Genomic DNA, 55,533 nt, shown 5'->3' on the forward strand with positions numbered 1-55,533 from the left:
GAGCGCCGGACTGTTAATCCGTAGGTCCCTGGTTCGAGCCCAGGTCGAGGAGCCAAGAATTTTGCAGGCCCTGCATGTGTACGCGGGGCCTTTTACATACCGATCATTCCTCGATAGCTCAGTCGGTAGAGCGCCGGACTGTTAATCCGTAGGTCCCTGGTTCGAGCCCAGGTCGAGGAGCCAGCCAAGAAGCCCGCCATGTTCACGCATGGTGGGCTTTTTCATTCATACGCCTCAAGAAAATCCACCACCCCTGTGCCTGCCTGACAATACAGTTCTTTGTCATGACTTGCACAAAACTGGCCCAGCCAAGCGGCTCATCCCAATGCGAGGCGGCCGTTGCACGCCGATTTGCGCAAGTCCTATTTGTATTGCAACCCCATGCCCCCGCAACTGCCTTGGCTGGAGCTTGAAGATCCGCTACCCGACCCTGCGAAAGCATGGGGACCCGACGACCCCGCCCCCGGACTCCTGGCTGCCGGTGGCACGCTGGATGTAGCGCATCTGCGAGCGGCGTATGCCCAGGGCACGTTCCCCTGGTACGGCCCGGGGCAACCCATCTTGTGGTGGGCTCCCGATCCACGCATGGTCTTGCCCGTGGCGAACTTCCGACTCCATCGCTCGCTTCGCAGGACCCTGCAGGCATTCCGAGCGAATACAGCCTGCGAGATCCGCATAGACCACAACTTCCTGGAAGTGATCACGGCCTGCGCTACCAAGGAGCGCGACGGGCAGGCTGGCACCTGGATCGTGCCCGAGATGGTTGAAGCCTACACCCGCCTCCATGCTGCGGGCAATGCTCATAGCGTTGAAACCTGGATCGATGGAAAACTGGCAGGCGGCCTGTATTGCGTCGCACTGGGGCAGGCGGTGTTCGGTGAATCGATGTTCGCTCACGCTACCGATGCATCGAAGATCGCGCTTGCAGCCCTGGTGGCCTTGTGCCGCCGCCAGGGTGTGACAATGATTGATTGCCAACAGAACACACGGCATCTGGCCTCATTGGGAGCCCACGAAATCTCGCGAGCCCAGTTCCTGTTTCACATACAAAACGCACTGGACCAGCCCGCCCTCTCGTGGTCGTTTGAACCCGTATACTGGAACGAGCTGCTGCCCTTCACGGCGCCCACGGCATGACGCAACTCAATGACCTACCACTGCAGACCCTGCAGTTCTACGCGACAGCCCCTTACCCCTGCAGTTATCTGCCGGACAGGCAGGCACGGTCGCAGGTCGCCACGCCCAGCCACCTGATCCAGAGCGATGTGTATTCCGATCTCGTGGCCAAGGGGTTTCGCCGCAGTGGCATGTTCACTTACCGCCCCTATTGCGATGGCTGCCAGGCCTGCACCCCCTTGCGCGTGCTGGTGAACGAGTTTCAGCCGGATCGGAGCCAGCGGCGCGCTACCGTGCGGCACGGCAATCTGCAGGCGCGGGTATTGCGCCTGTGTTTTGTACCCGAGCACTATCAGCTGTATCTGCGCTACCAGAACGGCCGCCATGCGGGCGGCGGCATGGACCATGACAGCATCGACCAATACACGCAGTTTCTGCTGCAAAGCCGGGTGAATTCACGTCTGGTGGAGTTCCGCGAAACAGATGGCATAACAGGAGAGCCCGGCGCGCTCAAGATGGTGTCCATCCTGGACGTGCTCGACGACGGGCTTTCGGCGGTCTATACCTTCTACGAACCCGAGCCACATTGCAGCTACGGCACCTACAACGTGATGTGGCAGATTGCCCAGGCACGCTCCCTGGAGTTGCCCCATGTGTACCTGGGCTACTGGATCGAGGCCAGCCCCAAGATGAACTACAAGGCGCGCTTTCACCCCCACGAGATCCGGACCGATGGCCAGTGGCATCGCTCCAGCCCGGGTGCGAATCTGAGCGCGTGAATGCAGGCTCGCATTTCACAAGATAAAATGCTGCGGCCGTCACTGCATCGCCGTCCATGAAAAAAAACGATCCCAGCATCCCCGTCAAACCCAGCGTTCAGGTGCTTGAACGCATGTTTACGCTGATCGATGTTCTGGCGTCACGCGAAGAGGCAATATCTCTCAAGGAAATCAGCGAGAAAACAGGGCTGCACCCGTCCACCACGCACCGCATCCTGAACGACCTCACGATTGGCCGTTTCGTGGATCGGCCAGAATCGGGCAGCTACCGACTGGGCATGCGCCTGCTGGAACTAGGCAACCTCGTAAAAGCGCGCCTGAGCGTGCGCGATGCAGCCCTGACCCCGATGCGCAATCTTCACAAGCTAATCCAGCAGCCCGTCAATCTGAGCATGCGCCAGGGCGACGAAATTGTGTATGTCGAACGTGCCTACAGTGAGCGCTCCGGCATGCAGGTGGTGCGCGCCATTGGCGGACGGGCCCCTCTGCACCTTACCTCCACAGGCAAGCTATTTCTGGCCCTGGACGACCCCCAGCGCGTGCGGGCCTATGCCACCCGAACCGGTCTGGCCGGACACACCCGCAACAGCATCACCCAATTGCCCATCCTGGAGCGCGAACTCGCCAAAGCACGCCAGTACGGTATTGCCCGCGACAACGAAGAGCTGGAACTGGGCGTGCGCTGCATGGCCGCTGGCGTCTACGATGACCAAGGCAAGCTGGTAGCCGGACTGTCCATATCAGCACCCGCTGATCGACTGGACGAAGGATGGCTTCCCAAGCTCCAAGCCACGGCCAACGAGATTTCTCTGGCTCTGGGTCACACACCCAGCATGGAAGCGTCGGCATCCGGTGATGCGGGTTTGCGTCCGGGACTTCGCTGAGCCTCGGGACACGACAGCTACCGCAGCCGGGCCTGATCCATGCAAAAAACCGACGCGGGCAGTGATGCCCGGTCGGCCGGTGGATTCATCAAATCAGCGCACAAGGCAGTCGGCACGAAATTCCGCCGACGCTACCAGCACCAAATGCTTGGCGCACAAGGGATGGATGTACAAGCTACAGGATTAACTGCCTCACCCATTGGACCCTGCACGGGCCTGCAAAGGCGCCGTCAATGACGGCATCGACTCCACCCAATGGCGCACACGCTCAGCATCACCCAGGCGGCTGAATTTGCCCGCCGAATCCAGAAACACCATGATGAGCTTGCGCCCGGCGATCTGGGTTTGCATCACCAGACAGCGCCCTGCTTCCGAGATGTAGCCGGTTTTCTGGAGGCCAATGTCCCAGGTGGGGTTTTTTACCAGCCCATTGGTGTTGTTGTACTGCAATGTTTTGGGGCCCACTGCCACCTCATATCCCGGTGACGTGGACAGTTCGCGCAGCAGGGGATCACCATGCGCCACATTCACCAAAGTAGCCAGGTCACGTGCGCTGGACTGGTTGCGGCTGGAAAGGCCGGTTGGCTCAACATAACGGGTATCGGTCATGCCGAGCAGGCGGGCCTTGACATTCATCTGCACAACAAACGCTTCGAGGCCACCAGGGTACGTACGACCCAGCGCATGCGCTGCGCGGTTCTCGCTGGACATGAGCGCCAAGTGCAGCATCTCGCCCCGGGTCAACGTAGAGCCCACGGTCAGGCGCGAGCGGCTGCCTTTTTCAGTATCAACGTCATCCTGGGTGATCGTAATGGGCTCATCCATCGGCAGCTTGGCCTGGGAAATCAGCAAGCCCGTCATGAGCTTGGTCAGGGACGCAATGGGAAGCACGGCCTGATCATTCTTGCTGAGCAGGACTTCATGCGTGTCCTGGTCGATGACGAGTGCGACGCTGGACTTCAGGTCCAGCGGATCACTCACCTCATGCAGCCCCGCCATTTGCCCGAACGACTGCTTGGCAGGCACAAAGGACACACGGGTCGGCGCCTTGGCGGTCTTGGCCGTGACACGCACAGCCCGGGTATTGGTAGCGACCTTGCGGGCCGGAGCAGCGCGCTTGGCATTGGCCGAACTGACTTGCTGCTTTTTGGCTGGCGCCTTGGAGCGCTCCCCTGAGTGCGCAATCGGCACAACCAGCGCCGTACTGACAACGACAAAGCCCAAAACATGGAAAAAACGGGTCACTGCGGCGCGGTGGCGATGGTGCATCAAAGTGCTCCAAACGGTAATAAGTGTTGAGCAGTGTACAGAATCAAAAAAAGTCGCGCAAGATCAATACCTTGCGCGACTTTCCAAGAAAGTGAATGAAATTATAAATTGATCGTTCAACCCTGTGCAGCCACCCGGTCAGCTTTACTTTGTAACTTGTTCAGCGCACTCAGATAGGCCTTGGCCGAAGCGACCACGATATCGGGGTCTGCTCCCACGCCGTTGACCACGCGGCCACTGTTCTGCAGGCGCACGGTGACCTCGCCTTGGCTCTCTGTCGAGCCGCTGATGGCGTTCACCGAGTACAGCACCATCTCCGCACCACTCTTCACATGCGATTCGATGGCCTTGAGCGAGGCATCCACAGGGCCGTTTCCTTCGGACTCGCCCCGCACCTCCTGGCCGTCTACCGTAAAGACGATGCGTGCTCGGGGGTGCTCACCCGTTTCGCTCTGCTGGAACAGAGAGACAAAGCCATATTGCTCCCTTTCGCTGGTCACGCTCTCATCACTCACCAGTGCCAGGATGTCCTCGTCAAAAATCTCGCTCTTGCGATCGGCCAGTTCCTTGAAACGCGTGAAAGCGGTGTTGACTTCGGTTTCACTGTCCAGGCTCACACCCAGTTCCTGCAGGCGCTGCTTGAAGGCGTTGCGGCCGCTGAGCTTGCCCAACACGATCTTGTTGGCGCTCCAGCCCACATCCTCGGCACGCATGATTTCGTAGGTATCGCGCGCCTTGAGCACGCCATCCTGATGGATACCACTGGCGTGCGCAAAGGCATTGGCCCCCACCACCGCCTTGTTCGGCTGCACCACGAACCCCGTGGTCTGGCTGACCATCCGGCTGGCCGCAACGATGTGCTGGGTATCAATGTTGAGATCGAGGTTGAAATAGTCGCGGCGGGTCTTGACCGCCATCACCACCTCTTCGAGCGAACAGTTGCCAGCGCGCTCACCCAGACCATTGATCGTGCATTCCACTTGGCGCGCGCCGCCAATCTTCACACCAGCCAGCGAATTGGCCACGGCCATGCCGAGGTCGTTGTGGCAGTGCACGGACCAGATGGCCTTGTCGCTGTTGGGAATGCGCTCGCGCAGGGTCTTGATGAAGTTGCCGTACAGCTCGGGGATGGCATAGCCCACGGTGTCGGGCACATTGATGGTCGTGGCACCCTCGGCGATCACAGCTTCGAGCACGCGGCACAGGAAGTCTGGGTCGCTGCGGTAGCCATCTTCGGGGCTGAACTCAATATCTCCCACCAGGTTGCGCGCAAAACGCACCGACTGCTTGGCCTGCTCCAGCACTTGCTCTGGCGTCATGCGCAGCTTCTTTTCCATGTGCAGCGGGCTGGTGGCAATGAACGTATGGATGCGCGCGCTGTTCGCCCCTGCAAGCGCTTCTGCTGCGCGGGAAATGTCGCGGTCATTGGCGCGCGACAGCGAGCAGATGGTGGACTCCCTGATGGCATTGGCTATCGCCTGCACCGCCTCGAAATCGCCGTTCGAGCTGGCCGCAAAACCGGCTTCGATCACGTCCACCTTCAGGCGCTCCAGCTGACGGGCAATGCGCAGCTTCTCATCCTTGGTCATCGAGGCGCCGGGGGACTGCTCGCCATCGCGCAAGGTGGTGTCGAAAATGATGAGTTTGTCAGCCATGTTGTTTCTCCTGGTACTGGTGGGGTGGAATTGGCCCGCAACACTAAAAATCTGGCGCCCAAAACAAAAGGCCCGTTGCGGGTGCATACGGGCCTTTGTGGAAAAAGTGTGCGCGTGCGCCTACTGTCTCCGCCCGTAGGGAGGTAGCAGTAGAGCCAGTGCAAACGAATTCATGCGGTGCAATGTAGCACAACTGGCCAGACATCATTCCAATCACTTGTGCAGTCCACGTTCGTCCGGTTCGTCCGTCGAGGTGCTGATCACGCTGCTGTGCTGTCCTTTGGCCTTGCGCCAGGCGTACACGCCGTAACCGCTCAGGCCGTAGAACACGAACACACCAAACAGCACGATGGGCGGGTGGATGTTGATGATGGCAATGCCCAGCGCGATCAACACAATGGCTGCAAAAGGCACGCTCTTTTTCATCTGCACATCCTTGAAGCTGTAGAACGGCACATTGGTCACCATGGTGAGCCCCGCGTACAGCGTGAATGCGAACATGATCCAGGTCGTCTGACTCCAGGTCAGCCAGTGGTCTTCACCAGGATGCACGCCCAGCTCGGTCATCAGCCAGATGAACCCCGCCACCAAAGCTGCAGCGGCTGGCGAAGGCAGCCCCTGAAAATAGCGCTTGTCCACCACGCCGGTATTCACATTGAAGCGCGCCAGGCGAAGCGCGGCACAGGCGCAGTACACAAATGCGGCAATCCAGCCCCAGCGGCCCAGCCCCTGGAGGGACCACTCATAGGCGATCAGGGCAGGCGCCGCTCCAAAGGACACCATGTCGGAGAGCGAATCCATCTGCTCGCCAAACGCACTCTGGGTATTGGTCATGCGCGCTACCCGGCCATCAAGACTGTCGAGCACCATCGCACAAAAAACGCCCACGGCCGCCATATCGAAACGGCCGTTCATGGCCATCACGATCGAATAGAAGCCCCCAAACAATGCCGCCAGCGTGAACAGGTTGGGCAGGATGTAGATGCCCTTGCGCCGTTTGCGCACCATCACACCGGGGTTGTCGGTGGATTCATTGCCGTCATGCATTAAATTGACCTCCAGCGCTTGCCCATATTGCGTGAGCAGCTATTAAATTTATAGTATCCGGCAATTCCCGCTGCACAGACAGATCGCCGCGCGCCATCAAGGCGAAGGTCGCAGTGTAGCGCCTGCCAACAGGACCGACCGCCAACGAAAAAGGCCACCGAAGTGGCCTCGTGATGCTCCAGCGATGGAGAATCAGTTGCGGGTCTGATCGACCAGCTTGTTCTTGGCGATCCAAGGCATCATGGCGCGCAGTTGGCCGCCCACCTTTTCGATGCTGTGGTCGGCCGTGTTGCGGCGACGGGCTGTCATCGAAGGGTAGTTCAGACGGCCTTCCTGGATGAACATCTTGGCGTAGTCGCCGTTCTGGATGCGCTTCAAGGCATTGCGCATGGCGGCGCGCGACTGCTCGTTGATCACTTCAGGGCCGGTCACGTACTCACCGTACTCGGCATTGTTCGAGATCGAGTAGTTCATGTTGGCAATGCCGCCTTCGTAGATCAGGTCCACGATGAGCTTGAGCTCGTGCAGGCATTCGAAGTAGGCCATTTCAGGGGCGTAGCCAGCTTCAACCAGGGTTTCGTAACCCATCTTGATCAGCTCGACGGCACCGCCGCACAACACGGCTTGTTCGCCGAACAGGTCGGTCTCGGTTTCTTCCTTGAAGTTGGTCTCGATGATGCCGGCCTTGCCGCCGCCGTTGGCAGCTGCGTAGCTCAGGGCCAAGTCACGGGCCTTGCCGGACTTGTCTTGGTGCACGGCCACCAGGTGGGGCACGCCGCCGCCTTGGGTGTAGGTGTTGCGCACGGTGTGGCCAGGGGCCTTGGGCGCCACCATCCACACGTCCAGGTCAGCACGGGGCACGACTTGGTTGTAGTGCACGTTGAAGCCGTGGGCAAAGGCCAGCGAGGCGCCTTGCTTGATGTTGGGTTCGACGTTGTTCTTGTAGACGGCTGCGATGTCTTCGTCGGGCAGCAGGATCATGACCACGTCAGCGGATTTGACGGCGTCGTTGACTTCCAGAACCGTCAGGCCAGCCTTGCCGACCTTGTCCCACGATGCACCGCCCTTGCGCAGGCCGACCACGACCTTCACGCCACTGTCGTTCAGGTTTTGTGCGTGGGCATGGCCCTGCGAGCCGTAGCCGATGATGGCCACGGTCTTGCCTTTGATCAGGCTCAGGTCGGTGTCTTTGTCGTAGAAAACTTTCATGGGTCGCTCCGGTTGAAATGCGTTGTTGGGGGTTGAAATGGGAAAAACGGGGTGAATTGTCTTACACGCGCAAGATGCGCTCGCCGCGGCCGATGCCGCTGGCACCCGTACGTACGGTTTCCAAGATGGCGGTGCGGTCAATGGCCTGCAGAAAAGCGTCGTTCTTCGACTGGTCGCCGGTCAGCTCAATCGTGTAGCTCTTCTCGGTCACGTCGATGATGCGGCCACGGAAGATGTCGGCCATGCGCTTCATCTCCTCGCGCTCCTTGCCCACCGCGCGCACCTTCACCATCATGAGCTCGCGCTCGGTGTAGGCACCTTCGGTGAGATCCACCACCTTCACGACCTCAATGAGGCGGTTCAGGTGCTTGGTGATCTGTTCGATCACATCGTCGGAGCCCGTGGTCTGGATCGTCATGCGCGAGAGCGATGGATCCTCAGTGGGCGCCACGGTGAGCGATTCGATGTTGTAACCACGGGCAGAAAACAGGCCTACAACGCGCGACAGCGCACCGGGTTCGTTTTCCAGCAGAACGGCAATGATGTGTTTCATAGGTGCAGATTCCTCTTTTCGCTGCCCTCCCCCGTGCACGGTAATGCACGGGCTTGGCAGGCAATAGATTCGTCAAAAAGTGAATGCTATCTATTCGATAGCTGGTAGCGCTTGATGAACAAGCGCTGGAGGCCGATTTGGCTTAAAGGTCCTCCGACCCCAGCAGCATCTCGGTAATGCCCTTGCCGGCCTGGACCATCGGGAACACGTTCTCGGTGGGGTCGGTGCGGAAGTCCATGAACACGGTGCGGTCCTTGAGCTTGCGGGCTTCGCGCAGAGCGGGCTCTACGTCCTTGGGACTCTCGATCAACATGCCCACATGGCCGTACGCCTCTGCCAGCTTCACGAAGTTGGGCAGCGCGTCCATGTAGCTGTGGCTGTAGCGGCCGGAGTATTCGATCTCTTGCCACTGCCGCACCATGCCCAGGTAGCGGTTGTTCAGCGAGCAGATCTTGATCGGCGTGTTGTACTGCAGGCAGGTGGACAGCTCCTGGATGTTCATCTGCACCGAGCCTTCGCCAGTGATACAGAACACCTCGGACTGCGGCTTTGCCAGCTTGATGCCCATGGCGTACGGGATGCCCACGCCCATGGTGCCCAGGCCGCCAGAGTTGATCCAGCGGCGTGGCTCGTCAAAGCGGTAGTACTGCGCGGCCCACATCTGGTGCTGACCCACGTCGGACGTGATGTAGGTGTCCGCGTCCTTGGTCATGTTCCACAGCGTTTCGACCACGTACTGGGGCTTGATGACGTCTGGGCTGCCCATGCTGTACTTGAGGCAGTCGCGCTTGCGCCAGCCTTCAATGGTGTCCCACCAGGCGGCCAGAGCACCCGAGTCAGGGCGCGTGCTGCTCTCGCGGATCATGGAGATCAGCTCGGTGAGCACGTCCTTGACGTCGCCGACGATCGGGATATCGACCTTCACGCGCTTGGAAATGCTCGACGGGTCAATATCAACGTGGATGATCTTGCGGTCGTTCTGCGCAAAGTGCTTGGGGTTGCCGATCACGCGGTCATCAAAACGCGCGCCCACGGCCAACAGCACGTCGCAGTTCTGCATGGCGTTGTTGGCCTCGATGGTGCCGTGCATGCCCAGCATGCCCAGGAACTTGCGGTCCGATGCGGGGTATGCACCCAGGCCCATCAGCGTGTTGGTGACCGGGTAGCCCAGCATGTCCACCAGCGTGCGCAACTCATTGGTGGCATTGCCCAGCAGCACGCCACCGCCGGTGTAGATGTAGGGACGCTTGGCCGCCAGCAGGAGTTGCAGCGCCTTGCGAATCTGACCACCATGGCCCTTGCGCACAGGGTTGTACGAGCGCATTTCCACGCTTTGTGGATAGCCACTGTACGGCACCTTCTTGAAGGAAACGTCCTTGGGCACATCCACCACCACGGGGCCGGGGCGGCCGGTGCGGGCAATGTGGAAGGCCTTCTTCATCGTCATGGCCAGATCGCGCGGGTCCTTGACGAGGAAATTGTGTTTGACGATGGGGCGGGTAATACCGACCGTGTCGCACTCCTGGAAGGCATCCAGCCCGATGGCGGGCGTGGGCACCTGTCCGGAAATGATCACCATCGGGATGCTGTCCATGTACGCCGTAGCGATACCGGTCACTGCGTTGGTGAGACCTGGGCCGGATGTGACCAGCGCAACGCCCACTTCACCCGTGGCGCGGGCATAGCCGTCGGCAGCGTGCACGGCGGCCTGCTCATGGCGCACCAGCACGTGCTGGATGGTGTCTTGTTTGTAGAGCGCGTCGTAGATGTAGAGAACTGCACCGCCGGGATAGCCCCAGATGTACTGGACGTTCTCAGCCTGAAGCGACTTGATGAGGATCTCGGAACCCATGAGGTCCTGAGCACCGGAAGCGGGGGAGGTGTTGCCCTGCGAAGCAGCGGCCGCTGAAGAGATTTCAGCCTTGGAGATTTCCATGATCGATCAACCTTTGTGAATTTCTCTGACGAAAAACCTTGGGTGCTCCTAACATGCGCTCTTGTGAAGCCAGCTTGGAACTTGAGGCCAAGGACATGGGCGGGATGATTGCCGCGCCGGACCGTGACCCGTTTGCCTTTGAATTGCAGTGGCGATTATCGCACTGCAACACATGTAAAACTGCCATCCCCCGAAAAAAACCCCGGCGGATGCGATAATTAAAGGCTCCACGTGCCGGATAGCCACATTTTTGTGAACTCACCGGCACCGATCCCCTCCCGGGCTGACCCGTCTTGGCAACCGAACGAGAACTCTCCGACTTCCTCAAAAGTGTAGAAAAGCGCGCATTCAAGCGCTCGGTCTACCACGTTCGCAATGAGGAAGCGGCGCTCGACATCGTGCAGGACAGCATGCTCAAGCTGGCAGAGCACTATGGTGACAAGCCGGCGGCTGAGCTGCCCATGCTCTACCAGCGCATACTTTCCAACTGCACGCTGGACTGGTTTCGCCGCCAGAAAACCCGCAATGCACTGTTTTCGAGCATGAGCGACTTTGAAGGTCCCGGCGAAGATGGCATGGATTTTGATCTGCTTGAAGCGTATTCAGGACCAGAAAATGGGGAACGGGCAGAGAGCGCTGAGGATCTGACCCGGCGGGCGCAGATTTTTCACGGGATCGAAGCCGAGATTGCCGAGCTGCCCCCACGTCAACGGGAAGCGTTCCTGATGCGTTACTGGGAAGAAATGGATGTAGCAGAAACGGCAGCCGCCATGGGCTGCTCCGAAGGCAGCGTCAAAACGCACTGTTTTCGTGCCATACAAACCCTCAGCAAGGCACTGAAGGCCAAAGGAATCGAGCCATGAACACTGTACAGACCCCATCGACACAGGCAGAAGCTGCGGCAGAGCGCTTTGCACTGCGCGTCACGGCGCGCTTGTCCAGCGGCACCGACGAATTGCCTTACGACATTTCCGAACGGCTGCGCGCCTCGCGCATGCAAGCCCTTGCCAAGCGCAAGAAAGACACCGTGCCGGTGCGTCTGGCTGCACCCGTTGTGGTGCATGCGGGTGGCAGTGCCACGCTGGGCCGTGGCGGCAACGAGGGTGGCGGCTGGTGGAATGCACTGGTGTCTGCCGTTCCGCTGATGGCACTGGTGGTGGGGCTGGTGGTCATCAACATTGCCCAGGACGAAAGCAGCGCCAATGACCTGGCCGAAGTCGATGCAGCCCTTTTGACCGACGATTTGCCGCCAGCAGCCTACGCTGACCCTGGCTTCGTACAATTCCTCAAAACCTCTGCCCCGTCGAACTGAGCCCCGCCCCCGACCGCGTACTGCATGCACCCAAGTTCACCCGACGCTTCCCCTGCCCTGCCAGCCTTCGTGCTGGCTTTGGCGCTCTTGGGCGTGCTCGCAGCGGTGGGTGGCCAGGTGCTGGTACAGATGCGCATGGCACCCGGCACCCTGCTGCCTGCGGGGGCTGAAGCTGCGGTTGCCAGCCCCAACAATGCCCGCACGTCCACCCGGCCTGGCGCCATGGCAGTGCCACAGGTCGAGACCGGCCCGGGCTGGGAAACCCTGACCACGCCCCAGAAACTGGCGCTGTACCCACTGGCAGAGCGCTGGGCGCTCATCAGCGAAGCGCAAAAGCGCCGCTGGCTTGCGCTGGCCGCCAATTTCTCGGCGCTTCCTGAAGAAGAACAGGCCAAATTTCATGACCGCATGACGGACTGGGCCAGCCTGAGCGCACAGCAGCGCAACCAGGCCCGGCTGAACTATGCAGTCACCAACCGGCTTGCCCGCGACGACAAACGCGCCCAGTGGGAGGCATACCAGGCGCTGTCCGACGAGGAAAAACGTGCGCTGGCTGCGCGTGCCGCCCCCAAGCCCAAGGGCGCCGCCACGGCCTTGCGCCCCGTGTCGCCCAAGAAGCTGGCCCAGGTTCCTGCGGCCACGCAGGCCAACCCCAGCCGCCCCAACGCACCGAAGATTCCGCCCGTGCTCGACCACAGCGCCCCCCGTGTGGCGGCACCGGTCACCCCCACGGCGCCCCCGGCGACCGGCGTGCCCACGCAAAATCCGGCCTCCAACGTGGTCGAGACTGCCCCCGTCTCGATTCCGGTGGCAATACCAGCAGCACTCCCCCCTCTGGGCGCAGGTTCCGCAGAAACACCTGCGACAACAGCGCCCATGGTCACTCCCGACAACTCTGGCCTGTATCCTCAGTAGTCCCGTCGCTGGCCGACACTCTCCGCCTTGCTTTCGCCTTCTGGAATGACCGCCACCCCTCCCGCCCCAGCACCGCAGGCATCCCTCTCTGCAAAGACCTCTTCCGCCGCCCTCGGCCCCACGCCCAATTTGTGGCGCCGCATGGCCTGCTGGCTGTATGAGGGCATGCTCATGTTCGGGGTGGTCTTCATTGCAGGCTACCTGTTCGGCACCCTCAGCCAAACCCGCCACGCCCTGGACAACCGGCACGCCCTGCAGGCCTTTCTGTTTGTGGTGTTTGGCATTTACTTCACCTGGTTCTGGGCCAAAGGCCAGACCCTGGCTCAAAAGACCTGGCTCATCCGTGTGGTGGACACCGCCGGGCAACCCATCACCCAGGCGCGTGCGCTGCTGCGCTATCTGCTGAGCTGGGTGTGGTTCCTGCCGCCCTTGGCAGCCTATCTGTTGGGGGTCTCGGCCATTGAAGTGCTGGTGCTGCTGTTCGGCTGGGTTGCCATCTGGGCCATCCTGAGCCGCTTTCATCCCGAGCGGCAGTTCTGGCACGACGCCCTGGCAGGCACGCGCCTGGTGCACTTCGAGCTTCCGAAAAAGTAGCACCCGCGCGCGGGCTGCAACGCCCGCTGTCATGCGGCTGCGACACAATATCCCTATGCCCCTGTCCCCACCCGAGTCCTCCGCGCCCGCCAACCCCCAGAAGGCCCGCACGGGCTTGAACCGCATCTGGCACGCTGCGGGTTACTCCATCGAAGGCCTTCGCGCAGGCTGGAACGAAAAGGCATTCCGCCAGGAAGCCATTGCCGCCCTGGTGCTGCTGCCCGCGTCTCTCTGGCTGGGGCAAAGCTGGGTAGAAACCGCGCTGCTGGCAGGCTCTGTGGTGATCGTGATGATCGTGGAGCTGCTCAACACCGGCATCGAAACCGCCATCGACCGCATCGGCCCCGAGTGGCACGACCTTTCCAAACGCGCCAAGGACATGGGCAGCGCTGCCGTACTGCTGGCCTTGCTGCTGTGCGCGGGCATCTGGGGTGCAGCGGTTTTTCAGAGGATTTTCCATGGCTGAACCGACTTTTTCCGTGTGTGTGTATTGCGGCTCGCGACCTGGCGAGAACACGGCCTTTGCCGACGCTGCCAAAGCCGTGGGCCAATGGATTGGCGAGTACGGCGGCCAGCTGGTGTATGGCGGCGGCCGCAGCGGCCTCATGGGTACGGTGGCCGAAGCCACGCGGCTTGCGGGCGGGCGCGTAGTGGGCGTGATTCCCCAGGCGCTGGTCGACAAAGAGCTGGCCAACCGCCAATGCGACGAGTTGCACATCGTGCAGACCATGCACGAACGCAAGGCCATGATGGCCGAGCGCAGCGATGCCTTTTTGGCCCTGCCCGGCGGCATCGGCACTTTTGAAGAACTGTTTGAAGTGTGGACCTGGCGCCAGCTGGGCTACCACGACAAGCCCCTGGGCCTGCTCAATGTGGCCGGCTACTACGACGGCCTGCTGGACTTTCTGCAGACCAGCGTGACCAGCGGCTTCATGGGCGAATGGCAGATGGGCCTGCTGCACGCCTCTACCGATGCCGAGGCACTGCTGCGCACGCTGGTGCAAGACGCCGGCCCCGACCAAGCGCCCGTCCCGCTGCGCTCGGTGATCTAACGGCCTTCAAAAAACTGGCGCAGCGCAAGGCCAGCGCCACCGTGGAACTGGCTTTGCCAGGCCACTGGTGGCGTCCCCCTCAGGGGGAAGGTGCGCAGCGACTAAGGGGGGAGCCTTACACAGCCGCGTCGTCCAGATCCCCAGTACGGATACGCACCACACGCTCCACAGCCGTCACAAAAATCTTGCCGTCGCCAATCTTGCCGGTGCGCGCCACATTCACGATGGCGTCCACACAGCGGTCCACGTCCTCGGTTTTCACGACAACCTCGACCTTGACCTTGGGCAGGAAGTCCACCACGTACTCGGCGCCACGGTACAGCTCGGTGTGGCCCTTCTGACGGCCAAAACCCTTCACCTCGGTCACGGTGAGACCGGTCACGCCACACTCGGCCAGGGCTTCGCGGACTTCTTCGAGCTTGAAGGGCTTGATGACGGCGGTGATCATTTTCATGGCGGGTCTCCTGGAGGATGTAAAAAAAGGGGTCTGAAAGCGCAGCGCCGAAGCGTCACGCCCTGAATTTGCTGGTGATAGGGTAACGCCAGTCCTTGCCAAAGCTGCGGCGCGTGACGCGAATCCCTACCGGCGCCTGGCGGCGCTTGTACTCGTTGAGCTTGATGAGGCGCGTGACACGCTCCACATCGGCACGTTCAAAGCCGCTGGCGATGATGGACTCGATGGGCTCGTCGTTCTCCATGTAGCGCGCCACGATGGCGTCCAGCACCTCGTAGGGCGGCAGGCTGTCCTGGTCTTTCTGGTCGGGCCGCAGCTCGGCGCTGGGCGGGCGCGTGATGATTCGCTCTGGAATCGGACTGGCGCCCGTGCCATACGGGTCGTTGGCGTTGCGCCAGCGGGCCAGGTCGAACACGCGGGTCTTGGCCACGTCCTTGATCACGGCGAAGCCCCCTGCCATGTCACCGTACAGCGTGCAGTAGCCCGTGGACATCTCGCTCTTGTTGCCCGTGGTGAGCACGATGGATCCGAACTTGTTGGACAGCGCCATGAGCAGCGTGCCCCGGATGCGCGCCTGCAGGTTTTCTTCGGTCGTGTCTTCGGGTAGCCCTGCAAAGTCGCTGGCGAGCGCGGCCTTGAAGGCCTCGAACTGCGGCTTGATGGAGATCTCGTCGTAGCGCACGCCCAGGCGCTCGGCCATGTCGCGCGCGTCGATCCAGCTGATGTCGGCCGTGTAGGGCGAAGGCATCATCACCGTGCGCACCTTGTCGGCCCCCAGCGCATCCACGGCAATCGCCAGCACGAGGGCCGAATCGATGCCCCCCGACAGCCCGAGCAGCGCGCCAGGGAAGCCGTTCTTGCCCACATAGTCGCGCACGCCTAGCACCAGCGCATCCCACAGGTCGGCCTCCAGGCTTTTCTCTGGAGCTACGTCTGCTTCAATTTTTATAGCAGATTGCGCTTGATGGACCTGCGCAAACACCAGTTTTTCTTCAAAACCCGGCCCCCGGCAGGCCACCGTGCCATCGGCATTGAGCGCGAACGAGCGGCCTTCAAACACCACCTCATCCTGCCCGCCGACCAGGTGCGCGTACACCAGCGGCAAGCCCGTCTCGGCCACCCGCTCGCGCATGGTGGCTTCGCGCTCGGCGCTCTTGCCCAGGTGGAAAGGCGATGCATTGATCACCGCCAGCATTTGTGCCCCCGCTACGGCAGCATCGCGTGCAGGGGTGGCAAACCACGCGTCTTCGCACACCAGCACCCCCACGCGCACGCCTTCCACCTCGAAGATGCAAGACTTGTCGCCCGCCACAAAGTAGCGGCGCTCGTCAAACACCTGGTAGTTGGGCAGCTCGCGCTTGGCATAGGTCTGCTCGATCTGCCCATCGCGCAGCAGGCTGGCGGCATTGAAGCAAGCGCTGAACGCCGGAGCATCGGGCGCCACGGCCTGCGGGTGGCCCAGCACAATGGCCAGGCCTTTCAACCCCGCAGTCTCGCGGGCCACGGTTTTCACGGCATCATCACAGGCCGCAATGAAGGCGGGGCGCAGGAACAGGTCTTCGGCCGCATAGCCGCAAATCGCCAGCTCGGGCGTCAGCAGCAAGCGGGCGCCCTGGGCATACGCCTCGCGGGCCGCCGCAATGATCTTTTGGGCGTTGCCGGGCATGTCGCCCACAACAAAGTTGAGCTGCGCAGTGCAAATGGAGAGCGTCATGGAACTGGAATCGGCCCCTGCGGCCAGGTTGAACACCGCCCACACGGGCCCGCAGCTTGCAAAACAAACCCGGGGCGTGCATGGCTGAATCTGCCATTATCGCCCGCGTACTTGCCACTGCGCTGGACGTGGATGCTGCGGCCTGGAACACCCTGCTGGCCCAGCAAAGCCACCCCACGCCCTTCATGCGCCACGAGTACCTGGCCGCCCTGGAGACCAGCGACAGCGCCACCCCACGCACCGGCTGGGCGCCGCGCTTCATGACCCTGTGGGAGGGCGACACCCTGATTGCCGCCTGCCCGCTGTACCTCAAGAACCACTCCTACGGCGAGTACGTGTTCGACTGGGCCTGGGCCAGCGCCTACGAGCAGCACGGCGTGCCCTACTACCCCAAGGCCGTGATCGCCGTGCCCTTCACCCCCGTGCCGGGCAGCCGCCTTTTGGCCCGTGACGATGCTGCACGCGCTCTGCTGGTGCAGGCCGTGTGCCAGTGGTGCGAGGACGAAAACGTGTCGTCCGTGCACATCCTGTTTGCCAGCGACGACGACGTGCTGACCAGTGCGCAGCAAGACCTGATGCTGCGGCACACCGTGCAGTTCCATTGGAAGAACAATCAATACTCAGACTTCGACCATTTTTTGGCCAGCCTCGCCCAGGACAAACGCAAGAAGATCCGCCAGGAGCGCCGCCGCGTGGCGGATGCCGGGGTCACGTTTCGCTGGTCGCGCGGGGCGGACATCAGTGCAGCCGACTGGGATTTTTTCTACCGCTGCTACGAACGCACCTACCTCGAACACGGCAACCCGCCCTACCTCACGCGGGACTTCTTCGCCCGCATGGCGGCCCACATGCCCGAGGCCTGGCTGCTGTTTGTGGCCGAGCGCGACGGCCAGCCAATTGCTAGCAGTTTGATAGCTATCAGCGCTTTGCCATCCAGCGCTGGCAGCCAAAAAGACCAAAACATTGTGGCCTACGGCCGGTATTGGGGCGCGCTGGAGCGCGTGGACTGCCTGCACTTCGAAGCCTGCTACTACCAGCCACTGCAGTGGTGCATCGAGCACGGCGTGATCCGCTTTGAGGGCGGCGCCCAGGGCGAGCACAAGATGGCCCGCGCCCTGCTGCCCGTGCAGGCCACCAGCGCCCACTGGCTGGCGCACCCGGCTTTTGCCGACGCGGTGGAGCGGTTCCTGCAGCGCGAAGGCGCCGGGGTGGCTGAGTACCTGAGCGAACTGCACGAACGCAGCCCGTTCAAGACAGCCTGAGCCAGCGCAACGCCAGCCCGCCCCACACCAGCTTGCACCAGCCTGACAACGCCACCAGCGCGTTGGATGCGCCCAACCTCGGGTTCTCCCGACCTCGGCACAGCTTTTGCAACGGCATACTGGCGGCCGCCCGCACCCGGGCTGCGCACCACGGCGGCCCATCCGCCCGCCCGTCCACCCACAGCACCCTCACCATGGCCGCTCCGCAGCATGTCCCATTTCTGACGGTGGAAGACGAAGACGACTGGGTCGTCTCGTTCGCGCTGGGCCCACAGGGCGCCCACCGCCTCACCCTGGTGCGCACCCCTCGGCTGGAATTCATGCTGCGGCCCGAGCAGCGCGGTGTGTCGGTGGGTGCCGAAGCGGGCCAGCGCCCCGCCCTGCTGGTCGCGGTGCAGTGGGGCCCCAAAAGCGTGGACGTGGTGTCCACCGCCAAGCGCTACAGCCTGGACATCAGCAAGGTGGACAACGCCACCCGCACGGCGGCACTGCGTGTGCTGGGCAAGATGAACTTTGACCAGCGGTTTCAGCTGGCAGGCAACTGACCAACGGCTGCCGACGGCCCGTCAAACGGTCACAAATAGATAGCTGTCTGCGCTTTTCTGATAAGCGCTACGGGCCAATCTGATTCAAACATTCAGGCCAGCAGAGTGGGCCAATGCGGTCCATTTGCGCTCGCTCGCAGCGGACTCCACCACCTTTTCGATAAAGCGCACCCCCTCGGCACCATCTTCCACGCGCGGATAGTCGGCAGCCAAAGGGTCGGCCGCGCGGCCAGCGGCATGCGCGCGGATGTCGGCCGCCACACCCAGGTAGATGTTGGCAAAGGCTTCGATGAACGCCTCGGGGTGCCCCGCAGGGATGCGCCCGGCGCGCAGCGCCGCCGGGCTGAGCCAGGGTGAGCCGCGCGTGAGGATGCGGCGAGGGCCGTCCACGGGGGAGTGGATGAGCTGGTTGGGTTCTTCCTGCCGCCAGGTGATGGTGCCCAGCGTGCCGGACACCTGCAGGCGCAGGTCGTTCTCCAACCCCGCTGCCACTTGCGATGCCACGATGAAGCCGCGCGCGCCGCTGTCGTAGCGCAGCAGCAGCTGGGCGTCGTCGTCCAGCCTGCGCCCGGCGCCAAAGGTGGTGAGGTCGGCGCACACCCAGGCGGGGTGCTGTCCGGTGACGGTGGCGGCCAGGTTTTCGGCGTGTGATCCGATGTCCCCCAGGGTTCCTGCGCTGCCGCTGCGCGCCGGGTCCAGCCGCCAGTCGGCCTGCTTGTTGGCGCCGCCCTCTTCCACGGCTGTGGCCAGCCAGCCCTGGTTGTATTCGACGGTGATCTTGCGGAGCTGGCCCAGCACACCGCTGTGCACCAGGTGGCGCGCCTCACGCACCATCGGGTAGCCGGTGTAGTTGTACGTGACGCCAAACACGGTGCCCGCCTTCTTCACGGCGGCCACCAGCTCGTCGGCCTGCGCGCGGGTGTGCACCAGCGGCTTGTCGCACACCACATGGAAGCCCGCCTGCACAAACGCCAGCGCCACCGGGTGGTGCACATGGTTGGGGGTGACGATGCTCACCAGATCGATGCGCTCGTGCGCCGGGCGGCGCAGTTCGTCGGCCAGCAGGTCCTGCCAGCTGCCGTGGTTGCGGTCGTCCGCCAGGCCCAGTTCGGCGCCGGATGCGCGCGCCCGCTCGGGTGAGGACGAGAGCGCGCCCGCCACCAGTTCAAACTGGCCGTCGAGCGCCATGGCCTTGCGGTGCACCGCGCCGATGAAGGCGCCATGACCGCCGCCCACCATGGCGTAGCGGAGCTTTTGGGGACTGGACATACGAAACGCCTTTGCTCGCTGTGTGTTGTTGTTATCGGTTTTATGCAGGGGTGCGGCTAGGCTTGCTTGTCGCGCGCAAATACGGCGTCGAACGCGCCCGCCGCCGGCTTGAAATCCAGCCGTTTGCAGAACGCCGCGCTCTCCGTTGCGCCGTGCACGCGGTCCATGCGGCTGTCTTCCCACTCCACCGAGAGCGGGCCCTGGTAGCCGATGTCGTTGAGCGCCACGATGATGGATTCGAAATCGATCATCCCGCGCCCCACGCTGCGAAAGTCCCAGTTCCGCCGCGCATCGCCAAAGCTGGTGTGCCCGCCGAAGGTGCCCACCGTGCCGTCGCCCTTGCCCCACCACACGTCCTTCATGTGGGCGTTGTAGATGCGGTCGGCAAACTGGCGGATGAACTTCACGTAGTCCACGCCCTGGTAGGCCAGATGGCTCGGGTCGTAGTTGAAGCCAAAGCGCTTGTTGCCGCCCACGGCTGCAATCGCGCGCTCGGCCGAGGCGATGTCGAACGCGATTTCGGTGGGGTGCACCTCCAGCGCGAAATTGATGTCGTGCTGCTCGAACACATCGAGGATGGGGCCAAAGCGCTTCGCAAAATCGGCAAAGCCCTTGTCCCAGTATTCCTGCGTGGTGGGCGGAAAGGCATAGATCGAATGCCAGACCGATGAGCCAGTGAAGCCCGTGACCGTCTTCACGCCAAACTTGGCGGCAGCGCGCGCTGTGTCCGACAGCTCGGCCGCTGCGCGCTGGCGCACCCCCTCGGGCTCGCCATCGCCCCACACATGGGGTGGCAGGATGGACTGGTGGCGCTCGTCGATCAGATCGCACACGGCCTGGCCCACCAGATGGTTGCCGATGGCAAAACATTGCAGGCCGTGCTGGGCCAGCAGTGCATGTTTGTCTTTGACGTACTGGGGCGACGCCAGCGCCTCCTGCACGTTGAAATGGTCGCCCCAGCACGCCAGCTCCAGGCCGTCGTAGCCCATGCTTTTGGCCAGGGGCGCAAGTTCTGCCAAAGGCAGGTCGGCCCACTGGCCGGTGAAGAGGGTGACGGGTCTTGGCATGGCGGCTCCAAGGGACGTTGGGTTGCAGGTTCGAAGCGGCTATAAGCTATATTTTCAATAGCTGCTAGCGCTTACTGGATAAGCTCTAGAGGCCAATTTGGCTTGATTTTTCACACATCTCAGATCGCCCCTCACACCCTCTCCCCTGGTGGGAGAGGGCCGGGGAGAGGGGGGAGTGAAACGGGCGCGGCGCGGGTGCAGCCCCTCTCCCCAACCCTCTCCCGCGAGGGGAGAGGGGGTCAACCCCCAGCGCCGCTGCGGGTGCACGGGCTGATGTCCTCATCTGAGGGATGTTCCTGATCAGGCAACTTGACTCACATTGACGCCATCAAAACGGCGAATCAGGAAAGTAAAAGTCCTTCGCCGTTTCCTTCGTGATCAGCACCGACGGAATGATGGTGTTGGCGGGCAGCTTCTCGCCCTTGATCCGCGCCTCGGCCGTGAGCTTGATCGAGTCGTAGATGAACTTGGGGCTGTACGACACGTTGGCCTGGATGAGCGGGTTGCTGCCGTCCATCAGCGTCTTGATCATGCCCTTGGCACCCGCGCCGCCAAACACCAGTTTGATGTCCTTGCGCTTGGCCTGCTCGATGGCCTTGAGCACGCCCACGGCCATGTCATCGTCGGCGGCCCATACGGCGTCGATCTGCGGGAAGCGGGTCAGGTAGTCCTGCATCACCTTGAAGGCGTCGTCGCGGTTCCAGTTGGCGTATTTGGCGTCCAGCAGCTTGATGCCGGGGTGGTTCTTCAGCACGCTGTTGAACGCGTCCATGCGCTCGTTGTCCAGCGTGGTCGCAATGCCGCGCATGGCCACCACATTGCCCTTGCCGCCCAGCGCCTTGGCGATGTACTCGGCCGGAATCTTGCCGAACGCCGTGTTGTCACCGGCCACGTACGCGTCCTGCGCGCTGGTGTCGGTCAGGCCCCGGTCCACCACCGTCACGTACACGCCCTTGGCCTTGACCTGGGCCACGGGCTTGGTCAGCGCGGCCGATTCAAACGGGAAGATGACCAACGCATTGATCTTGTTCACCGTGACCAAGTCTTGCAACTGGTTGGCCTGCTCGGGCGCGCCGCCTGCGGTCTTGACGATGACCTGCAGGCCGGGGTGGGCCTTCTCCAGGTCCTTCTTGGCCTGGTTGGCCCAGTACACGATGCCGCCGGTAAAGCCGTGCGTGGCCGACGGAATGGCCACGCCCACCACCGTCTTGTTGGCCTGCGCCATGGCGGGGGCGGCCAATGCGAAGGCAGCGGCGCCCACGGCCGTGAGGGCCAGGCGGCGGGTGAAAGAAGAAAGTTGGCTGTTCATGCGTTGTCTCCTGTTGCTTTGGAATATGGCCATGGAAGCTGGCCGGCTGGGGAACACGAAAGTCAAATGACCTACCGAGAAAAACGAAGATCCATCACCGCTTGCCCCTTTGCATGAAGGCAACCGCAATAATCACGAACCCCTGCACCGCCGCATTCAGGTACACGCTGATGATGCTGGTGAGGTTGAGGATGTTGCTGATGACCGAGAGCAGGATGGCCCCCACCACCGTGCCGGTGATGCTGCCCGCCCCGCCCTTCAAGACGGTGCCGCCCACGATGACGGCGGCAATCGCCTCCAGCTCCCACAGCAGCCCCGTGGTGGGCGATGCAGAGCCCAAGCGCGGCACATACAGCAGCGTGGCAATGCCCACGCACACGCCCAGCAGCATGTACGTCAGGATCTTGATCTTGTGCACGTCCACCGCCGCGTACTGCGCCACCTGCTCGTTGGAGCCGATGGCCTGCACATAGCGGCCATAGGCCGTGCGGTTCAGGATGACGCCGCCCACCACCGCCACCAGCAGGAAGATCCAAACCGGAATCGGCACACCCAGCAGGTTGGCGTAGTACACCGGGCTGTAGATGTCCGACAGATCGTTCTCCAGCGTGATCGCGCCGCCGTTGGAGAAGTACGTGAGGTACGCGCGGAAGATACCCAGCGTGCCCAGCGTGACGATGAAAGGCTCGATGCGGCCCTTGGTGATGAGCAGGCCATGCACCAGCCCGAACACCGCGCCCAGCACCACCGCCAGCACCATGCCCACCACCACAGCCGCCATGGGCGAGCCCAGCACGGGCGCCATGGCGTTCATGAACAGGATGACCGAGCCCGCAATCAGCGCCGCCATCGACCCCACCGACAGATCGATGCCGCCCGAGATGATCACAAAACACATGCCCACCGCGATGATCCCGATGAAGGCCGTCCGCGTGAGCACGTTCATCACGTTGTCGTAGGTGGCGAAGTTGCTGTTGAGCAGCGTGCCGGCAATGCACAGCAGCACCAGCCCGATGACCGGGCCCAGCCCGTGTAGCTTGCCCCACCAGGCCGTGGCGCCGCCGTGGCGGCCTGCACCGGGTACAGCGGGTGCTGCGGCAGCCGCTGCGGTGGGTGCGTTTTCAGCGGGTACCTGTGGCATGGGCGATCAACTCCTCTTCGGTCAAATGGGGTTCTTGCAGCGTGGTCTGCAGCCGCCCGGCGCGCATCACCGCCACGCGGTGGCACAGGCCGATCAGCTCCATCAGTTCGGACGAAATCACGATCACCGCCAGGCCCTGCGCCGCCAAGCGCTGCACCAGGTGATAAATCTCGCGCTTGGCGCCCACGTCCACGCCGCGCGTGGGCTCGTCCAGCACCACCACGCTGGGCCCCGGGTGCAGCGCCTTGGCCAGCGCCAGCTTTTGCTGGTTGCCGCCCGACAGCGATGAGGCGCGCACCTCCAGCGACCCGGTGCGGATGCCGAACTCCTGCACCGCATCGCGCAGCGCAGCCTGCTCGGCCGCCGGGTCGAGCCAGGGCTTGGCATAGCGCTCCAGCGCCATCAGCGTCAGGTTGGGCCGCAGGCTGAAGTGCACGTGCAGGCCCTTGCCCTTGCGGTCTTCGCTCAGGTAGGTGAGGCCGTGACGGGCCGCATCGCGCGGGCTTTTCAAATTCACCGGCTTGCCCGCCAGCTCCACCGTGCCGGCCGAGCGCGGGCGCAGGCCCAGCAGGCCTTCGAACAACTCCGTGCGGCCCGCGCCCACCAGCCCGGCAAAGCCCAGAATCTCGCCGCGCCACACGTCAAAGCTCACATCCTCGGCCCAGCCCGGCACCGTGAGGCCGCGCACCTGAATGGCCGGTTCTCCACCCGCAGGCGCGGGCAGCTTGGGCGGGAACAAGTCCGCCAGCTCGCGGCCCACCATCAGGTTGGCCATCTGCCGCCGCGTCACGCTGGCCGTGGCCTCGCGCGCCACCAGCAGGCCGTCGCGCATCACCACCACCTCATCGGTGGTGCGCTCCACTTCGTCGAGCTTGTGCGATATGTAGATGATGGTCACGCCCGCCGCCTTCAGCCCGGCCATCAGCGCAAACAGGCGCTCCGTCTCGCCCGGGGTCAGCGTGGCGGTGGGCTCGTCCATGATGAGCAGGCGCGCATTGCGAGCCAGCGCCCGGGCAATCTCCACCAGCTGCTTTTCGGCCACGATGAGCTTCTTCACGCGCGTGTCGGGGTCCAGCGGCAGGCCCACCTGTGCCAAAGCAGCGCGCGTTTTCTCGCGCATCGCCTTGTCGTCGAGGAAGGGGCCCTTCTTGATCTCGTGGCCCAAAAAGATGTTCTGCGCAATCGTCAGGTCGTCCGCCAGGTTGAACTCCTGGTGGATGAGCACAATGCCCTGCGCCTCGGCCGCGCGCGATCCGCCGCCCGGGGCGCGCACCGCGCCGTCCACCACCACCTCGCCGGTGGTCGGGCTCTCGTACCCCGCCAGAATCTTCATCAGCGTGGACTTGCCCGCGCCGTTCTCGCCCAGCAGGCCATAGACGCGGCCCGGCTGCAGCGCAAAGCCCACGCCGTGCAGCACGCGCACCGGGCCGAACTCTTTGGTCACGTTGCGGAACTCGACGGCCACGCTCATCGCACAGCCCCCACACCAGCACGCGCACCCGTCACCGAGCCCGCACGTGACAGGCTCTCCTGCATGGCCAGCACGCCCGCACCCACCACACCGGCATCGTCGGCCAGCGGCGCGTATTGAATCTCCAGGTGCCGCGTAGAAAGCGCCAGCGACCGGTGGTACACGCTCTGCCGCACCGACGCGAGGAACAGCGGCCCCATGTCCGTCACCCGCCCCGCAATAAACACATGCGACGGGTTGAAGAAGTTGACGATGGACGCCAGCATCTGCCCCACCAGGCTGCCCGCGCGCTGGATGATGGCGTTGGCCGCCACATCGCCCGTGCGGCTGGCCTGGGCCACGTCTTCAATCGTCAGCGTGCCGGTGCTTTGCAGCCGCTCGGCCAGCAGCGCGCTTTCGCCGCGCTGCGCGGCCTCCATCGCCATGCGCGCCATGGCGGGCGCTGCGGCCATGGCCTCCACGCAGCCCTGGTTGCCGCAGTGGCAGCGCGGGCCGTGTTGGTCCACACAGATGTGGCCCACATCGCCCGCCGAGCCATTGGCGCCCCGGTACACCTGCCCATGGCACACGATGCCGCAGCCAATGCCCGTGCCCACTTTGATCACGAGGAAGTTGGGCAGATTGCGCTGCAGCCGGTACATCTCGCCCAGCGCCATCAGGTTCACGTCGTTGTCCACAAACACCGGTGCGGCAAACGCCTCGCGCAGGTAGTCGCGAATGGAAAAACCGTCCCAATCGGGCATCAGCGGCGGGTTGACGAGCTGCCCGCTTTCAAAATCCACCGGCCCCGGCACGCCCATGCCAATGGCAATTACCTGACTGGACGCCAGCCCGCAGCGCGCCAGCAATTCGCGCATCAGCCCCCGCACCCGCGCCAGGATCACGCCCGGCCCCTGGCGCACATCGATGGGCTCGCGGTGCCGCGCCAGCACCGTCATGTCGGGCCGCATCACTGCTATCTGCATGCTGGTGGCGCCCAGGTCGGCGCCAATCACTACGCCCAGGGTTTCGCTCAAACGAAGGGTTTCGGCCCGCCGGCCGCCAGAGGACTCCTGCAGGCCCACCTCGTCGAGCAGGCCTTCGTCCAGCAGCGCCGCCACCATGGCGTTGGCCTTGCTCTTGGAATAGGCCAGGCGCTGCGCCAGCGCATTGCGCGACGCGCCTGCGGACCAGAAGATGGTCTGCAGAACGCTCAGGTCTTCGGCGCCGCAGTGACTCCAGCGGGTGGATGGCAAGGCTTGTCTCCTGTCATGTTTTTGTGCAGCACCTCATGGGGGTGGGTACTTGACAGGGATGCTATGCGGTCTACTTTGGCCGGGCAAGACTGAACTTTGGACTAAATCTAGTCAAACTAAGTCCCTGGTGAGGGTGAATGATGACCATTTGCCAGGGAGCACTCGACGGCAAAAGCGTTCTGACGAGCAGGCGACAAACGGCTTGCGAACCGATCTTCGCGTTCGTGCTGGTTTGCATGTGCTTCTAACGCGATACCATGGGCTGGGACGGAGAAGTAAGCAATTCAGAAGGAGAACCTGATGGCTGGTTACGCGCAGTATCAAGAAGAGATCAAAGCGGACGTAGTGGAAACACTCAAACTTTTTCAGTGTCAGCCAATCCTTTTCATAGGAAGCGGGTTCTCGCTTAGATATGCTAATGGCCCAAATTGGGAAATGCTGTTGACTCAGGCAGCAGAGGCGTGTCCAGCAATTGACAAAGACTTCACGTATTACAAGCAGAAATATAATAACGACCTTTCAAAGGTCGGATCAGTATTCGCGGACTTGTACTTCGAATGGGCTTGGACGAAAGAGGGGAAGAAAAACTTTCCACCCGAACTATTTACAGCCGAAACACCCCGTGACTCATACCTAAAGCACACTGTCGCAACGCTCTTAAACAACCTATCGGTAAAGGCCGGTGAAAAGACTCTTCAAGCGGAGCTTGCCGCACTAAAGAAGCTTGGCCCACATGCCGTGATTACGACTAATTACGACACGTTGCTTGAACCATTGTTTCCGCAGTACGAAGTCGTTGTAGGTCAAAACGTCTTTCGGCAATCAGCACTTGTCGTCGGCGAAATTTTCAAAATACACGGGTCTATTAAAGATCCCCGGTCACTAGTGCTCACAGCAGAGGACTACGAGGTTTTCGACCGCACTAAGAGATATCTAAGCGCAAAGTTACTCACCTACTTTGCCGAGCACCCACTTTTATTTATTGGCTACGGCGCGAATGACGAGAACATCAAGAACGTTCTGTATGACATGAGCCGGATGTTCACACCGACAACCGCCTTGATTCCCAACATTTACATCCTCCAGTGGGACAAGGAAATTAATGATGCCAGTGAACCTGCTCGCGAGCGCGTATTAGAAGTTGGAGACGACATCAACGTCCGGATAAAGAGCATCTCGGCCAATGATTTTGGCTGGGTATACGAAGCGTTTGGTGCTAACGGTGTGATGGAAAAAGTCGATCTGAAGGCACTGAGATCACTTGCCAATCGGATGCACACGTTGATCAGAACGGACATTCCTTCCAAGAACGTACAAGTGAACTACGAAGCGCTGGAGCATGCTATTTCGAATCAGGGGACTTTTGCCAATTTATTTGGTGTTACCGGGCTTGGCGATCCGGGAGCGGCAAATGCGAACCATCCCTACACCTCAACGGCTTTCGCAGAGCAGGTAGGCGTTCCGCACTGGTACCACACAAACGAATTGATCAAAAAAATAAAGCAAGACTGCGGTTTCGACATGCAATCTTTTGACAATATCTACCATGTCGCGATCAAAACCGGGCAAGCCGCAGGTTCAAAGGTTCGAAAGTACTCCGACGCAGCCGTAGCTCTACTGAAGAAGGTCAGGAATGGCGAGGCATATGAGATCCCCGCGCATGTCTTGGCCGCTCAACCGAAGGGCAAGAAGGCATGAGTTGACCTGTTTTGGGCACATCCGACGCGGATGGCGGGCCAGGAACCATCTGCCAAATAGCGCCATAGGCAGAGGTCACGGCCCAGCCCCCACAAGCAAGCGACCATGGGCGGAAGACTCGCTATCCATTCAATAGCTACCAGCGCTTTATCAATAGGCGCTAGAGCCTGTTTTCAATCATATTTCTTGAGGGCATGTGCTTGTCTGCGCTATCTAGAGTGACCCGCCCGGCAAGGCTCCCGCACACTCTCAGCAAAGACCACGCGGCACCACCCCCTCCGCCTCGCACCAGCGGCAGTAATCCGCCCGCCGATCCGCCGTGGTAATCCGCTGCAGCACCGTGTGGTGCGGCCCCAGGTACTCCACGCTGCCCTTGACCACCACATGCACCAGCAGCTCCTCGGTACCCGTCGCCTCCCACCAGTCCACATTGCCGGCGGGCTCGTGGATGTAGTCGCCCGGCCGCACCACGCGGCCATCGTTCAGGCGGCGCTCGCCCGCCAGCGTCAGGGCGTGCACTTCGCCTGTGTGGCGGTGCAGGCCCAGCCGCGTGCCGGGCGACAGGCGCATCAGCTCCACCCAACCGGCATCGTCGGGCAGGAACTGAATGGGCAGGGACCACTTGCCTTCGCCTTCGGGAATCCAGTCCGCCAGGCCCGCGCGCTCCAGCGCCTGGGTCACGATCACGTCGGCAAGGTGGTTGTTCGTTGTCGTCATCGTCGTCATGTCGGTGCTCCTGGGTAGCTATTGGTTGATGGCTTGCTTGATTGCTTGACCGCTTATTGCTCGGGGTGCTGGTGGCGGTATTCCTGCGTGCGGCCGCCAAAGCCGTATGCGGTGGCGCGCACGTCCTGCACGTAGACGTAGCTTTCGGGGTGCAGCGCGCCCAGCAGACCTTCAAAGGCTGCGAACGCCTCGGCGATGTAGCGCGCCTTCTCGGCCTTGGTGTTGGTCTCGTCCACCACTTTGACGTCGAAGTAGAAGCTCGACTGTTTCAGGTCGGCCAGCGACCGGCCGGCGACGTACCAGTCGGCCGGGTCGACAAAGGTGATGACCACGGCGGTGAGGTCGCGCCGCTTGCCGAGCACGCGGGTGGTCAGGTCCAGCAGGGTTTCTGCAATGCGGGCAGACAGCTCGGGCGTGCGTTGGGCGGACACTTTGACGTTGAGGATGGGCATGGAGGGCTCCTGTAAAAACTCATGGGGTTGAACGAGCCTTCACTGTAGAAATTGCGCCCCGCCACGGAAACCGCCCGTGGCGATAATGGCTTTTGCTCCGCACGCAAAGGCGCGCTCGATGAAACAAGAACCCCGCTCCTTCCTCCCCGACCCAGCCGACCTGCGGTGGCTGGTGCGGTCGCTCGACCTGCGCTCGTTTTCTGCAGCGGCGCGCGAGATGGATGTGGCGGTGTCGGTCGTCGCGCGCGGTGTGGACCGGCTGGAGGCCGGCTACGGCGTGCGCTTGCTGCGCCGGTCCACGCACGGCCTGTCGGCCACGCCCGAGGGCGCAGAGCTGGCGCAGGAAGCGCGTGCCTTGCTGGCGCAGCTGGAGGACATCGGTGCATCGCTGTCGGACCAGCGCAGCCGCGTGGCGGGCACCTTGCGCCTGGCCTCCAGCCAGGAGATTTGCGAAGCGCTGGTGTTGCCCCACCTGGCGGACCTGCAGGCGCGCTACCCCGCGCTGCGGGTGGAGCTGCTGGCCGATGACCGCGTGGCCGACCTGGTGACGGAGGGCATCGACGTGGCGCTGCGCACCACCGTGGGCCACAGCGACCTAGTGGTGGCGCGCGCGCTGGGCCGGTTCGAGCGGCGCCTGTACGCGGCCCCTGTATATCTGAAACAGCACGGCACGCCCGCCGAGCCTAGCGAGCTACAGCAGCACCACACCGTGACGCACACCGCGCAGGGGCCGGCGGTGACATGGGCTTTTCACAATCCAAAAGGCAACGCACAAGGCAAGCCGCTGGAGGTGACCGTGCGCTCGCGCCTGGCCGCCAGCAGCTCGGCCCTGGTGCACCACGCACTGGTGAGCGGCGCGGGGATCGGCATGTTGTCCAGCCCGCTTGCGGCAGCCGATGTGGCGCAAGGCCGGTTGGTGGAGGTGCTTGCGCCTTTTGCGTCCCGCACCGTGCACACGCTGTACGCGGTGTCGTCACCGGGCCGGCGCAATGCGGCCAGGGTGAAGGCGGTGATTGATTTTTTGGCGAAAGCGGCGAAGGACCGGTGGGCGCTGGCGCCTGTGCGTTGAGGGCGTTTTATGCACCACCGGCTGGCTGGCCGGGGGCTGCTGACCCCAGCTGCAAGACAGCCTGGGGGTGAGCAAGGTACGGGCGTGCGGGTCCAATGAGCTGGCCCGCTTTCATTGCTTGCTAGCAGGCCGATGCCACCCAGCCTCTGAACGCAAACCCCATGTAAAACATCTGCACATCGGTGAAACCGGCCTCGCGCAGAATCGCCTCGTCTTCCTGCGGCGTCAGCACCGCCAGCTCTGCAGCCACCTTGTCCCGCGCCTTGGCCGCATGCTCCGGCGGCACACCGGACGCCACCTGAAACGCGGCGTAGCGCGACAGCCACCGATCGCGCTCCCCTGCCCCGCCCTCGGCACCGGGGCCAGCACCATCCGCCACGCTCAAATGCGCCACCACCAGCGGTGCCCCGGGCCTGAGCCGCCGCCAGATCTCCGCCACCATGGGCACGCGCTCCTCGCGCGGCACAAAGTGACAAGTCAGCAGACACGTAGCGCCATCGAACGGCCCGGCCGGTGCGCTCTGCACATAGCCGTGGTGCAGCGCCACGCGGTCACCAGGTACGCCCGCGCACTGCAGCCGCTGCGCCGCCAGGTCCAGCATGGGCTGGCTGGGGTCAACGCCGTCGAACCGCCAGCCGGGGTGCGCCCGCGCCATGTCTTCCAGCTCCAGCCCGCCGCCTGCGCCCACCACCAGCACGCGGCCGTGAGCGGGCACACGCTCGGCCAGCAGGATGCGGGACATGCGCAGCAGGCTGTCGTAGCCGGGCACGTTGCGGCGGGGGCCTTCGGCGTAGCGGGCGACGGCGGCGGGGTCGGTGAAGGGGGACGCGGTGGGATGGGTCATGTGTGTGGTGCGCGCGGTGGGTACTGCGCTGTTGCGATGAATTTGTCCAACGGGTTTACTAGCTCAGCGCAGGGTTTCGACAGGCTCAACCCGAACGGTTAGGGTGGACAACATCTGTCAGAAATCAAGTCAAATTGAACTCTAGCGCTTATCCATCAAGCGCTAGCAGCTATCAATTCAGTAGTAATTTGTTCGTACCCAAGCACTGTTCCTGGCTGCATGCTAGCATCACGCAACTTTAAATGTTGCATGAAACGAGATAGCCGACTTTCCAATGTTCTCCACGCGCTGCTGCACATGGCAGAGATGGAGGGGCCCGCCACCTCTGAGGCCATGGCGCAGGCCATGCAGACCAACCCAGTCGTCGTGCGCCGCCTGATGGCGGGGCTGCGGTATGCGGGGTTTGTTTCGTCGGCCAAGGGGCATGGTGGCGGGTGGGTGCTGTCGTGCCCGCTCACCGACATCACGCTGCGCGACATCTACGAGGCGCTGGGCGCGCCCACGCTGTTGGCCGTGGGCAACCGCGTGGAGAGCCCCGGCTGCATCGTGGAGCAGGCGGTGAACCGCGCGCTGACCGACGCCTACCAAGCGGCCGAAGAGGCGCTGCTGGCGCGGCTGGGCGAGGTAACGCTGGCGCAGCTCTCTGCGGAGTTTCATGAACGCATGGTGGCCGGGTGCCACGGTCACAAGGAGATTGAGCATGGCGACAGCAGCAATGGCAAAAACCCAGGCGTATGAGGTGATCGTGATAGGCGGCAGCTTTGCCGGCCTGTCGGCCGCAATGCAGCTGGCGCGTGCCCGGCGGCGGGTGTGTGTGGTGGATGCAGGCCAGCCGCGCAACCGGTTTGCGGCAGCGTCGCACGGCTTCTTCGGGCAAGACGGCGAGCCGCCGCTGGCAATGATCGAGCAGGCGCGGCGCAAGCTGGCGGCCTACCCCACGGTGGTTTTTGTGCAGGGCACGGTGGTGTCGGCCACGGCGCAGCAACGCGCCGGGTCGCCAGAGAACGGGTTTGAAGTGGTGCTGGACGATGGCGCAACCATGGAGGCCCACAAGCTGGTTCTGGCCTTTGGCGTGCAGGATGGCTTGCCCGACATTGCGGGCCTGCGCCAGCGCTGGGGCGCCACGGTCTTGCACTGTCCGTATTGCCACGGCTACGAGTTTGCAGGCCAGCGGCTGGGCGTGCTGTACCACTCGGCAGGCTCGGCCATGCACGCGCAGCTGATTGCCGACTGGGGCCCGACCACCCTCTTCCTGAATGGCGACACCACACTGGAAAACGCCGAGCAGGAGCGGCTGCTGGCGCTGGGCATCACCATTGAGCCCGCGCCCATCGCCGCGCTGGAAGGCCTGGGCCAGGCGCTGCAGGCCGTGCGGCTGCATGCCACCAGTGGCGGTGATGCGCTCGTAGTGCCGCTGGATGCGCTGTATGTGGCCGCCACCACGCGCCCCGCCAGCCCGCTGGCCGAGCAACTGGGCTGCGCGTTTGACGATGGGCCCATGGGCCCTTACCTCCGCACCGATGCGAACAAGATGACCACCGTGCCCGGCGTGTATGCCGCTGGCGACCTGACGCTGATGCGGCACAACGCCACGCTGGCCTCGGCCGAAGGGGTGCTGGCGGGTGTGGGGGCGCACCAGGCGCTGGTGTTTGGGCAATAAGAGCAGCTAACAAAACTCTTCTGGCGTTGTTGCCGCGTCTTGTCGTACTGCTCGTACTGCCTGCGACGCAGCGCCTAGCCAGAACCGCTTCGCTGATTTTTGTCAGCCGCTCCAAGTAGCGCAGCGCTGCCGCGGCACCAGGCCACAAAGTAGCAAGATCGGCTAAGTACCGGGGCGCAAGCTGCGGCACACTCTGCGGCCATGAACCTGGACCAGAGCGCCGATCAGCACTACCGCGACCGCGTGGCCCGCGTGGTCGCCCACATCGTGGCGCACCCGCTGGCAGCGCATCGGCTGGAGGACCTGGCCGCCATTGCCCATTTTTCCCCTTTCCACTTCCACCGTGTCTACAGCAGCATTGCGGGCGAAACCGTGGCCGCCACGGTGCGCCGCGTGCGCCTGGCCTTGGCCACGCGGCTGCTGGAGCAAGGTGGGCAGAGCATCACGCAGGTGGCGCTGGAGGTGGGCTACGACAGCCCGCAGGCCTTCACCCGCGCATTCAGCCAGTTCACCGGGCAATCGCCACGGGCGTTCCAGCGGGACATGCACCGCCTCATCCTTGATCCAGGCGCCGCAAACGCGCACGCAAACGCGCATACAAAGGCCGAGCAAACGCTGGCCGTGCAGATCGTCGAGCGACCGGCGCAACGCCTGCATGCGTTGCGCCACCAGGGGCCGCCATCCACCATCCCCCACACGCAGCGGCGGCTGTACCTGCAGTGCGGGCAGCGCGCTGTCCACCGGCTGGGCGCATCGTGCGGAGACCCGCAGGACGTGGAGGGCGGCAGCTTTCGCTACTACGCGGCCGTGGTGCTCCCCGACGCGCCCTCAGAGGCAGACAACGGGCTGGAACGGCTGGACATCCCCGCAGGGCTGTACGCACGCCACACGCTCACCGGCCCCTACACGCGCATCAATGCGGCACTGGCGGCCATCCACACACGCTGGCTCCCGGCCAGCGGCTATGAGCCGGACGACCGCCCCACGCTGGAACACTACCTCAACTCCCCGCGCAACGCCGCGCAGGCGGACCTGCGCACCGACCTGCTGATTCCCATCCGACCCACCACCTCCCTATGACCTGTTATCGCTGGCTCTTTCGTTCCCTTTTGCCCGCAGCGCTGTGCTGCGCCGCCACCCTGGCCCACGCTGCAGGCTTTGCCTTTATCGAGGTGCCTGCAGACAAGGACGGGCCCGCGCTGCGGGGCGCCGTGTGGTCGCCCTGCAGCACGCCGCCGGGCCGCATCGACCTGGCGCCGCTGGTGCTGCAAGGCACGCGTGACTGCCCCGTAGCTGGCCAGGGCCTGCCGCTGGTGGTGGTGTCGCACGGCGCGGGCGGATCGGCCCTGGGGCACCACGACACGGCGGCCACGCTGGCCGACGCAGGTTATGTGGTGGCCGCCATCAGCCACCCAGGTGACAACTTTCAGGACCTGAGCCGCCAGGGCTACCTGTCGGCCTTTGCCACGCGGCCGGTGGACATGAAGCGGCTGACGGATTACATGCTGGGTGCCTGGCCCCAGCGCGCGCAGCTGGACGCGGGCAAGGTCGGTTTCTTCGGCTTTTCACGCGGCGGCTACACGGGCCTGGTGGCCATCGGCGCCGTGCCGGACTGGACGTCACGGCAAGACCTGTGCTCGCCGCTATCCACCCGGCCCTTGTGCGGCGAGATCCGGCGCAAAGAAATCCCCGCCACTCCTGCGCCGGACCCGCGCATTCGGGCGGCAGTCATCGTCGACCCCTTGAGCGTCTTCGATGCCAAGGGCCTGGGGCACGTCAAAACCCCCATCCAGTTGTGGGCCTCGGCGCTGGGTGGTGATGGCGTCACGCTGCAAAGCGTGGAGACGGTGCGCCAGGGTCTGCCCAGCGCGCCCGACTGGCAGCTGGCGATCAACGCCGGGCACTTCGCCTTTCTGGCGCCCTGCTCACCAGCGCTGGCCGAGGCAGTGCCCGGCATCTGCCGCGATGCAGCAGGGTTTGACCGGGTGGCTTTTCACCAGGGTTTCAATGCCCAGGTGCTGGCGTTCTTTCAGCGGCACATCGCGGCAGCCAAAGCGCCTTGAGGGCAGGCTGGGATTCGTCGCACCCACATGGCCCGTGGGTTGACGCAGCCCGCGCCAGCCACCTACACTGCCCACCTCGCATCTGGTCCTTGGGATCGGAGCGAACCGCAAAGCCCTCCACCACCGTTGAGGGCTTTTTTTCGTCCGCCCTATGGAAAGCTCTCCCTGCTTGCAGAGAGGGCTTTTTGCATTTCTGGAGCCTTTTTCTCATGCACACCGCTTCGACCCACACCGCCCCCGCAGCCGTTGCAGGCATCGCCCCCCGCATCCACCTGGTCATCGGCCCGGTGGGAGCGGGCAAGTCCACCTTTGTGCGCCACCTGGTGCAGCAGCACCGCGCCGTGCCGCTGAACCTGGACGACTGGATGGCCACGCTGTTTTCGCCCGACCGGCCCGATACGGCTGACATGGCCGATGTGATGGCCTGGTATGTGCCGCGCACGCTGCGCTGCCTGGAGCAAATCTGGAAAACCGCCGAAGCCGTGCTGAACGCCAGCGGCGATGTGGTCCTGGAGGTGGGCCTGATCCAGCAGCACCAGCGCGACGCCTTCTATGCCCGCATGGGGCCGTGGGCCGACGCCATGGTGGTGTATGTGCTCGATGCTCCGCGCGACGTGCGCCGCGAGCGCGTGTTGCGGCGCAATGCCGAACAGGGAGCGACGTTTTCGATGGTGGTGCCGCCGCACATCTTTGAGCTGGCCAGCGACCTGTGGCAACCACCCGGCGATGTGGAGTGCGCGGAACGCACCGTGGTGTTTGTGCCGATGGCGGAGCGGTAGGCCGTGGTTGCAGCTGTGCTTGCACGCAGGCCCTTCCGTGGCGATGGAAGTGCCCCGGGGCCAGACCACCTCGACTACATGAACTGCGCGCGCAGCCCCACCATGAGGCGCCTGCCCGCGGCGGGCTCGAAGTAGCGGCCGTTGGCGTCGTTCACGATGAGGGTGGCGGCGTGGTGGCGGTTGAACACGTTGTCGAGCCGGGCCCAGAGCTGCCAGCGCGTCGTGCCTGCACCTGCACCTGCACCTGCACCTGCTTGTTGGCCGCCCCAACCGTAGGCCGCGTGCAGGCCCAGCACGGCAAAACCGGCGGCCCGCTCGCTGTTGACATCGTTGGCAAACACCGGCCCCGACACGTTCGCCGTGGCACCCAGTTGCCAGCGTGTGGTGGGCGCGTAGTCGATGGCAAGTTGCGCAGCGTGCCGCGCTGTGCCCGGCAATTGGTTGCCTGCGGCGACGTTGGCGCCCCCTGCCCCGGCGTAGGCGCTGCCAAAGTGGGCATCCAGGTAGGTGTAGCTGGCGCGCGGGGCCCAAGTGCCCCACTGTGCACGCCAACCCACTTCGAGCCCCCGGCGCCGCACGTTGTCCACGTTCTGGAACACCGAGCGGCCGTTGACCGTGGCCACGGGCACGATCTCGCCCTGGCTGCGGGTGTCGAACCATGCCAGCTCCAGCTGCTGGTGGGTGCCTTGCCACTTGGCGCCCACCTCCCACTGGCGGCTGCGGGCGGCAGCCAGGCCGAAATTGGGGCCGGTGTTGCCGGTGCTGTAGGCCATCTCGGCCAGCGTGGGGGTTTCAAAGCCCTGGCCTGCGTTGGCGTACAGGTTGAGCTGGTCGGTGGCAGCCCACACCAGACCCAACGCGGGGGTGGTGTGGCGCCAGTTGCGCGCGCCACTGTCGTCGGGGTTGGCGGGGGTGACGTAGCGGTCATCCACCTGCACGCGCACCCGGCTGGCGCGCAGCCCGGCGATGGCGCGCCAGCGGGGGGAGAGCCAGGCGTCTACCTGGGCATACACATCGGTGTTGGCGGCACTGTCTTGTTCGTCGCGTCGCAGCGCACCGCTGGTGCCCGCGTTGTTCACAAACCCCTGGCGGTGTTCAGACAGGCGGTTGGCCTCTGCCCCCATCGTCCAGGTCAGGGGCAGGCCCGAGGGCAGGCGCACGGCCCGCGTCCAGGTGGCGGCCGCGCCCTGGTAGCTGCGGTCCAGGTCCACCACCCCGCCTGCGCTGTTGGCCGCCGCGCCGCTGAAAGACAGGTACTGCGTGAGCTGCCGCCCACCGCCATAGGCGCGCAGCCGCACGCTGTCGGTGTCGCTGAGCTGGCGCTCCAGCACCAGGCCCAGCTGGTTCTGGCCCACCGACTTGCGGGTGTTGAAGGTGGTGGCCAGGGCGCTGGCCTGGCGCGGGTCGCCATCAAACTGCGCGCGCGTGAGGCCCAGTGGGTCTTGCGCCTGGGGCTGGTCGTACAGGTTGACCAGGGCCGTGATGCGCGTGCGGCTGTCGGGCTGGGCCTGCAGCTTGGCGTTGAGGTGCGTGCGCCGCGCGGCGCTGTGGCCGCGCCAGCCCTCGGTTTCGAAGTGCGACACCCCCAGCAGCCCGCCCAGGCGCTGGTCGCCAAAGTCCAAGGATGCATCCACCAGCCGCTGGCCGAACGAGCCCACCGCCAACCCCGCCTGGGCGCCACCGCCGGGCCGGGGCGCGCGGGTGGTGACCTGCACCACGCCCCCCGCTGCGTTGCCATACAGCTGCGCGAGCGGGCCGCGCAGCACTTCGACCTGGCTGGCCGACGGCAGGTGTGCGGTGGCCGCCTGGCCCTGGCCGTCAGGCATGGTGGCGGGGATGCCATCCACCAGAATGCGCACGCCCCGCACACCAAAGGTGGCGCGGGAGCCAAAGCCACGCACGGCGATCTGCAGATCCTGCGCGTAGTTGCCCCGGTCTGTGGCCACCACGCCAGCCTGCCCGGCCAACAGCTCTGACAGATTCACCAATGGCGTGGGGGCCGTGAAGGCATCCACGGGCACGCTGCTGTGGCTGGCGGCACCGTCAAACTGGCGCTGCGCCTGCGCGCTGCCGGTGACCTGCTGGGTTTCAAGTGTGGGGGGCGTGGTGGGTAGTGACTGGGCGGGATCGGCCGGGCTATCTTGCGCATGGGCATGGGCGTGCGCCACCACGCACGCGCAACTGGCCAGGATGCGGGAGACCCGGCTAACTTGGGCGTCGCGGGGCCAATGGTTGGCAGCAAAAGACATGGGTGCCGATTCCTGGTTGGGGAATTTCTGAACGGGGCTTTACGGAGCGTCGCGTGGCGGGCACAGGGGCCAAGCCCAGCAAACCGCAGGATAGTCTGCTCTGGCCCCGTGGCGGTCTTGCCAACCCACCGCAACGAAGGGCCGAGCACCTACGCAGACGTCATTCGGACCGCACCACGCGCCAGACCACGTTGCCCACGTCGTCGGCCACCAGCAACGCTCCCTTGCCGTCCAGCGCCACGCCCACGGGCCGGCCATAGGCATCGCCGTCCTTGCTCAAGAAGCCCGTCAGAAATGGCTGGGGAGGCCCCGAGGGGCGCCCGTCGGCAAAGGGCACGAACACCACGTTGTAGCCCGTCAGCTCCTTGCGGTTCCACGAGCCGTGCTGGCCGATGAACGCGCCGCTGGCGTAGGCGCCGGGCATGCGGGCGTCGGAGAACGCCAGGCCCAGCGGCGCAACGTGTGAGCCCAGGCCAAAGTCGGGGGCGATGGCCTTGGCCACCATGTCGGGGTTGGGCGGGTTGAAACGGGTGTCCACATGCTGGCCCCAGTAGCTCCACGGCCAGCCGTAAAAGGCGCCATCCTTCACCGAGGTGAGGTAGTCGGGCACCAGCTCGTTGCCCAACTCGTCGCGTTCGTTCACCACCGCCCAGAGCAGCTTGCTCTGCGGCTCCCAGCCCAGGCCGTTGGGGTTGCGCAGGCCGGTGGCAAACAGCCGCTTGCTGCCAGTCTCTACATCCACCTCCCAGATGGCGGCGCGGCCCTCTTCCGCCGCCATGCCGTTGTCGCCCGCATTGCTGTTGGAGCCCACGGTGGCATACAGCTTGCGGCCATCGGGGCTGGCGATGATGTTCTTGGTCCAGTGGTGGTTGGCCCCGGCAGGCAGATCGGTGACCCTGACGGGTGCCGTGTTGACCGAGGTCTGCCCGGTTTCGTAAGGCACCTTCACCACACCGTCGGCCGTGGCAATGAAGAGCTGGGTGCTCACCAACGCCATGCCAAAGGGCGAGAGCAGGTCTTGCATAAAGGCGGTGCGCACATCCGCCACGCCGTCACCGTCCGTATCGCGCAGCAGCGTGATGCGGTTGGCGCTGGGCGTGCCAGCACCAGCGCGTTTCATCACCAGGCCCATGGCCAGGCCACGCAGGCCGTCGGAGTGCACGTTTTTGGCGCCCTCTGCAGGCGGCGGCTTGTTGCTTTCAGCGACCAGCACATCGCCATTGGGGAGGGTGTAGACCCAGCGGGGATGGTCCAGCCCACGCGCCAGCGCCGTGACCTTGAACCCCTCAGGGGCCTGCGGCTGGGTGCCCTGCGGCCAACCCTGTGCAGGTGCGATGTTGAAGGTGGGCACCAGGCCACTCTTTTCCGGTGCGGGCAATTGCGGGTTCGGACCCAGGCCGGGGCCAGAGGTGGCCGGCTGGGCCAGGGCCAGAGCCATGGACCCAGCCAGGGCCAACGCCAGCGGCCCCTGGGTGAAGCGGTGGGAGCAGAGGTGCGTTTTCATCAACGCAGTATGGGCGGCCCGATTTGCGGGCAGCTGTAGGCCAGTGCCGTCAGTTCCGCATGTGATGGCGGCGTGTGATGGCGGCGTGCGCACCGTGCACCCACATAGAGGCAGCGGGCACACAATGCCGCGCCGATTTTCGTCTTTGTAGCCTTGGATGCCCCCTGCGCCGCGCCAAGGGCATGGTGGCCAACTGGCCCAGCGCGTGGGAAAGGTTGTCGGTGCTGCCGCCGGACCCTGTGCTCGCTTGAACGGGCTGGCGGGAGGTGCGTTTTGACCTCGGGCCGGACTTGGGTTCGGATCATCGGTCGGTGGTGGTGCAACTGACGGAATCGCCGTAGTGCACACCACCCGAATACTATTGATTTGATAGCTTTAAGCGCTTATCCATCAAGCGCTGGATACCTTTTTCGGCATAATTTCTGCGGAGGCGTTCCTCTACGGCCTGCGAGCACAACGGGCCGTTCACGCTGAGCCTTCCCAATCACCTGGTGGGCCATTGACAGGCGCAGCCCGAACGGATTTGCGCCATCTACCCCCATCCAGCACGATGTTCCCGGCGGGGGTAAGTTGTGGCGCCCTCAACAGCCGTTCGCGTGCACGGCAGTGCCTGGGTTGAGCTTCTGGCACGCTTTGACCTGGTTGGATTTGACCCGGTTATCCACCCAAATAGTGATGTGCGGATCCGTGGCCTGATGGCAGCCTTTTTCGACCTCGACCACACCACACGAGTCCAGAATCTGGCTGGCCAGGGGTGCGCCGGAACTGCGGTCCTTCGCATTGTTGAGGAACGCCTCAATCTGAGTCTGGGTGTAGGGCTGCCCGGTGGCGCCGTTGTTCACATCGTTGTTGTTGGGTTGATTCCACTGAGGCTGGAATACATAGGTCGGCCTCGCAAAGGCTGTGCCGCACAGCAGCAACACGCAGACCGCAGTCATGAATTTTTTCATTGCCAAGTTCCCCTTCATGCCTACTCTGTGACGATTTTCGGCGCCCTCGGCTTCATCACGTGTTGATGAAGTGAGCGCATGGTGGCGCCACCAAAGCGGTTTGGCGATTACAGGAAATTACAGCGAAGCTGCTCCCAAACGTTTGGCGCATTTCACACATTGAGCGTGGGAGCGGGCCTGATCAGCGACTTGCGGTGATGGAGCCCGGAGTACCCACCCCCTTCGAGCGGGGCCGCCGAATCGTCCACAGCGCCACAGCCATCAGCCCCACGCCGCCCAGTTGGATGGGGCTGAGCGTGCGGCCATACACCACCCAGTCCACCAGCACCGCCGTGAGCGGGTACACAAACTGCAGCACCGCAATGCGCCCCAACCCCAGGCGCGACATGCCAGCAAACAGCACCACATACGCCAGGCCGGTGTGCAGCACGCCCAGGCCCAGCAGCCAGACCCACGCGGCGCCCTGCTGCGGCCAGCCCAGCACAAAGGGCGCCCACACCAGCGCCACCGCGCCCACCAGGCACTGCCACAGCGCCATGGCAAAGGGGCTGATGGTTTTCTGCGTGTTGGCGAGCAGCGTCACGCCCGCATAGCAGAGCGAACCGCCCAGGCACATCAGCACGCCAGCCACATAGCTGCCGCCGCCGGTGCTGCTGGCCGCTGCTACACCTGCGGTGCCGTCGAGCAAGCCCGTGGTCAGCACCAGCCCGCCCAGCGCGGCCAGTGTGGCCAGCCACTGCGTGGGCGCCACGGCCTCGCGCAAGAACAACGCGCCAAAAACGATGACCCAGATGGGCTGGATGTGAAAGATCACGGTGGCCACGGCAATCGATGTGCGTGGGATGGCTGCAAAAAACAGCGCCCAGTTGAGCACCATGAGCACGCCCGTAGCGCAGGCCACCCAGCGGGCGCGGCCGTGCAGAAAAAGTTGCTGTCCCCGCCCCGTGGCCAGGCACCAGGCCAGCAGCGCCAGTGCACCGAATGCGCAGCGGAACCACACGGTGACCAGCGGGTGCTGGCCCGCCTCTTCCACAAACACGCCGATGGTGCCCAGCAGCACGCCACCGGCGACGAGCAGCCACTGGCCGTCGCGCTCGCGGGTAATGGCATTGGCATTGACGGGCAGCGGTGTGGTGGCCAAGGAAGGCGATGCGACGGTGCTGGCTTTGGAGTGGTTCATGCCGCCGATGCTCACGCTTTACAGGCATCCTGTAAAACGGATAAATCGAACAGCTACCATTCGATAAACGAATTTACCAACCCACCGAGAGCCCCACCACTGTCATCACTGGTCCGACCGATAAAGGCCCCCATGAACTACCCAGACTTTCAGATCGACTGGCTGCGTGCCTTTGTGGCCGTGGTGGATGCAGGCTCGCTCTCGGGCGCGGCGCCGCTGGTGCACCGCTCACAGTCGGCCGTGAGCATGCAGATCAAGAAGCTGGAGGCCGCTCTGGGTCGCCCGGTGCTGCTGCGCGGGCCGCGCCACCTGGAGGTGACGCCTGCGGGGGCCGAGCTGCTGTCGTATGCGCGCCGCGTGCTCGATTTGCAGGCTGAGGCACATGCCGCATTGTTTGGCCCCAAGCTGGCGGGCCGGGTGCGGCTGGGGGTGCCCGACGACTATGCGTCGGCCTACCTCACGCCAGTGCTGCGCAGCTTTTCGCACCGCTACCAGGGGGTGGAGATTGAGCTGACGTGCGAGCAGTCCACGTCGCTGATCCCGCGTGTGGTGAAGGGCGAGCTGGACCTGGCGCTGGTCTCGCAAGACAAGCCGCAACGCGGGCGCTTCTTGTTCGACGAGCCGCTGGTGTGGGTGGGGGCCGCCCAGTTCGAGGCCTGGCGGCGCGACCCGCTGCCGATTGCGGTGTATGAATCGGCCAGCATGGCCCGGCAGGCCACCCTGGCCGCGCTGGGCACGCGGCGGCGGACCTACCGCATCGTGTACCACAGCTCCAGCCTGGCGGGCCAGCTGGCTGCTGTGGAGAGCGGTTTGGCGGTGGCGGTGCTCACGCGGTGCAGCGCCCCGGCCCATTTGCAAATCTTGCAGAACCTGCCGGCGGAGTTTGACCTGCCGCCGCTGGCTTCGATGAACGTGGCGGTGCTGCGCAGCAAGGTGTCGCTGCGCTCACCGGCCGTGGATGCGATGTATGAGCAGATGGTGCGAACCTTGGGCCGACGGGGCGAACTCCTGCCCAAGGCCTGAGCGCTGGCTCCTTCCGTTCAGGGCCTCAGGCCCCCAGGATGTGCTCTACCAGTTTCTCGCGCGGCCCCAGCAGCGCATCGCCTCCGATCAACCGCAGCGCACCGCCCTGCCCCTTCACCACCAATTGCGGCACGCCCCGGGCACCCACGGCACGCAGCGTGGCCTGGGCGCGGGCTACGCGCTCGGCCACCACGCTGTGCAGTGCGGCGTCGGGTGCCAGCGTCAATGCGGCGGCATCGGCCAGGCCCAAAGCCCGCAACAGGTCCGCCAGCACCTCCGGTTCTGCGGTGTCGCGGCCTTCCACATAGCGTGCGTGCTGCAGCGCGTGCAAGGCTCCCAGTTCATGCGCAGGCGCGGTCTGCGCCACGGCAGTCAGCGCGAGGGTGGCAGGGCCTGAATCAAAGCGACCGGACGCAGCACCCAGAATTTGATCGCGGTAGGCCTGCGTGAAGGGCTGGCCTGTGAGCTGCTGGATGCGCTGGTCGTTGGACCAGGCATAGGCGGCAAACTGCGCGTCCATGGGCCGTGCGCCTGCGCCTGCAAACAGACCGGTGGGGGCCAGCACCACCTCGACACCCTCCTGTGCTTGCAGGAACTTGAGCGCGGGCGTGGCGGCATAACACCAGCCGCACAGGGGGTCGAACAGGTAGGTCACGGTGACGGTGGGCATAGGTCAGGTTCTTTCTTGAGGGTCTGATGTTTCGGACGCAATCAGTGCGGCTTCAAACGCCGCAATCTCTTCGGCCAGCGTGCCCCGGCTGCGGAAGTGGCGGGCGGCGCGGTCGTACCAGTTTTCCGCGTCTTCCAGGTCGCCCTCTTGCAGGTGCAGAATGCCGTGCAGCCAGGCGCCGAGCATCGTGCCGTCGTGTTGCACCAGATCGTGCGCCGCGTTCCAGCGCCCGGCGTGCAGGTGCTGCAGGACTTGTTGGAGCGGGTGTGTAGCGGTCACGATCTGGTTCCTTTCTTTCAACAACTTGCTTTGACAGCTTTCAGCACGTCATCTCACCACTTCATCTCGCCCTTGTTGACCTTGGCGCCGATGTCTAGCGACAGGCCCATGGGCGCTGCGGGGTAGGCCTTCTTCATCGCGTCGATGAGTTCTGCGCTGGTCTTGGTGGCGGCGGCGTTTTTCTCAAACGCTTGCAGGTAGCCCTTGGTGTAGCTGATGTTGGCAGCGTCCAGCGTGCCACCCGAGGGCATGTGGCCGGGCACCACCACGGTGGGCTGCAGGGCGGCCATTTCGTCGAGCTGGGCCACCCAGGCGCTGCGTTCCGCCACCGTTTGCGTGTCAGCCGTCCACACGTGGGTGTTGGTGCCAAACACGCCGATGGTGCCCACCACGGCCTTGATGGATGGAATCCACGCATACGGGCGGTGCGCCAGCAGGCCGGTGGTACCACGGATCTCCACGGTCTGGCCGTCCACGCTCAGCGTGTTGCCGCTGATGGCCTTGGGCAGCACGGGCGTGCGCGGTGCGTTGGCGCCCATCTTGGGGCCCCAGAAGGCGAGCTTGCCAGCCAGCTTGGCGTTGATCTTCTCCAGCACGGCGGGCGTGGTCACCACGTCGGCCTTGGGGAAGATTTCTTTCAGCGTCTCGACGCCAAAGTAGTAGTCGGGGTCGGCCTGGCTCACGTAGATGGTCTTCAGCTCCTTGCCCGTGTCGAGCACGTTGGCAGCAATGCGCAGCGCGTCGGCACGGGTAAAGCCTGCGTCGATGACCATGGCTTCCTTCTCGCCATAGACCTGCGTGGAGTTGACGTTGAAGCTGTTGCCGTCGGCGTTGTAGACCTTGACTTGCAGGGGCTGGGCGGCCTGGGCGCCGGTGAAGGCAACGGCGAGGGTGGCGGCAATGAGGGTGGTGCGGAACATGGTGGTTTCTCCAGTGTGTTGAGCGGTGGTGCAGATGACGGAATGAAGTTTATTTGCGCCAATCGATCTAATAAACCCGATAATTCGCGCATATTTGTTTCTCTAATCGATCAAATAACCCCTTATGGACCGCCTGACTGCCATGCATGTGTTTACCGAAGTCGCCACCAGCGGCAGCTTCAGCGCCACGGCCGACAAGCTCGATATGTCGCGTGCCATGGTCACGCGCTATGTGGGCGAGATGGAGCAGTGGCTGCAGGCCCGCCTGCTGCAGCGCACCACCCGCAGCGTGACGCTGACCGACGCGGGCGAGCACGCGCTGCGCCGCTGCCAGCAGATGCTGGCGCTGTCGCAAGACCTGGAAGAAGAAACCGCCACCACCACCGAGGGCGCGCTGCGCGGGCAACTGCGGCTGACCTGCAGCGTGTCGTTTGCATTTGCGCAGATGGGCGCGGCGATTGCGGACTTTCTGGCGCAGCACCCGCAGCTCAAGATCGACCTGGACGCGAGCGAAGGATCACTGAACCTGGTGGAAAAGCGCATCGACCTGGCCATCCGCATCAGCGCCGAGCCCGACCCGTTGCTGATCGGCCGGCCGCTGGCGCGGTGCGATTCGGCCCTGGTGGCATCCCCCGCCTACCTGGCCGCCCACGGCGTGCCGCAGCAACCTGCCGACCTGGCGCAGCACCGGTGCCTGAGCTACGCCAACTTTGGCAAAAGCGTGTGGCAGCTGACGCGCGGCGAGGTGGTGGAGCGTGTGGGCGTGAGCGGCCATTTCAGCGCCAACGAGGCCACCACGCTGATGCGCGCAGCGCTGGCGGGCGGCGGCATTGCTATGCAGCCCACCTATCTGGTCAACCCGTATCTGCACAGCGGCGAGCTGCAGGTGGTGCTGCCGGGGTGGGAATTGCCGGTGATGACCATTTATGCGCTGTACCCGTCGCGCCGGCACTTGTCGCCTGCGGTGCGGGCGCTGCTGGATTTTTTGGTGGCCCGGTTTGCGGGGGTGCCGTGGTGAGGGATGGTCGCCCAGGCTGAGTTACTACTAATTTGATAGCTGTTAGCGCTTGTCCATCAGACGGTAGAGGCCCATTTGGCTTGGTTTTCTCCACACTTTGAAGGCGCGCTGACACACCCTCTCCCCTGGTGGGAGAGGGTTGGGGAGAGGGGGGAGCATGGGGCGCGGTGCTCGGAAAAAGAGCCCCCTCTCCCCCGCCCTCTCCCGCGAGGGGAGAGGGAGTGAAAACCCGGCGCAGCGCGTGTTACCCCCCGCCGCTACCAGGCCTTCGATTTACTCCGCCTCAATCCCCGCCGCCTTGATCACCTTGCCCCACTTCTGCGTCTCCGCAGCCTGGAACTTGACGAGTTCATCGGGCGTGGTGGTCCAGGCTTCGGAGCCCGCGTTCTCGAAGAAGCTCTTGGCCGCTGCGCTCTTGGTGGCGGCCGTGAGCAGCTCGTTGAGGCGCGCCACCACCGGCGCGGGCGTGCCTGCGGGCACGTAGGCCGCAAACCAGTAACCCATGTCGTAGCCCTTCACGCCCGCTTCGTCCAGCGTGGGCACATCGGGCAATTGCGCGCTGCGCTTTTGCGTGGAATAGCCCAGCGCACGCAGCTTGCCCGCCTTGACCTGCGGCACGCCGGTGGAGGTGTCGGTAATCATCAAATCGATCTGCCCGCCCAGCAGGTCGGTGATGGCCTGCGGGTTGCTCTTGTAAGGCACGTGGAGGATGTCCACGCTGGCCAGCTGCTTGAGCATTTCGCCCGCCATGCGGCTCGATGAGCTGCCGCTGCCAAAGCTGAGCTTGCCGGGGTTCTTCTTGGCAAAGGCCAGCAGCTCGCCCACGTTCTTGTACGGCGCGCTGGCGTTGACCACCAGCACCTGGCCTCCCTTGCCCAGGCCGGTGACAGGGGCGAAGTCCTTCACCGGGTCGTACGAGAGCTTTTTGTACAGGTGCTCGTTGGCGGCATGTGTGGTGTTGGTGGTGATGAGCACGCTGTAACCATCGGCCGCCGACTTGGCCACGGCCGACGCGGCGATCATGCCGCTGGCGCCCGCCTTGTTGTCGATGACCACGGGCTGCTTGGTGTCGTTGGTAATGGACTGGCCCAGCGCGCGTGCCAGCTGGTCGGTGGCGCTGCCCGCAGCAAAGGGCACGACAAAGGTGATGGCCTTGGTCGGATAGGCACCAGCCGCCTGGGCCAAGGCCGCTGGGGCGTGCAGTGCACCCAGCGCCAGTGCTGCAGCAGTGGCGAGCAGAGCGCGGCGGGGGGATGAATGGGTCATGTTGTCTCCTGGTGTTGGTATGGATGAAAAAGCGAAACTGGAGGTCTAGGCCGTGGGACCGCCAAAGTGCTGCGCCAGGTGCGCGGGCACGGTGACGGGCATATCGAGCAGCAGATAGCTCAGTGCCTTGCCGTGGCTGTCGAGGTTGAGCGAGTCGTTCACGCCGCCGTCGAGCACGTCGTCCAGCACGATGTTCATGGCCTGCAGTTGCGGCAGCAGGTAGCGCGTGACCCGGCGCGGGCGGCGCTGCGCAAACTGCTGCGCCACGGCTGCTTCCGTGACCTGTTCGACCAGCACATCCCACAGCGCGGGGTGCCAGGCGATGACGCTGATGTTGGAGCGGTTGCCTTTGTCGCCGGTGCGGCTGTGGGCCAGGCGATTCAAGGGAACAGTGACGGTAAGGTTTGTAGTGGTCATGGCTTGAGTCCTCAATCCACCATCTCGAAGTAAACGGACACGGCCTCGCGCGGCACCAAGCACGAGACGGTACCCAGGCGCGGCCGCATCGCCGTGCGCACGCCACCACCGCCCGCGGGGCCGCAGGTGTAGAGCGCGGTCACTTCGCGCACCAGGCGCTGGGCGATGGCGTGGTCGCGGTGTTGCAGGGCCACGCGCAGGCGCACATCGCGGGCTTCATCGTTGCTGTGGGCGGGGGCATCCAGCCAGCGGCTGGTGTCGTCGCCAAAGATGCTGGTCACGCCGATCAGGTCGATGCGCAGCGGGCCCAGGCCGCTCAATCGCTCGCGCAGCACCTCGCCCGCCAAGCGGGCACGGGCCTCTGCGCGCGGGCCGGCGTAGGAGATTTCGCCCTCCGCAAACCAGCCCGATTCAAAACACACGTTGACCTTGAGCGTGGCGGGCCGCGCATGGCCCTGCACGCCTTCCAGCCGCACAGCGTCGGCGCCCACCGTGGTCACGCGGGCGGTGGTGATGTCGGCCACCACATCGGGCGTGAGGTACGCCGCCGGGTCGTGCAGCTCGTACAGCAGCTGTTCCTTCACCGTGCGTTCGGTGATGCAGCCGCCCGTGCCCGGGGGCTTGGTGATGGTGCAGTGGCCATCGGCGTCGATCTCGGCGATGGGGTAGCCCAGTTGCGCCAGGCCCGCCACGTCCTTGTAGCCGGGATCGGCAAAGTAGCCGCCTGTGACCTGCGCGCCGCATTCCAGCAGATGCCCGGCCATGGTGGCGCGCGCCAGCCGGTCCCAGTCGTCCAGCGCCCACCCGTAGTGCGCCAGCGCGGGGCCCAGCACCAGCGATGGGTCGGCCACACGGCCACACACCACGATCTCGGCGCCTGCGCGCAGCGCATCGGCAATGGCCTGCGCGCCGATGTAGGCGTTGGCGCTGACGATGGGCTCGGTGGGCATCGCTGCGCCCAGTGCCCCCTGCAGCAGCGCGCGGTGTTCGGGGCCGCTCAGGTCGTCGCCCTGCAGCACGGCAATGCGCGGGCGGGCCAGGCCCAGCTCGGCCGCCAGCGCGTGGATGCGACGCGCGGCACCGTGCGGGTTGGCCGCGCCAAAGTTGCTGACGATGCGCACGCGGTGCGCCAGGCACTGCGCCAGCACGGGGCGCAGCAGGTCCACCAGCAGGGGTTCATAACCTGCATCGGGGTCAGTGCGGCGCGCCAGCTGGGCCAGCGCCAGCGTGCGCTCGGCCAGCGTCTCGAAGATGAGCACCGCAGGCTGGCTGCTGGCGATGAGCGCCTGCACCACGGGCAGGGCCGCGTCGGTGCGGTCGCCCGAGAAGCCGGCGGCGCAGCCCATCAGCAGGTTGGTTTTTTGGTCGTTCGGCATGAATCCGTTGTCTCCTGAGCGTGACTGTAGGAACATGGCGGTATTCTGTGAAATCGATTGTTACGATGAATCCATCTGAAAACCAGATGAATCACACCCCCCCCCCGCATGAGCGCCCCCCACCTCTCCAGCCGCCAGCTCGACGCCTTCCTCGCCCTGGCCGAGCAGCGCAGCTTCACGCGCGCCGCCACGTTGTGCCATTTGTCGCAGCCCGCGTTCAGCGCCCTCATCCGCGCGCTGGAGGACGACCTGGGTCTGCGGCTGTTCGACCGCAGCACGCGCCATGTGGACCTCACGCCCGAGGGGAAGAACTTTCTGGAATCCGCCCGCCGCATCCGCGCCGAAATCACCAGCGCCCTGGCCTCCGTGCGCAGTGCCGCCACACTGCAGCGCGGGCGTGTGGCGGTGGCGCTGCTGCCGTCACTGGCCGCAGGCTGGCTGCCGGGTGTGCTGGCACAGTACCGCGCGGCACACCCGGGCATCGAGATCGACATTGCCGACGTGCTGTCCGAGCCCTGCATCGACCGCGTGGCCAGCGGCCATGCCGACTTTGCACTGGCCGCCATCCGCGCCGACACGCCCGCGCTGCAGGCCGAGCCGTTTTGCAGCGACAACTTTTACCTGGTGTGCCCAGCCGACCACCCGCTGGCGCGCCGCCGCAAGGCGATCACCGCGCAGGACCTGGCCGCCTGGCCCTTCATCCACCTGGCGCGCACCAGCAGCGTACGCCAGTACCTGGAGGCCGCCCTGCACCCGCAGGCCATGCACACGCTGATGGAGGTGGAGCAGCTCGCCACCGTGATGGGCATGGTGCGCGCGGGCCTGGGCATCAGCGTGGTGCCTGCGCTCACGCTGTTCCACTTCGAGCAGCCGGGGCTGGTCACGCGGCCGCTGTCGCTGCCGGGGCTGACGCGGCAGATTTACCTGGTGCGGCGGCGGGACGAGAGCTTGTCGGTGGCGGCGCAGGCGCTGTATGCGCTGGTGATGGCGCAGCGGCCATGATTCACAGGCGGCAAAACGTACAAATTTGATAGCTATCAGCGCTTATGCAACAAGCGCTGGCGGCCAAATTTGCTTGAAATCCAGCCGCCTAGGTGGCGGCTGCGCGCGCATAGCTCACGGTCAGCATCTCCCACTGGTGCCCATCGGGCTCGTTCCAGTACACGATGCGGCCACCGTGGGCTGTGTCCACCTGGCTGTCCACGGGGCCGTGCACCGCGCTGCGGTACGGGATGCCCGCCGCCTGGATGCGCGCGAGGATGGCGTTGAACTCCGCATCGCTCACGCGAAAGCAGTAGTGGATGCGCGGAATGGGCTCGGGCCATTCGTCGAAGTCGATGGTGAAACCATCGTTCACGAACACAGGGGAAAACGGCCCCACGCCGGTTTTGGACCAGGGCACTCCGAGCAGTTCGGCCAGCAGCCGGGCGGCGGCCAGTTTGTCGCGGGCGGGCACCATCAGGTGATCGAGCTGGATGGGCATTGTCCAAACCTCCTGTAGAAGTCCAAGCCCTCGCGGCCTGGGGGGATCAGATGGCCGCAGTGTAGGGGCTGCCGCTGGGGTTCAACCCGCCAGCGGAAACTACCCCAGGAGCCTCTGCAGGAATCGAGCGGCACTGGTGCGCTGCGCATAGGGATGGGCTGCCAGGCGCAAAGCGCAGCAATAGCCGTAGCTATTGCGAACATTTGCTTGCGACGCAGACCGCCCGATCCGCAGATGTACACGGCGCGGTGATTCGTGCAGAGGCTTCCTCGGCTTCATGCTCACCCGCGACCCAGCACCGCCAGCTCTTGGTGCAGCAGCAACTCCACCTCCGCCGGTTCAAACTGGTCCTGCAGCAGCGGGATGGCAAAGCGGTATTCGCCGCCCTCGTGTTTGCGCAGCACATAGGCCAGCTGCAGGCGTGCCAGTGACTGGCGCAGGGCCTGCGCATCGCCCGCAATGCCGTGGCTTTGCAGCAGTTGGGCCAGGGTGACCAGGCTGGACTGCCCGGCCTGGGCTGTGTGGTAGACCACGATGCGGTCGAGGCGGCAGGCGGCTTCGTCGTGGCTCAGGCGGCCCCAGCCGGCCAAGGCGTCTTGCACGGCTTGCGAGGCCAGGGCCTGGGTGAGGTGGCGGGCTTCGATGACACGTTCGCCGGGCAACAGCGCCTCCAGGCATTCCTGGCACAGGATGGCCACCAGGTTGGCACGCTGGCCGCTGGCATCGATGAGGCGATCCACCAGTTTTTCGTTGTCAAAGCCCAGGCGCAGCTTGCGCAGTGGCTCGGTGGCCAGTTCGCGGCAAGCGGCGCGCTCCAGGCCGCCAATGGCCAGCACCTCGCCAAAGTTGCGCAGAGGGCTTTGGTAGTCGAGCACGGCCGTGGCATACAGGTCCCAAAAGCCCGCCAGCATGAACCAGCAGCGCCCCTCTTCGCTGAGCGCGCGCAGGGTGGACAGCTGCACGTAGCCGTTGGCCGATTCATCGCGGAAGAACAGGTCGGCCTCGTCGATCAGCAGCACCAGGCGCTTGCCCTGGTACTGCGCCTGCAGATGGTCCACGATGGCTTCAAGCGGCGTGTCGGCCGGCAGGCCAAACTGCAGCGCCATGCGCGGCGCCAGGCGGTGATCGCGCAGCGAGACGTAATGGCACACAGTGTGCGGATGGCCCGCCATGCGGCGCTGCACGGCCTTGAGCAGGCTACTTTTGCCGAGCTGGCGCCCACCCACCACCAGGTAGTTGGCGGGCTCGCGGTTGATGACACGCGCCAGCAGCTGGGCGCGGCCGAAGAAGGCGCCTTCGCGCGTGACGCCGCCGCGCGTCTGGTACGGCGAGATGCGGGTGATGCGCAGCTGCGCGGCCAGTTGGCGCAGCAGCGCTTGCAGCGCCTCGCCGCCGATCAGCCATTCGGTCTGGCTGGCGCTGTCCACCATCACATGCAGATTGGCGCGGTCGTCGGCATGGGCGCGCAGCAGCGGCCAGGGGGTATCCACGCTGTGCTCGCTCAGAATGAGCAGCACATCGCTGCCCGTCTGCGTGGCACGCAGCTGGCGCAGCACGGTGGCTTCGTCGATGCCGGGGGTGGGCACAAACACCAAACAACGGTCCAGCGACACGGGCAGGTCGGGCGGAAACTGCCACTCGAACACCTGGCCGGGCAGCGCCCAACCCGTGCTGGGCTGGCAGCGGGCCGACACGCGCTCGGCCAGCGCGCGGGCCAATGCCGGGGCGCGCTCGCCGCCCGTGGCCTGGGCGCAGGCCACGGCGCGGCGCCAGTCCACCATGCGAATGTCGGCAGCCAGCAGCGTGGGTTCCAGCCGCCGCAGCCAGCGCAGCAGCCGGTCGATCTGAGGCAGCCGCGCCAGCGGGGTGCGGCGCAGGCGCGCGGGCCGCAGCTGCCCGGCGCCGATCATGGGGTGGCGCACCACCCATACCACGGCGCCTGCGGCAAAGATCACGCCGCACCACAGGATGAGCGAGCGCAGCCAGCCGAACGGGTCTGCGTCGGGTGTGGGTTTGACGGGCTCGAAGTCGTCGGAGCTGCCTTCCAGGCAGTTGATGGGCAGGTAGCCCGGTGGAATGGGTGGGTTGCCGGGGCGGCACGTCCAGGTGTGGGTGCCGGGTTTGAGCTCCACCACCACCTGGGTGCCCGCCAGCTTGCCCAGCTCGGGGTTGTGGGCGATGTCGGCCTGCAGCACGTTGGGGCGCGGAGACGTTACGCGCAGCTGCGGGTTGGCAATGCGCGGTGCGTATTGGTGGATGTCCTTGGGCCAGCCATCCAGCTCGTTGCGCGCCTCGATCATGGCGACGCGCCACTGCACCAGCTCGCCCCACACCGGGCCTACATTGACCGACGCCAGGAACGAGCCCCGCGTGACCGGGTTGAGCTGCGGCGTGAACAGCGCGCTGGCCACGAACAGCGTGACCACCGCAATGACCACGGCACGCACCACGGCCCTGGAGAAAAAGGGGCTCAAGCGTTCGAGCATGCGTCCAGCACCATCAAGCCTGCATCGCGGATGGTGGCGCAGCGCCAGTGCAGCCGCGCCGCATCGCCCGTGCCGCGCACGTGGATGAGGTTGCCCCAGAACAGGCTGCGCAGTTCGTCGTCCTGCAGATAGGGCCGCGCGCGGCCCAGATCGTCGGCCTGCAGCAGCTGCTGCAAGCGCGTGCGCGTGGCGGGCGCCTGGGCCAGCGGCAAAAAGGTTTGCCACAGGCGCGGGCTGCTGGTCAGGTGGGTGCGCAACGCAGCAGACGATGCATGACCATCACCCACCCCTTGGTCTACCAGCCACTGCAACCCTTCTTCAAACAACGCGGGATGGCCGCCGCTGAGCGCCTGCAAGTCGGCCACCACGGGCTCGGTCCAGGTGTGCTCGGGCCAGCGGTGGCGGGCCAGTTGCGTGAGGTCGTCCAGCGACGGGTCGGGCCAGTGGTGGACCTGCGCAATGTTGAGCAGGGAGAGATCGCCACTGCGGTATTTGAGGTCGGCCAGAGCCTGCCCGCCGCACAGCAGCAGGTGCAGGCGGCCGCTGTGCATCTCGCTCAGGCTGCGCAAGATGCCCGCCAGGGTTTCGCGCAGTGCGGGCGTTCCCTGCTCAAAGCGGCTGACCAGGCAGAAGATGCGCTCACCCGCCATCAGGCGGCGCTCCAGCGCGGATTCAAACTCGTAGTCCGACGCCACATCGCCCAGGCCACATTGGCGGCCGATGGCGGCGAAGTATTCGGCGGGCACGGTGCTCACGCTGTAGGGCGGCTGGATGTGCAGCACCGAGCCTTCGCCGTACTGCGCGCGGGCTCGCTGCAGCAGCTCGTGCCGGAACGGCGGCTGGCCCCAGTGCGCGGGCGACAGCAGCAGCGAGATGGGGTATGGCACCGCCTGGGCCAGTTGCGCAAACACCTTGTCCTGGAACGCGGCGAACGGCTGCGCGCCGGTGGATTCGGCCTGCAGGGGAAATTCTGGTGCAAACCCGGCGGCGCTGAGCAGGCGGTTGGCCTCGCTTTCAGTGAGGCGCAGGTAGCGGGTGCAGGCCACCAGCTTGTCGCGCGAGCGCGGGTTGGGCACCGAGATGCCGTTGCGCCAGTTGTTCACCGCCTCACGGCTCAGGCCGATCTCGGTGGCCACGCCGGAGGCGCTGGCGCGGATGCGGCGCATGTAGACCGACAGAAGATCGGCAAAGGAATGGGGGGACATGGAGTTGTGGACTAACAAAGGCTGGTACACCGAGCCAAAACCAAGGGCAGCGAAAAACATGGGGATGGTGGGCAGGCATTGTCAGCCTTGCCAGACCGCTGCCATCCCACTGCGCACTGCGGATGCGCTACGCCAGGCGCTGCACCATGGGCCAGGCCTTGTAGCTGGCGAGGCCACAGGCCGTGAGTACCGGGCTGTACAGCACCATGGCGCCGACCACCGACATCAACCAGCCGGGCTCTTCGTACTCCTCGGTATCGTCGGCCTTGGCTGTCGCGCCCTCCTTCAAGGGCTCCTTGCTGCGCTCCTCTTCTTTGCCCTCGCCCGAATCGCCGGTCATCTCCTGCACCAGCATCACTGCCACCACCAGCAGCGAGATGGCCAGCAGCGCCAGGTAGCCGTATTGCAGCGCGGGCTGCGTGAGCGGATAGAAATAACCCGCCAGCAGCGCGGCCGGGGCCAGAAAGAACACGTGCATCATGAGCCTGTACCAGGGAAAACCGTCCGCCGGCCTTTCCAGCGCCCCCATGACCATGCGGTAGGTCAGCGCCCCCAGCATAAAGATCACCCCACCCCACCATTCGATTTGCGTCAGCATGTTGTTGTTCTCCGGAAATTCTTTTACTGGGGTGCCATCACCGTGGCGGGGCCGTCGTCGCCAGGCTGGTCGGCGTCATCGTCTCCGTCGTCCCCGCGCAGCTCCTTGTGTTCGGTGGCCATGTAGTACAGCGGCAGCGCCACGGCCAGAACCAGCCCCAGGCCCATCCACAGCCAAAAGCCTTTGAACAGCAACACGGTGACCACCGTGAATGCCACCGCATGCACCAGCCCCTTGAGCCCGGCGCGCAGCAGCAGCACGGCAATGAGGCCCTGCATGGGCGATTTGCCGCTCTTGCCCATGGCCTGCGCCATTTCCACGAAGGCCTCGGCCGCCTCCCGGGCCTCGCGCATGCGCTTTTCCTCCTGCTGGCGCAGCTTGGCCACGGCAAGGGGCTTGGCCGGGTCTTTGGAGCAGGCATAGGGGTCATCGGCCTCACCCCCCTCCTCGCCGCCGTTGCCCTGCACTTCGCCACCATGCTGCGCAGGCTCTACCACTGCGCGCCACTGCGGGTTGGCGTCCATGAATGCCTTGCGCGACACCCACTGGCCCTGGTCGAAGTGCATGCGCTCGGTTTCCCCCACCTGGTCGTAGAAGATCTCCAGCACTGCAGCCCGCAGGCCCTGGTCAAACAGGGCTTCGAGCTGGCGCAGCGGTGGTGGGTCGCTCGTACCCGTGTCGAACTGGAGCAGAAGGTGCGTGGAAGCGGCAGATGCCGACGCATTGAACCATTCCGCATCCCACAGGGACTCCAGGTTGGCGGCCCCCAGCTTGTCCGCCCAGCGTTGGGCCTGTTCCGTGTTGTCTGAGCACAGGTATTGGTACGTGAGCTGTGCGAGCTTCAGCTTGATCGGATCTTCGAAAAACAGTTGCAAGGTCAGGGTGTTTTGCGACATGGGAAACGCTGTTCACAGCGGTAGGCATTGCGATGGATTGGAATTGTGTGGGCCAGGCCCGCGCATGTCCCCTGCGGGCTTGTCCATGCCGGGGCGGCGCGAGGTTGACAAAACGTCCACCGGCAAGGGTCGCCAAGGCGCTGATTGTCACAAAACGTTCATGCATACTGGCCGACCCGCGCGCGGAGCGCGCTTTCACCACAATTGGAGGGAAAACAACGATGCGATTCGATACCCGCTTTTTTGCACTGCTGTCTGGCACCGCGCTGATGCTGGGCCCGGTAGCTGCGCAGACCGACCGGGCCGCGCCTGCCCGCGCCACCGCAGCCACCCCGGCCGCCACGAGCTTTGCAGGCAGCCCGCGCGAGAAACTGGTGGTGGCCATGCCCAAGACCTATGCCAAAAGCGAAACCATGCTGCTGTGGGGGGACTACTTCAACCACCTGGCGCGCTGCGGCAACATTGATCTGCAGAATCTGCAAGGCGAATCGCTGGAGAAGAGCACCAACATCGATGTGCTGGGCGAAAAGGAACTGATCGACAGCCTCCTCAGCGGCAAGGCACAGCTGGCGCAGGTCAACCCCGGCCTGGTGCCCCAATTGGTGGGCGCTGGCCAGCCTGCCCCGTTTGGTGTGCCCGGCAACAAGGCCAGCGGCAAACGCAATTCCTACACACTGATCCTGATCTCGCGCGTGGACAGCCCTTTCACCAAGCCGCAGGATCTGGTGGGCAAGAAGATTGCCCACTCCACACCCACCTCCAACTCCGGCAACCTGGCGCCGCGCGCGCTGTTCCCGGCCATCGGGCTGGTGCCGGACCAGAACTACGAGGTGGTGTTCTCCAACGGCCACGAGCGCTCGGTCACAGGCGTGATGCACGGTTTCTACCCCGCCGCAGCCGTGGCCAGCGATTTGTACCAACGCATGGTGGTCAA

The 55,533-nt window shown here is 64.5% G+C and carries 54 protein-coding genes and 1 tRNA gene (1 of these 55 only partly in view); 23 read left to right on the forward strand and 32 right to left on the reverse strand.

Annotated elements, in window-relative coordinates; genetic code table 11:
* Positions 1–107 precede the first annotated feature (107 nt).
* The 4 genes from ACODS0_RS11800 (at position 108) to ACODS0_RS11815 (ending at position 2,779) form a co-directional block, all read left to right on the forward strand.
* Positions 108–183, forward strand: a tRNA-Asn gene (locus tag ACODS0_RS11800).
* A 198-nt stretch (positions 184–381) separates the two neighbouring features.
* A complete protein-coding gene (gene aat / locus ACODS0_RS11805; RefSeq protein ID WP_488835092.1) occupies positions 382–1,137 on the forward strand; it encodes a leucyl/phenylalanyl-tRNA--protein transferase in 756 nt (251 codons plus the stop codon).
* The gene (locus ACODS0_RS11810; RefSeq protein ID WP_488835094.1) at positions 1,134–1,895 is read left to right on the forward strand and encodes an arginyltransferase; all 762 of its coding nucleotides are present in this window, start codon (positions 1,134–1,136) and stop codon (positions 1,893–1,895) included. The genes aat and ACODS0_RS11810 overlap by 4 nt, the downstream gene beginning before the upstream one ends.
* A gap of 56 nt (positions 1,896–1,951) precedes the next feature.
* Entirely contained in the window at positions 1,952–2,779 is an 828-nt protein-coding gene (locus ACODS0_RS11815; protein WP_055393786.1) for an IclR family transcriptional regulator, read from the forward strand.
* Between the two features lie 192 nt (positions 2,780–2,971).
* Here ACODS0_RS11815 and pbpG read toward each other — a convergent pair whose 3' ends face one another.
* The 6 genes from pbpG to ACODS0_RS11845 all read right to left on the reverse strand — a co-directional run bounded on the left by pbpG (position 2,972) and on the right by ACODS0_RS11845 (position 10,448).
* Positions 2,972–4,048 carry a D-alanyl-D-alanine endopeptidase gene (gene pbpG, locus ACODS0_RS11820; RefSeq protein ID WP_488835097.1) on the reverse strand — a complete coding sequence of 359 codons (1,077 nt, stop codon included), beginning with the start codon at positions 4,046–4,048 and terminating at the stop codon, positions 2,972–2,974.
* A 116-nt stretch (positions 4,049–4,164) separates the two neighbouring features.
* Positions 4,165–5,703, reverse strand: coding sequence for a 2-isopropylmalate synthase (locus ACODS0_RS11825; RefSeq protein ID WP_121419808.1), 1,539 nt, complete (start codon positions 5,701–5,703; stop codon positions 4,165–4,167).
* 213 nt (positions 5,704–5,916) lie between these two features.
* Positions 5,917–6,750 carry a CDP-diacylglycerol--serine O-phosphatidyltransferase gene (gene pssA, locus ACODS0_RS11830; protein WP_055393781.1) on the reverse strand — a complete coding sequence of 278 codons (834 nt, stop codon included), beginning with the start codon at positions 6,748–6,750 and terminating at the stop codon, positions 5,917–5,919.
* 192 nt (positions 6,751–6,942) lie between these two features.
* Positions 6,943–7,959: a ketol-acid reductoisomerase gene (gene ilvC / locus ACODS0_RS11835; protein WP_055393779.1), complete on the reverse strand. Its 1,017-nt coding sequence runs from the start codon at positions 7,957–7,959 to the stop codon at positions 6,943–6,945.
* Positions 7,960–8,020: 61 nt separating this feature from the next.
* Positions 8,021–8,512: an acetolactate synthase small subunit gene (gene ilvN / locus ACODS0_RS11840; RefSeq protein WP_007857867.1), complete on the reverse strand. Its 492-nt coding sequence runs from the start codon at positions 8,510–8,512 to the stop codon at positions 8,021–8,023.
* 142 nt (positions 8,513–8,654) lie between these two features.
* Positions 8,655–10,448, reverse strand: coding sequence for an acetolactate synthase 3 catalytic subunit (locus tag ACODS0_RS11845; protein ID WP_055393777.1), 1,794 nt, complete (start codon positions 10,446–10,448; stop codon positions 8,655–8,657).
* A 293-nt stretch (positions 10,449–10,741) separates the two neighbouring features.
* Between ACODS0_RS11845 and ACODS0_RS11850 the strand changes: the two genes are divergently transcribed.
* Genes ACODS0_RS11850 through ACODS0_RS11875 form a run of 6 tightly spaced genes read left to right on the forward strand, consistent with a single transcriptional unit; the run spans position 10,742 to position 14,321 of the window.
* Positions 10,742–11,311, forward strand: coding sequence for an RNA polymerase sigma factor (locus ACODS0_RS11850; protein WP_121419806.1), 570 nt, complete (start codon positions 10,742–10,744; stop codon positions 11,309–11,311).
* The gene (locus ACODS0_RS11855; protein WP_121506719.1) at positions 11,308–11,760 is read left to right on the forward strand and encodes a DUF3619 family protein; all 453 of its coding nucleotides are present in this window, start codon (positions 11,308–11,310) and stop codon (positions 11,758–11,760) included. Before ACODS0_RS11850 ends, ACODS0_RS11855 begins: the two co-directional genes overlap by 4 nt.
* Positions 11,761–11,784: 24 nt before the next feature.
* Positions 11,785–12,675 carry a DUF3106 domain-containing protein gene (locus ACODS0_RS11860; protein ID WP_488835102.1) on the forward strand — a complete coding sequence of 297 codons (891 nt, stop codon included), beginning with the start codon at positions 11,785–11,787 and terminating at the stop codon, positions 12,673–12,675.
* Between the two features lie 45 nt (positions 12,676–12,720).
* A complete protein-coding gene (locus ACODS0_RS11865; protein ID WP_055393768.1) occupies positions 12,721–13,269 on the forward strand; it encodes an RDD family protein in 549 nt (182 codons plus the stop codon).
* Between the two features lie 55 nt (positions 13,270–13,324).
* Positions 13,325–13,735, forward strand: a complete 411-nt coding sequence (locus ACODS0_RS11870; protein ID WP_431152731.1) for a diacylglycerol kinase — start codon at positions 13,325–13,327, stop codon at positions 13,733–13,735.
* The gene (locus tag ACODS0_RS11875) at positions 13,728–14,321 is read left to right on the forward strand and encodes an LOG family protein (protein WP_488835105.1); all 594 of its coding nucleotides are present in this window, start codon (positions 13,728–13,730) and stop codon (positions 14,319–14,321) included. The genes ACODS0_RS11870 and ACODS0_RS11875 overlap by 8 nt, the downstream gene beginning before the upstream one ends.
* A 115-nt stretch (positions 14,322–14,436) precedes the next feature.
* Here the strand turns inward: ACODS0_RS11875 and ACODS0_RS11880 are convergent, their stop codons facing one another.
* Together ACODS0_RS11880 and ACODS0_RS11885 are read right to left on the reverse strand one after the other, a co-directional pair.
* A complete protein-coding gene (locus ACODS0_RS11880) occupies positions 14,437–14,775 on the reverse strand; it encodes a P-II family nitrogen regulator (protein WP_007857855.1) in 339 nt (112 codons plus the stop codon).
* 55 nt (positions 14,776–14,830) lie between these two features.
* On the reverse strand, positions 14,831–16,489 hold the full coding sequence (locus ACODS0_RS11885; RefSeq protein ID WP_488835108.1) for an NAD+ synthase: 1,659 nt from the start codon (positions 16,487–16,489) through the stop codon (positions 14,831–14,833).
* An 80-nt stretch (positions 16,490–16,569) separates the two neighbouring features.
* Between ACODS0_RS11885 and ACODS0_RS11890 the strand changes: the two genes are divergently transcribed.
* Entirely contained in the window at positions 16,570–17,751 is a 1,182-nt protein-coding gene (locus ACODS0_RS11890) for a GNAT family N-acetyltransferase (RefSeq protein WP_488835110.1), read from the forward strand.
* A 32-nt stretch (positions 17,752–17,783) separates the two neighbouring features.
* Positions 17,784–18,296: a hypothetical protein gene (locus tag ACODS0_RS11895; protein ID WP_228894848.1), complete on the forward strand. Its 513-nt coding sequence runs from the start codon at positions 17,784–17,786 to the stop codon at positions 18,294–18,296.
* 84 nt (positions 18,297–18,380) lie between these two features.
* Here the strand turns inward: ACODS0_RS11895 and ACODS0_RS11900 are convergent, their stop codons facing one another.
* The 6 genes from ACODS0_RS11900 to ACODS0_RS11925 form a co-directional block, all read right to left on the reverse strand.
* On the reverse strand, positions 18,381–19,565 hold the full coding sequence (locus ACODS0_RS11900) for a Gfo/Idh/MocA family protein (RefSeq protein ID WP_488835112.1): 1,185 nt from the start codon (positions 19,563–19,565) through the stop codon (positions 18,381–18,383).
* A 56-nt stretch (positions 19,566–19,621) separates the two neighbouring features.
* Positions 19,622–20,632, reverse strand: a complete 1,011-nt coding sequence (locus ACODS0_RS11905) for a sugar phosphate isomerase/epimerase family protein (RefSeq protein WP_488835114.1) — start codon at positions 20,630–20,632, stop codon at positions 19,622–19,624.
* A 328-nt stretch (positions 20,633–20,960) separates the two neighbouring features.
* On the reverse strand, positions 20,961–21,941 hold the full coding sequence (locus ACODS0_RS11910) for a substrate-binding domain-containing protein (protein ID WP_056746514.1): 981 nt from the start codon (positions 21,939–21,941) through the stop codon (positions 20,961–20,963).
* Positions 21,942–22,035: 94 nt separating this feature from the next.
* Positions 22,036–23,082 (reverse strand): ABC transporter permease, encoded by a 1,047-nt coding sequence (locus ACODS0_RS11915; RefSeq protein ID WP_488835117.1) that lies wholly within the window; start codon positions 23,080–23,082, stop codon positions 22,036–22,038.
* A complete protein-coding gene (locus ACODS0_RS11920; protein WP_488835119.1) occupies positions 23,063–24,553 on the reverse strand; it encodes a sugar ABC transporter ATP-binding protein in 1,491 nt (496 codons plus the stop codon). The genes ACODS0_RS11915 and ACODS0_RS11920 overlap by 20 nt, the downstream gene beginning before the upstream one ends.
* Positions 24,550–25,788, reverse strand: coding sequence for an ROK family transcriptional regulator (locus ACODS0_RS11925; protein WP_488835121.1), 1,239 nt, complete (start codon positions 25,786–25,788; stop codon positions 24,550–24,552). The genes ACODS0_RS11920 and ACODS0_RS11925 overlap by 4 nt, the downstream gene beginning before the upstream one ends.
* A gap of 300 nt (positions 25,789–26,088) precedes the next feature.
* Between ACODS0_RS11925 and ACODS0_RS11930 the strand changes: the two genes are divergently transcribed.
* On the forward strand, positions 26,089–27,486 hold the full coding sequence (locus tag ACODS0_RS11930; RefSeq protein ID WP_488835122.1) for an SIR2 family protein: 1,398 nt from the start codon (positions 26,089–26,091) through the stop codon (positions 27,484–27,486).
* A gap of 249 nt (positions 27,487–27,735) precedes the next feature.
* On the opposite strand, the gene ACODS0_RS11935 is transcribed toward ACODS0_RS11930, so the two are convergent.
* Both ACODS0_RS11935 and ACODS0_RS11940 read right to left on the reverse strand, forming a co-directional pair.
* Positions 27,736–28,212, reverse strand: a complete 477-nt coding sequence (locus tag ACODS0_RS11935; protein ID WP_488835124.1) for a cupin domain-containing protein — start codon at positions 28,210–28,212, stop codon at positions 27,736–27,738.
* 53 nt (positions 28,213–28,265) lie between these two features.
* Positions 28,266–28,664, reverse strand: coding sequence for a tautomerase family protein (locus tag ACODS0_RS11940; RefSeq protein ID WP_056063965.1), 399 nt, complete (start codon positions 28,662–28,664; stop codon positions 28,266–28,268).
* A 118-nt stretch (positions 28,665–28,782) separates the two neighbouring features.
* On the opposite strand from ACODS0_RS11940, the gene ACODS0_RS11945 reads away from it, so the two are divergent.
* Positions 28,783–29,733: a LysR family transcriptional regulator gene (locus tag ACODS0_RS11945; RefSeq protein WP_488835127.1), complete on the forward strand. Its 951-nt coding sequence runs from the start codon at positions 28,783–28,785 to the stop codon at positions 29,731–29,733.
* A 121-nt stretch (positions 29,734–29,854) separates the two neighbouring features.
* Here the strand turns inward: ACODS0_RS11945 and ACODS0_RS11950 are convergent, their stop codons facing one another.
* Positions 29,855–30,577 carry a class I SAM-dependent methyltransferase gene (locus ACODS0_RS11950; RefSeq protein WP_488835129.1) on the reverse strand — a complete coding sequence of 241 codons (723 nt, stop codon included), beginning with the start codon at positions 30,575–30,577 and terminating at the stop codon, positions 29,855–29,857.
* Between the two features lie 249 nt (positions 30,578–30,826).
* Here ACODS0_RS11950 and ACODS0_RS11955 point away from each other — a divergent pair, with 249 nt between their 5' ends.
* The 5 genes from ACODS0_RS11955 (at position 30,827) to ACODS0_RS11975 (ending at position 35,079) form a co-directional block, all read left to right on the forward strand.
* A complete protein-coding gene (locus ACODS0_RS11955) occupies positions 30,827–31,315 on the forward strand; it encodes an Rrf2 family transcriptional regulator (protein WP_440114546.1) in 489 nt (162 codons plus the stop codon).
* Positions 31,278–32,237 (forward strand): NAD(P)/FAD-dependent oxidoreductase, encoded by a 960-nt coding sequence (locus ACODS0_RS11960; protein WP_488835131.1) that lies wholly within the window; start codon positions 31,278–31,280, stop codon positions 32,235–32,237. Before ACODS0_RS11955 ends, ACODS0_RS11960 begins: the two co-directional genes overlap by 38 nt.
* A 201-nt stretch (positions 32,238–32,438) precedes the next feature.
* A complete protein-coding gene (locus tag ACODS0_RS11965; RefSeq protein WP_488835133.1) occupies positions 32,439–33,317 on the forward strand; it encodes an AraC family transcriptional regulator in 879 nt (292 codons plus the stop codon).
* Positions 33,314–34,300, forward strand: coding sequence for an alpha/beta hydrolase family protein (locus tag ACODS0_RS11970; protein WP_488835135.1), 987 nt, complete (start codon positions 33,314–33,316; stop codon positions 34,298–34,300). The genes ACODS0_RS11965 and ACODS0_RS11970 overlap by 4 nt, the downstream gene beginning before the upstream one ends.
* Before the next feature lie 209 nt (positions 34,301–34,509).
* Positions 34,510–35,079, forward strand: a complete 570-nt coding sequence (locus tag ACODS0_RS11975; protein WP_488835137.1) for a P-loop nucleotide/nucleoside kinase family protein — start codon at positions 34,510–34,512, stop codon at positions 35,077–35,079.
* A 74-nt stretch (positions 35,080–35,153) separates the two neighbouring features.
* On the opposite strand, the gene ACODS0_RS11980 is transcribed toward ACODS0_RS11975, so the two are convergent.
* From ACODS0_RS11980 to ACODS0_RS11995, 4 genes are all read right to left on the reverse strand, one after another.
* A complete protein-coding gene (locus ACODS0_RS11980) occupies positions 35,154–37,328 on the reverse strand; it encodes a TonB-dependent receptor family protein (RefSeq protein WP_488835139.1) in 2,175 nt (724 codons plus the stop codon).
* Between the two features lie 160 nt (positions 37,329–37,488).
* Positions 37,489–38,832 carry a PQQ-dependent sugar dehydrogenase gene (locus tag ACODS0_RS11985; protein WP_488835141.1) on the reverse strand — a complete coding sequence of 448 codons (1,344 nt, stop codon included), beginning with the start codon at positions 38,830–38,832 and terminating at the stop codon, positions 37,489–37,491.
* Between the two features lie 581 nt (positions 38,833–39,413).
* Complete coding sequence (locus ACODS0_RS11990) at positions 39,414–39,782, reverse strand: hypothetical protein (protein WP_488835143.1); 369 nt, start codon at positions 39,780–39,782, stop codon at positions 39,414–39,416.
* 181 nt (positions 39,783–39,963) lie between these two features.
* Entirely contained in the window at positions 39,964–40,962 is a 999-nt protein-coding gene (locus ACODS0_RS11995; RefSeq protein ID WP_488835145.1) for a DMT family transporter, read from the reverse strand.
* Positions 40,963–41,094: 132 nt separating this feature from the next.
* On the opposite strand from ACODS0_RS11995, the gene ACODS0_RS12000 reads away from it, so the two are divergent.
* Positions 41,095–41,985, forward strand: coding sequence for a LysR family transcriptional regulator (locus ACODS0_RS12000; protein ID WP_228894824.1), 891 nt, complete (start codon positions 41,095–41,097; stop codon positions 41,983–41,985).
* A gap of 25 nt (positions 41,986–42,010) precedes the next feature.
* Here the strand turns inward: ACODS0_RS12000 and ACODS0_RS12005 are convergent, their stop codons facing one another.
* From ACODS0_RS12005 to ACODS0_RS12015, 3 genes are read right to left on the reverse strand one after another with little or no spacing between them, the layout of a single operon-like run.
* Positions 42,011–42,655, reverse strand: a complete 645-nt coding sequence (locus tag ACODS0_RS12005) for a DsbA family protein (RefSeq protein WP_488835147.1) — start codon at positions 42,653–42,655, stop codon at positions 42,011–42,013.
* A gap of 3 nt (positions 42,656–42,658) precedes the next feature.
* Positions 42,659–42,934 (reverse strand): hypothetical protein, encoded by a 276-nt coding sequence (locus ACODS0_RS12010; RefSeq protein WP_488835149.1) that lies wholly within the window; start codon positions 42,932–42,934, stop codon positions 42,659–42,661.
* A 53-nt stretch (positions 42,935–42,987) separates the two neighbouring features.
* Positions 42,988–43,854 (reverse strand): MBL fold metallo-hydrolase, encoded by an 867-nt coding sequence (locus ACODS0_RS12015; protein WP_488835151.1) that lies wholly within the window; start codon positions 43,852–43,854, stop codon positions 42,988–42,990.
* A 124-nt stretch (positions 43,855–43,978) separates the two neighbouring features.
* Here ACODS0_RS12015 and ACODS0_RS12020 point away from each other — a divergent pair, with 124 nt between their 5' ends.
* Positions 43,979–44,872 (forward strand): LysR family transcriptional regulator, encoded by an 894-nt coding sequence (locus ACODS0_RS12020; protein ID WP_488835153.1) that lies wholly within the window; start codon positions 43,979–43,981, stop codon positions 44,870–44,872.
* A gap of 273 nt (positions 44,873–45,145) precedes the next feature.
* Here the strand turns inward: ACODS0_RS12020 and ACODS0_RS12025 are convergent, their stop codons facing one another.
* The 3 genes from ACODS0_RS12025 to ACODS0_RS12035 are packed head-to-tail and all read right to left on the reverse strand — an operon-like array spanning position 45,146 to position 47,931.
* Positions 45,146–46,138, reverse strand: coding sequence for a Bug family tripartite tricarboxylate transporter substrate binding protein (locus ACODS0_RS12025; RefSeq protein WP_488835155.1), 993 nt, complete (start codon positions 46,136–46,138; stop codon positions 45,146–45,148).
* Between the two features lie 45 nt (positions 46,139–46,183).
* Entirely contained in the window at positions 46,184–46,555 is a 372-nt protein-coding gene (locus tag ACODS0_RS12030) for an AtuA-related protein (RefSeq protein WP_488835157.1), read from the reverse strand.
* Positions 46,556–46,566: 11 nt separating this feature from the next.
* Positions 46,567–47,931: an acyclic terpene utilization AtuA family protein gene (locus ACODS0_RS12035; RefSeq protein ID WP_488835158.1), complete on the reverse strand. Its 1,365-nt coding sequence runs from the start codon at positions 47,929–47,931 to the stop codon at positions 46,567–46,569.
* 108 nt (positions 47,932–48,039) lie between these two features.
* On the opposite strand from ACODS0_RS12035, the gene ACODS0_RS12040 reads away from it, so the two are divergent.
* Positions 48,040–48,933, forward strand: coding sequence for a LysR family transcriptional regulator (locus tag ACODS0_RS12040; RefSeq protein ID WP_488835160.1), 894 nt, complete (start codon positions 48,040–48,042; stop codon positions 48,931–48,933).
* A gap of 88 nt (positions 48,934–49,021) precedes the next feature.
* Here the strand turns inward: ACODS0_RS12040 and ACODS0_RS12045 are convergent, their stop codons facing one another.
* The 5 genes from ACODS0_RS12045 to ACODS0_RS12065 all read right to left on the reverse strand — a co-directional run bounded on the left by ACODS0_RS12045 (position 49,022) and on the right by ACODS0_RS12065 (position 54,599).
* The gene (locus tag ACODS0_RS12045) at positions 49,022–49,414 is read right to left on the reverse strand and encodes a VOC family protein (RefSeq protein WP_218299508.1); all 393 of its coding nucleotides are present in this window, start codon (positions 49,412–49,414) and stop codon (positions 49,022–49,024) included.
* A 281-nt stretch (positions 49,415–49,695) separates the two neighbouring features.
* Entirely contained in the window at positions 49,696–51,900 is a 2,205-nt protein-coding gene (locus ACODS0_RS12050; protein ID WP_488835163.1) for an ATP-binding protein, read from the reverse strand.
* On the reverse strand, positions 51,885–53,105 hold the full coding sequence (locus tag ACODS0_RS12055; RefSeq protein WP_488835165.1) for a hypothetical protein: 1,221 nt from the start codon (positions 53,103–53,105) through the stop codon (positions 51,885–51,887). The genes ACODS0_RS12050 and ACODS0_RS12055 overlap by 16 nt, the downstream gene beginning before the upstream one ends.
* A gap of 127 nt (positions 53,106–53,232) precedes the next feature.
* Positions 53,233–53,703 (reverse strand): hypothetical protein, encoded by a 471-nt coding sequence (locus ACODS0_RS12060; RefSeq protein WP_488835167.1) that lies wholly within the window; start codon positions 53,701–53,703, stop codon positions 53,233–53,235.
* A gap of 23 nt (positions 53,704–53,726) precedes the next feature.
* Positions 53,727–54,599 (reverse strand): hypothetical protein, encoded by an 873-nt coding sequence (locus ACODS0_RS12065; protein ID WP_488835169.1) that lies wholly within the window; start codon positions 54,597–54,599, stop codon positions 53,727–53,729.
* 221 nt (positions 54,600–54,820) lie between these two features.
* On the opposite strand from ACODS0_RS12065, the gene ACODS0_RS12070 reads away from it, so the two are divergent.
* Positions 54,821–55,533: the 5' portion of a PhnD/SsuA/transferrin family substrate-binding protein gene (locus ACODS0_RS12070; protein WP_488835171.1), read on the forward strand. It continues 271 nt past the right edge of the window; only the first 713 of its 984 coding nucleotides appear in the window; the start codon lies at positions 54,821–54,823; its stop codon lies beyond the right edge, outside the window.

It is taken from the genome of Acidovorax sp. FG60, from assembly GCF_057808995.1.

Bases quoted from the DNA above. Each gene is read 5' to 3' on its own strand.
- aat (WP_488835092.1), top strand. From the start codon at position 382: ATGCCCCCGCAACTGCCTTGGCTGGAGCTTGAAGATCCGCTACCCGAC.
- ACODS0_RS11810 (WP_488835094.1), top strand. From the start codon at position 1,134: ATGACGCAACTCAATGACCTACCACTGCAGACCCTGCAGTTCTACGCG.
- ACODS0_RS11815 (WP_055393786.1), top strand. From the start codon at position 1,952: ATGAAAAAAAACGATCCCAGCATCCCCGTCAAACCCAGCGTTCAGGTG.
- pbpG (WP_488835097.1), bottom strand. From the start codon at position 4,048: ATGCACCATCGCCACCGCGCCGCAGTGACCCGTTTTTTCCATGTTTTG.
- ACODS0_RS11825 (WP_121419808.1), bottom strand. From the start codon at position 5,703: ATGGCTGACAAACTCATCATTTTCGACACCACCTTGCGCGATGGCGAG.
- pssA (WP_055393781.1), bottom strand. From the start codon at position 6,750: ATGCATGACGGCAATGAATCCACCGACAACCCCGGTGTGATGGTGCGC.
- ilvC (WP_055393779.1), bottom strand. From the start codon at position 7,959: ATGAAAGTTTTCTACGACAAAGACACCGACCTGAGCCTGATCAAAGGC.
- ilvN (WP_007857867.1), bottom strand. From the start codon at position 8,512: ATGAAACACATCATTGCCGTTCTGCTGGAAAACGAACCCGGTGCGCTG.
- ACODS0_RS11845 (WP_055393777.1), bottom strand. From the start codon at position 10,448: ATGGAAATCTCCAAGGCTGAAATCTCTTCAGCGGCCGCTGCTTCGCAG.
- ACODS0_RS11855 (WP_121506719.1), top strand. From the start codon at position 11,308: ATGAACACTGTACAGACCCCATCGACACAGGCAGAAGCTGCGGCAGAG.
- ACODS0_RS11860 (WP_488835102.1), top strand. From the start codon at position 11,785: ATGCACCCAAGTTCACCCGACGCTTCCCCTGCCCTGCCAGCCTTCGTG.
- ACODS0_RS11865 (WP_055393768.1), top strand. From the start codon at position 12,721: ATGACCGCCACCCCTCCCGCCCCAGCACCGCAGGCATCCCTCTCTGCA.
- ACODS0_RS11870 (WP_431152731.1), top strand. From the start codon at position 13,325: ATGCCCCTGTCCCCACCCGAGTCCTCCGCGCCCGCCAACCCCCAGAAG.
- ACODS0_RS11875 (WP_488835105.1), top strand. From the start codon at position 13,728: ATGGCTGAACCGACTTTTTCCGTGTGTGTGTATTGCGGCTCGCGACCT.
- ACODS0_RS11880 (WP_007857855.1), bottom strand. From the start codon at position 14,775: ATGAAAATGATCACCGCCGTCATCAAGCCCTTCAAGCTCGAAGAAGTC.
- ACODS0_RS11885 (WP_488835108.1), bottom strand. From the start codon at position 16,489: ATGACGCTCTCCATTTGCACTGCGCAGCTCAACTTTGTTGTGGGCGAC.
- ACODS0_RS11890 (WP_488835110.1), top strand. From the start codon at position 16,570: ATGGCTGAATCTGCCATTATCGCCCGCGTACTTGCCACTGCGCTGGAC.
- ACODS0_RS11900 (WP_488835112.1), bottom strand. From the start codon at position 19,565: ATGTCCAGTCCCCAAAAGCTCCGCTACGCCATGGTGGGCGGCGGTCAT.
- ACODS0_RS11905 (WP_488835114.1), bottom strand. From the start codon at position 20,632: ATGCCAAGACCCGTCACCCTCTTCACCGGCCAGTGGGCCGACCTGCCT.
- ACODS0_RS11910 (WP_056746514.1), bottom strand. From the start codon at position 21,941: ATGAACAGCCAACTTTCTTCTTTCACCCGCCGCCTGGCCCTCACGGCC.
- ACODS0_RS11915 (WP_488835117.1), bottom strand. From the start codon at position 23,082: ATGCCACAGGTACCCGCTGAAAACGCACCCACCGCAGCGGCTGCCGCA.
- ACODS0_RS11920 (WP_488835119.1), bottom strand. From the start codon at position 24,553: ATGAGCGTGGCCGTCGAGTTCCGCAACGTGACCAAAGAGTTCGGCCCG.
- ACODS0_RS11930 (WP_488835122.1), top strand. From the start codon at position 26,089: ATGGCTGGTTACGCGCAGTATCAAGAAGAGATCAAAGCGGACGTAGTG.
- ACODS0_RS11935 (WP_488835124.1), bottom strand. From the start codon at position 28,212: ATGACGACGATGACGACAACGAACAACCACCTTGCCGACGTGATCGTG.
- ACODS0_RS11940 (WP_056063965.1), bottom strand. From the start codon at position 28,664: ATGCCCATCCTCAACGTCAAAGTGTCCGCCCAACGCACGCCCGAGCTG.
- ACODS0_RS11945 (WP_488835127.1), top strand. From the start codon at position 28,783: ATGAAACAAGAACCCCGCTCCTTCCTCCCCGACCCAGCCGACCTGCGG.
- ACODS0_RS11950 (WP_488835129.1), bottom strand. From the start codon at position 30,577: ATGACCCATCCCACCGCGTCCCCCTTCACCGACCCCGCCGCCGTCGCC.
- ACODS0_RS11955 (WP_440114546.1), top strand. From the start codon at position 30,827: ATGAAACGAGATAGCCGACTTTCCAATGTTCTCCACGCGCTGCTGCAC.
- ACODS0_RS11960 (WP_488835131.1), top strand. From the start codon at position 31,278: ATGGCGACAGCAGCAATGGCAAAAACCCAGGCGTATGAGGTGATCGTG.
- ACODS0_RS11965 (WP_488835133.1), top strand. From the start codon at position 32,439: ATGAACCTGGACCAGAGCGCCGATCAGCACTACCGCGACCGCGTGGCC.
- ACODS0_RS11970 (WP_488835135.1), top strand. From the start codon at position 33,314: ATGACCTGTTATCGCTGGCTCTTTCGTTCCCTTTTGCCCGCAGCGCTG.
- ACODS0_RS11975 (WP_488835137.1), top strand. From the start codon at position 34,510: ATGCACACCGCTTCGACCCACACCGCCCCCGCAGCCGTTGCAGGCATC.
- ACODS0_RS11980 (WP_488835139.1), bottom strand. From the start codon at position 37,328: ATGTCTTTTGCTGCCAACCATTGGCCCCGCGACGCCCAAGTTAGCCGG.
- ACODS0_RS11985 (WP_488835141.1), bottom strand. From the start codon at position 38,832: ATGAAAACGCACCTCTGCTCCCACCGCTTCACCCAGGGGCCGCTGGCG.
- ACODS0_RS11990 (WP_488835143.1), bottom strand. From the start codon at position 39,782: ATGAAAAAATTCATGACTGCGGTCTGCGTGTTGCTGCTGTGCGGCACA.
- ACODS0_RS11995 (WP_488835145.1), bottom strand. From the start codon at position 40,962: ATGAACCACTCCAAAGCCAGCACCGTCGCATCGCCTTCCTTGGCCACC.
- ACODS0_RS12000 (WP_228894824.1), top strand. From the start codon at position 41,095: ATGAACTACCCAGACTTTCAGATCGACTGGCTGCGTGCCTTTGTGGCC.
- ACODS0_RS12005 (WP_488835147.1), bottom strand. From the start codon at position 42,655: ATGCCCACCGTCACCGTGACCTACCTGTTCGACCCCCTGTGCGGCTGG.
- ACODS0_RS12015 (WP_488835151.1), bottom strand. From the start codon at position 43,854: ATGTTCCGCACCACCCTCATTGCCGCCACCCTCGCCGTTGCCTTCACC.
- ACODS0_RS12020 (WP_488835153.1), top strand. From the start codon at position 43,979: ATGGACCGCCTGACTGCCATGCATGTGTTTACCGAAGTCGCCACCAGC.
- ACODS0_RS12025 (WP_488835155.1), bottom strand. From the start codon at position 46,138: ATGACCCATTCATCCCCCCGCCGCGCTCTGCTCGCCACTGCTGCAGCA.
- ACODS0_RS12030 (WP_488835157.1), bottom strand. From the start codon at position 46,555: ATGACCACTACAAACCTTACCGTCACTGTTCCCTTGAATCGCCTGGCC.
- ACODS0_RS12035 (WP_488835158.1), bottom strand. From the start codon at position 47,931: ATGCCGAACGACCAAAAAACCAACCTGCTGATGGGCTGCGCCGCCGGC.
- ACODS0_RS12040 (WP_488835160.1), top strand. From the start codon at position 48,040: ATGAGCGCCCCCCACCTCTCCAGCCGCCAGCTCGACGCCTTCCTCGCC.
- ACODS0_RS12045 (WP_218299508.1), bottom strand. From the start codon at position 49,414: ATGCCCATCCAGCTCGATCACCTGATGGTGCCCGCCCGCGACAAACTG.
- ACODS0_RS12050 (WP_488835163.1), bottom strand. From the start codon at position 51,900: ATGCTCGAACGCTTGAGCCCCTTTTTCTCCAGGGCCGTGGTGCGTGCC.
- ACODS0_RS12055 (WP_488835165.1), bottom strand. From the start codon at position 53,105: ATGTCCCCCCATTCCTTTGCCGATCTTCTGTCGGTCTACATGCGCCGC.
- ACODS0_RS12060 (WP_488835167.1), bottom strand. From the start codon at position 53,703: ATGCTGACGCAAATCGAATGGTGGGGTGGGGTGATCTTTATGCTGGGG.
- ACODS0_RS12065 (WP_488835169.1), bottom strand. From the start codon at position 54,599: ATGTCGCAAAACACCCTGACCTTGCAACTGTTTTTCGAAGATCCGATC.